A 48,932-nucleotide genomic window follows, 5' to 3' on the forward strand; every position below is an offset into this window, starting at 1 on the left:
GATTGATTTGGTTTAATCAAGGTCGCACCTTTGTAGCGGCTAAAATCCTGCCCTTTTGGATCTATCAAAACCGGCACACCGGCTTCACGAGCGGCTTCAATCATAGTCTCAATATATTGCAATGAACCTTTCGCGTAATCGGACAACACCAGCGCGTCAAATTGCGCGACCTTTTGAACTACCAAGTCAGCTAATGCCTTGGCTGAGACGGCCGCAATCGGCTGTTCAAAATCCATCCGAATCAATTGTTGATGATGACTTAATACTCGCAATTTGCAAATCGTACCGCTTTCGCAATAAACCCAGTCGCACTTAACTTGCGCTTTCTGCAAAACTTCATCTAATTGTTTACCAGAAACATCCTGACCAATAATGCCCATTAAATGCACTTGCGCACCTAAGGCTGATACATTTAAAGCCACGTTTGCCGCGCCACCTGCGCGCATTTCATTGCCTGATACTTTTACCACCGGAACCGGTGCTTCGGGTGAGATGCGGCCAGCTTTGCCGGTCCAATATTGGTCAAGCATTACATCCCCGACCACTAATAGTTTTGCATTTGAAAAATCTTGAATCATAGCGTTTGGATAACCTTTAACGAGTCACGTCATTAAGACGCCCGGAATTAAGCCTAAAGTTTATCAGGATTTTTGCGAATGAACAGACGATCCTAGCCTTATTCAGGCGTTTTACACACACAAACGAGTTACGCATCAACAAGGGCGGTAAAAATCCCATTAAAACCAATTTTATTTATATAATGGTGAGCCTTATATAAATGGCGACCCGCAAGCCGTCAAAATTTGAACTCTATAATTTAAAGATGACCATCAAAATCATGAAAAAAAACCTGTCCGCCTTTGTTTTTCCAATTCTATTTAGCTTAATTTTAATGCCGACTAAAGCCATGTCGACTGATATTGGTGGCGTATTATGGCGCGGGGCGACCTGGGCAACGCTAGGTGCAATTGGCTATACGAATCCATTTGGTGCTGACTCATTTCGCATGACTTTTGGTGGGTACCCAGACCATGACGCGCTGCAGCTTGAAGCTAACTTGCGTTATAACTTGGGCGAGACCATGCCGTTTATCTCTTCATCCAGCATTCGTCCATTTTTAGATGTCAGTTATTCTTCGTGGCAGTTTTTAAAAGACGATGGTCTATCTATGACGAACAAAGGCAATGCATTTGGTATTGCGCCGGGTGCGCGTTTTGAATGGCCCACTTTTGCTTATATTACTAATTTCATAGATGTAAGGGCTGGTGTGAGCATTCTTGCACCTGATAAATTAGAGAATAAAGACGGTTCGGTACGCAACTTTGGTGGCAATTTCACCTTCTCTGAACAGTTTGCGATCGGTGGCTTTTTTTCGACTAAAAAACGTTGGGAATGGCAGCTCGGTGTTCAACACCATTCCAACCACAATATTTACGAACAAAATAATGGTATCGAGTTTTATAACCTAACCTTTGGTTACAATTATTAAACCATTTACCCCACCAATTAGGAGCGAACGGCATGAGTCATAAAAACCATCTTGAAGTGGCTAAACAAGTTTTTGAAATTGAAGCCCAAGCCATCGAAAATTTATCGCTGTTATTGGATGAGCAATTCGAGCTGAGTGTTGACGCCATTTTAAAATCTAATGGCCGTGTTGTGGTGTGCGGCATGGGTAAGTCGGGTTTAATTGGTACCAAAATTGTCGCCACCTTGGCGAGCACTGGTACGCCTTGTTTCTTTATGCACCCAGGTGAAGCGTTTCACGGGGACTTGGGTATGGTTTCGCCTGAGGATGTATTTGTGGCCTTATCGAACTCAGGCGAAACCGAAGAAGTCATTCGTTTATTGCCGTTTTTAAAAGACAACAAAAACGTGATCATTTCAATGACTGGCCGCCCTGACTCAACCCTAGCAAAAAACTCGGATCATCATTTAAATATTGCGGTTCCCAAAGAAGCTTGCCCACTGCAACTTGCGCCGACTTCCTCGACAACCGCCACGCTCGTTATGGGTGATGCGTTGGCGATTGCTTTAATGCAAGCGCGGGATTTTAAACCGCATGATTTTGCACGTTTTCATCCAGGTGGCAGCTTAGGTCGTAAATTATTGACCAAGGTGAAACATGAAATGCGTACCCAACCTTTGCCAACCGTGGCAGCCGATGCATCGATGAAAGAGGTCATCCACACCATGAGTGAAGGTCGTTTGGGTTTATGTATTGTAGGTGAAGCCGAAGGCATTATTACCGATGGTGATTTACGTCGTCACCTCGATATTAACCCGATGGACCTAATGAATTTAAGTGCGCGTGACATTATGACCGCCAATCCTAAAACCATTCAGGCTGAGGCCAAATTGTCAGAAGCTGAAGAGTTAATGAATAAACTTAAAATAACGTCATTAGTAGTGAAGGATCAGGACAAACTGGTCGGTGTAATTCAAATTTACGATTTAAATAAATAACCAGGCCTGGTAATGACCCTTTGGCTTTATCGAACCCTACTTTGGCTTGCGTTTCCATTTATTGTTTACTCTGGCTGGAAACGCTGCCATAAATCGTCCGATCCTGATACGCCGATTTACGACTGCTTTCGCGCACGTTTTGGTTTAAAACGCGCCGAATATCAAACTGGCGGCATCTGGATTCATGCGGTTTCGGTGGGTGAAACTCGCTCAATTTTCCCCCTACTCAAGCAGCTGCATCAAACCTACCCAAACATGCCGTTGACCGTCACTAACGGCTCTACCCAAGGTGCATTGCAAGCCTTAAAGTTTTCGCCTGTGCCGATTCAACACCAAATGATTCCCTATGACTATGCGTTTGCGGTTCAACGTTTTCTGAATCAAATTCAACCCAAACTGGTGATTATGATCGAAACCGAAATTTGGCCCAACTTATACCAGGCCTGCTATCAACGCGGTATTCCGCTGATCTTAGCCAATGCTCGTTTAAAACAGGGTTCGTTTGAGTCTTACCAAAAGTGGGGTGGTCAGCTAGTTAAAAATGCCTTGAACCAAACCCATTTGATTGCTAGTCAATTTGATATTGACCGCCAGCATTTTATCCAACTTGGCGCCGAACCCTCTAAGGTCAAAACGCTTGGCAACTTAAAATTTGATATTGAAATACCACCAGGCCTGCTGGTTGATGCTCAACACTGGCGTGATCAACATCAATTAAACGAACGTTTTGTGTGGGTCGCGGCCAGTACGCACGCGGGGGAAGAAGCTCTAATGCTGCAAGCGCATGCTGAACTGCTTAAAACCAGGCCTGGTGCTTTATTAATTTTAGTACCACGCCATGCCGATCGTTTTGAGCAAGTGGCGCAAGAACTCGCACAAACCTCAGTCATGTTTACACGCCGTAGCCAAAATCAATCAATTCAAGCCGATACCACGGTCTATTTGGCGGATACAATTGGCGAGTTAATGCTGTGGTTTGCTGTTAGCGATGTGGCGTTTATTGGGGGTAGCTTGGTGCCATTTGGCGGCCACAATATTTTAGAGCCAGCGGCATTAGGCAAACCGGTTATCTCCGGGCAATATCACCAAAACTTACAGGCTTTATACGATTCTTTTAAGCAGGCGAATGGCTTACTGATTGCGCAAGATGTAGATCAACTCAGTCAACAACTGATTGAACTCAGTGAATCTATAGAACAACGCCAACAAGCGGGTCAGCGCGCAAAGCATTGCTTCTCTCAACAAACCGGGGCATTAGAACGTTTAATTGAACAATTGCCAATTTAGCTAAAATCACTTAATTTATAGCTACTTACGAATATTCGGCTTTTCTCAACATTTTAAATTAAACGCCATAAGGATGATCATGCCCCGTTTTCCGGCTCAAAATCAGCAAGGCTATGCCTTGCTTCTACTGGTGTTAATGCTATTTATGGCAGGTTCAGGCATGCTCTACACTATGATGGGACCGCAAGCTAATAAACTAAAACACCAAGCCAGCCAGAAACAAATGGATTTGTTAGAGCAAGCCAAATCGAACCTATTATTGCATGCGATGTCCACGCCTGAAATTTATGCCACCGACAGCAATGGCAATTTTTACGCCGGTGATCGCATCCCATCTCCTGGCTATCTACCCTGCCCGGACACCAACAATAACGGCAGCTCTAATACGCCTTGCGGCCAAGGTGAAGACATAGTTATTGGTCGACTGCCGGTAAGTTTGGCGACGCGCCATTTTCGTTTTATTGATAACCGCTCATCACCGACCTTTATTTGGTATGCGGTTGACAGTCGTTATGTGATTCAAAACTCGGACTATAATAATCCGCCCATCCAACGTTATGCACCGCTTAACAGCAACCTGCCCGGCGAAGGTCGAATCCAGTTAGACAATCAAACCGACCTAGTCGCCCTGCTTTTTATCTCAGATCAAGTGGCATCGGGTAGCGATTTAACGTCCATCACTCTGGACAATTTCATCAACCCAGCCCTAAATCAGTTCACCCGCCAAAATACGCGTGCGGTGACAATTAGTCATCAAGAGTGGCAATCTCAAGTACAAACACGCGTGCAAAACCAACGTAGCGCACTTTGCTTGTTAGACCCTCAAATCCCACACTGGTTTAATGAATGCAATAATCAAGAAGCCAACACAACCCAATGCCCCGCCATTAATGATGGTCGCCTCAGCAATCCGGTTGGCTCAAACTGGCGAGCCCTGTTATGTTCTTAGCAAAACCTCAGCAAAAAGGCTTTAGTTTGCTCGAAATGGCGCTTGCGCTTTTATTGGTGGGCATTCTGATTCAGGCATCCATCTCGATGCTCAGTCAAAACCAGCAACGTCAAACCTACAAAGCCACCGAGCAAACCTTGCAAGACATAAAACAAATATTACTCAGCTATATCCAAATAAACCAATATTTGCCCTGCCCCGATACGGACGGTGATGGGCTCGAAAACCGAGAAAGTGCCGGCGATTGCTCCGCTCACCAAGGCGCTTTTCCTTATTTAGAGTTTGGTGGTGTTGGTCAGCAAGACGAATTTGGCAATCCATTTTTTTACGCCACCAACACAAATAGCACCAGTACCACCTCTGCTAATAACTTACGTCTTGCTTGTCGTTCAGCCAGTGTGTTTGCGAATGCTGGCGCCATCACCAACGAGTTTTATCAATGCCCCGATGATTTAACCATGCACTGCCTCTCTAGCCAGTGCAATAGTCATTGTGCTACTGGGTGCAACTTGGTTGAGCGTTCACGCGCCACAACGCCTTACTTCAACCAAATCACCAACCCCTTAGGCACGAGTAGCTCATTTTTAGGTTCGCTACGCGTATGCTACGATCAAACGTCTGAGTGCGATGGAGACACTGGCTTTAGTTTACTCGCAGCGAACTTAATTCCACTGACGGTGATCAGCTTTGGACAAAACGGCGCCCAAACTTGGCAAAACTGCAGTCAAGCTTCAAACCGAGAGCAAGAAAACTGCGATGGTGACCGCTATTTTCAGCAACAACCGATTAGCCAAGACTTTGACGATCAGCTCACTTGGATAAGCATGTATGAAATCAAAGCCCTACTCAGCCAACATATAAATTGGCATAATGAATAATTATGCTCACGAATCAAACACTCCGCCAAACAAGGTAACAAAACATGACTCGCAAACACCAGACCGGATTTACGCTTGTTGAAATGGCGATCGTGCTCGCCATTCTGGGGATTGTATTAAGCGGATTGTTTGCCGGCACCAGCGCCTTAAGAGAAACCAGCAAATTCAAAGAAGACCAACAAAAACTCCAAGACATAAAAGCCGCACTTTTAAGTTATGTCGCCGTCAACCACTATTTGCCTTGCCCAACCAACCCAATAGGCGGTAACACTGGCTTACAATCTCCGCCTGAAAATCGTGCCGCAACAGATGGCAGTTGTGACCTTAGCTATGGCTACTTGCCTTATGCTGACCTTGGCACTCACGCGGTTAACGCTTATGGTATTCCTTTTCACTATGTAATTAATCAGCAGGCCAACCTAGCGGCGAATACCAGTAATGAAGCACATAGTGCTAGCTATTTTGGTGCAGCAGATTGCGCTATCAATTCAGGCAACCCGCCATGTTTTAATCAAACAACGCCCCCCATACCAGCGGACACAGGTACCGGCAACTTTCAAATCAGCGATGGTGGCAGTCAAATACTGGCCGAAAATATACCATTATTGGTCATATCTCACGGTCAAAACAACTGCAACAATGTAACTGGCTTTGAACAACAAAATTGTTCAGACAGCGCCACAACCTATTTTCAAGCACCACAAAATCGTGAAGGCAGCAACGCATTTGATGATGTGCTAATTTGGCTATCATCGCTCGAAATCAAGCGCACGCATTTAAATAGTTTCACACTTGATACAACGACCCCGCCTACAACGCCACCACCGCTACCACCAGGCCTGGAACCTGCTCCAGACTATGAAAGCATCGACTTTAATACCGACCAAACCCTAGAGGGCGACTATGATGGTACAAACTTGGATATCATCACTAACAACAGCGATAACGACAAGGTTTTAATTAAAGGGGATGTTAACGCCGCTCTTAACTTAGGTAACGGAACAGACACGCTATATCTTGTAAAGGATGACGCTGGAAATGGCGGCGATTTAAATGCGCCTTTAACAGGTTCTCAACAATACAAAACCATCTATATTGAAGGCGATGTAAACGCGGATATTATTTTAGATGGCAACCAAGGCAACATTGTCGAAGTGGGAGGCAATGTAAACGCCACCATACAACTTAATGGCAATGGCGCAAATCGTTTAATCGTTCACGGCAGTATCAATGGGGCTGGCAACATAGATATGCAAGCCAACAATGACAACACCAGCTATATTGGCACCAACATACTCGGGCCAGTAACCGTAGATGAAACCGTGTTTTTAGGTAAAACATCAAACCAGCTCTCAATCGATGAATACAACCGAATTGATGCAAACTCAATTAACTGCCGAGACCCAAATGACGACTCAAGCTTTATTGCTTGCTAAAAGCCGTCAAAAACTCACTCACTTGACTCTTTTCAATCCTGGGGTATAATTCACGGTTTTTTCAAATCTGAGAGGGCAAAACCATGCCAGCATCAAACCAACCGTTAGTGGGTGTTATTATGGGGTCAAAAACCGATTGGCCAACAATGCAACACGCCGTCGATATGCTGACATTGTTTAATGTTCCACACGAAGTCAAAGTTGTGTCGGCGCACCGCACGCCAGATTTGATGTTTGAATACGCGTCCCAAGCCGAATCCCGAGGCCTAGAGGTCATTATTGCGGGCGCGGGTGGCGCAGCGCATTTACCAGGCATGGTGGCGGCCAAAACACTCATCCCCGTTCTAGGTGTCCCCATTAAGTCTCGAGCTTTAAATGGTCAAGATTCATTATTATCCATCGTACAAATGCCGGGTGGCATCCCGGTCGGTACACTGGCAATTGGTGAAGCTGGCGCCAAAAATGCAGGCATTCTGGCCGCGCAAATGGTTGGCACACAACGTCCTGATATTCGCAACGCGGTACGAGCTTGGCGTCAAGCCCAAACCGACGATGTACTCGCCAACTCCGATCCGCGTCTCGCGGAATAAGCCTATACAAAACATGGCGTGATAATTCAGGTTAAAATACCTGTATTAAACTATTTCTGGGGATTCGATATATGACACCGTTTAGCCGTCGAGTGGGAATTTTAGGCGCTGGCCAGTTGGGTCGCATGTTGGCCATGGCGGGTTATCCACTCGGCCATAAATTTGGCTTTTACGGCTTAAACCATGACGAACCCGCCGCCATGTTAGGTCATATGCACCTTCAATCCGACGAAGCGCATAGCTTAAGTCAATTGGTAGATTTTTCCGAAGTAATCACTTACGAAAGCGAAAACACCTCCATCGAACTGCTCGAAAAAATTAGTCAAACTACACCGGTTTATCCCAGCGTTACTTCGCTTTACTATTCGCAACACCGAGCGCGTGAAAAAGCTTTATTCCGCGAACTTGATATCCCTTGTGCCCCCTACAGCTTGGTGAGCAACTTAGCCGAACTACATCAAGCCGTTGACATGATCGGTCTGCCCGCTATCCTTAAAACCAGTACAGAAGGCTATGATGGCAAAGGCCAGTTTGTGATTAAACAGACCGACCAGATCGAGCAGGCCTGGTCTTCGATTGGTGAACGCGAAGCGGTTTTAGAAGGTTTTGTCGAGTTTAAACGTGAATTATCCATTATTGCAGTACGCAATACTGACAATCAACAAGTGTATTATCCACTGGTTGAAAACCAACATCACGAAGGCATTTTGCGCCTAACTATTGCGCCTGCCCAACAAATTAGCTCCACGATTCAACAGCAAGCAGAAAGTTATATGCAAGCCTTGCTCAATAAAATGGATCATATTGGTGTTTTGACACTTGAACTATTTGAAACCGAAGCAGGCCTGGTGGCAAATGAAATGGCACCACGCGTCCATAATTCCGGCCACTGGACCATGGAAGGTGCGCAAACCTCACAATTTGAAAACCATATTCGCGCCATTAGCGGCTTACCGCTTGGTGCCACTGCACCACGCCAAGCCTTGGCCGCGATGGTGAATATTATTGGTCAGCATGGCGACATTAAAACCGTTTTGCAAATGCCAAACGCATTTTTACACCTCTACGACAAAACCGAACGTACTGGCCGTAAGCTCGGCCACATTAATGTGGTCGCGCACAGCGAAGCAGAGTTACAAACGAGTTTAAAGCAACTTAAAACCTGGATGCCTTAGTACTCAAATTAGGCACAAAAGTACAAATTTTTACTCTGTATCTGTGCCATGAATGCCAGCTAAACCTTCCACTTAATTGAACAACCCATAGAAGGGATTTGCTCAAGCGGTCCTTGACCCGTTTGTGCCACTTGCTTCATGGCCTCAAACAAATCACGCCGCACATTCTCGGCCGCCGCTTCTTTACGCGAGGCATCCAAACGACCCCGATATTGCAGTTTCAATTGCGTGTTATAACCAAAGAAATCTGGCGTGCATACCGCGCCATAAGCTTTCGCCACCTGTTGAGTTTCATCCAGCACATAGGGAAAAGGAAACGCCCATTTTTCGGCCACCGCCTTCATATTCTCAAACGAGTCTTCTACATATTCATTTGGATCGTTCGACATAATCGCAATACTGTTCACACCCAGAGTTTTTAATTCCTCGCAATCTCGAACCAAACGCGCCTGAATCGCTTTAACATAAGGGCAATGATTGCATATGAACATAATCAACAGCCCATTCGGACCTTTTGCTTTATCTAAGGTCCAAAGCTGACCATCTACACCGGGTAATTCAAAATCCACGGCTTCTTGACCAAAATCACAAACAGGGGTTGTTAAACTGACCATTTTTTCTCTACTTTATTAAAGGTTTATTAACTTGTCTTAGCTTTTTCTTTGGTCAATTCTAAAGGTTTAGCACCGAGCGTTTGATTTTTTTGCGTGTTAAAAAACTGCATATCTTTTTCTAAATTTTCTGCCTGAACACTCATACTATCAGCAGCCGAAGCGGTCTGCTCTACCAAAGCGGCGTTTTGTTGGGTGACCTCATCAATTTGCCCGATGGCTTTGTTCACCTGCTGGATACCTTCCATCTGCTCACTTGATGCTTGAGCAATTTGGCTAATTTTATCCACCACTTCATTAATAGATTGATTAATACCGGATAACACATCACCCGATTCCGATGCAAGCTTGGTACCCTGGTCAATACGCGCCACACTTTCTGAGATTAACAGTGTAATATCTTTTGCGGCCTCGGCTGATTTTTGCGCCAACGAACGAACCTCTCCCGCTACAACAGCAAATCCACGACCATGATCTCCTGCTCGCGCGGCCTCTACCGCTGCGTTAAGAGCCAATAGATTGGTTTGGAAAGCAATGCCATCAATTAAGGTCACAATCTCAGAAATCTTATGGCTCGACTCCTGAATTGCATTCATGGCTTCAATCGTTTGCTTCATCACCAAAGAACCATTATTCGACTGGCCCTGCACGGTATGAGCCATATCCGACGCATCTTGTGCAAGGTGTGCATTGTTTTTGATGGTGGAGCTCATCTCCTCCATGGTAGCGGATGTTTCTTCAACAGCGGCGGCTTGTTGTTGAACACGCTGACTCAAGTCCATCGCGCCTTGAGCGACTTCCCTTGAGCCTTGTGACACAATTTGTGCTGTTTGGCTTGCTTGATTTATAGTGTCTGAGAGTTTTTGAACCGTATTATTAACTGACTGCTTAAACTCATTTAAGCGACCTTGATATTGCCCCATCACAGTTTTCGTTAAATCACCTTGTTCGACCTGCTTCATGACTTCAATGGTTTCATTCACCGGTAAAACAATGCCATCTAACAACTTATTAATACCTTCGATCATCTGACGCCAGTCGCCTTTAAATTCTTCAATATCCGCACGCTGGTCAAGCTTTCCTTGAGACACGCTGTCAATCAAGCTCGAAGTTGCCAAACTAATAGCTTTCAGATTCTCACGAACAGAATCAATCGTTTCGTTGATAAAGACTTTTTTACCCGGTAGTTTTTCAATGTCCGCGTCAAACTCACCTTCGCCAAAAGCCTTCACAACCGCAAAGGCTTCCTGGGTCATCTGAGTTTGGCCACTGACCATTAGATTAATCCCTTTCGCAACCTTACGAAAATCGCCCTGAAACTCGTTTTCGTCCAGCATGACGTCGATATCGCCGGCATCATGCTGTTTATACATCTTATTTAAGTCCCGCAAGAGTAACTGAATCGTTTCTTGCAAACGCTTTACCGAACCTAACAATTGACCGGTTTCATCCGTTGTTTCAACCGTGATTTTTGTCGATAAATTACCAGATGCAATATCATTCGCCGCATGCATGGCTTTGTTTAACTGAACCGAGATATTTTTTGGAATGACATACGCAATCCACAAGGCCGCCAACAAAATCAAACCCAAAATAATGAGGGTCATTTTCACAAACTGCTCCAGCTGACGTGCCAAGTCTTGGCGCATTTCAACAGACTTAGATAAGGCCGCTTCCCCTGCTTTATCAAGACTATCGCGCAACACAGAAAAACTTTGTTCTTCTTGGGCTCGCAAAGCGGTTATAGTTTCTTGATTTGCGCTACCAATCGCCCCAACCAATTGATCAGAATCAGCTTTCCATGCATCAAAATCGGCCTGAAAATTTGCTGACTGAGCCAGCACATCTGGGTAGTCATGCATAATCTGCTGATATTGCTTATACCGATCCGCTACCTGTTCGGCATTTTCTAGTCGGTCACTGTTTTGTTTATCAAACGCGCCATATTGGGCCATCATATTTAACTCAGCGACCTTAGCTTGATATAAATCCCGATCTGCATTCAGTGTGAGTGAAATCGATTTAACAAACTTCTCGGCTTGGAGCTCAATCGAATCTTCTTGCATTTTTAGCATCCAGGACGACGTACCGAGTAAAACAATAATCGAGAGTGCCAAGATCATAATCGGAATCGAACTCTTAACTCGAATACGATTAAATGCTTTTAATTTATTACTCAACATAAACGGCCCCTTTTTACTAAAAAACACCCATACGAAACACATTAAAAACATAATTTTAAATATTTTTCAACTTAAAAATAAAAATCTGAACCATCTGACCTAATCGCAGACGACTCAAGCGCCTCTTGGTTTGACTCTATTGAAATTTATGCCATAATATTCACTTGCGCCGATTTGATTATCAGCTTGCGGGCGCGTTAAATAAGTACGGCTAAAGCGAGGAGTGTTCCCGCCTCTTTCCGTACCTCTCTTTTGTTTTTTTGAATGCGAGGTTGCACACATGACTACCACTGTTTTTACTTCTGAATCAGTTTCCGAAGGTCATCCAGATAAAATTGCCGACCAAATTTCTGATGCGATGTTGGATGCGATTTTGCAACAAGATCCGCGCGCACGTGTGGCTTGCGAAACCTTTGTTAAAACTGGCATGGTGTTAATTGGCGGCGAAATCACCACCAGTGCCTGGGTTGACCAGGAAGAATTGGTGCGTAAAGTCGTCAAGGATATTGGTTATGACAGCGCCGATCTAGGCTTTGATGGCGACACCTGTGCGGTATTAACCGCCATTGGCAAACAATCCGCCGAAATCGCGATGGGTGTAGATGAGTTTGACGACCATGAACAAGGCGCGGGTGATCAAGGTTTAATGTTTGGCTACGCGTCGAATGAAACCGATGTTCTTATGCCGGCCCCTATTTACTATGCACACCGCTTAATGGAGCGCCAAGCGCAAGTTCGTAAAAGTGGTGAACTACCTTGGCTAAGACCTGATGCTAAAAGCCAGGTAACCCTGCGTTATGAAAATGGCCAACCTGTCGCGATTGACGCGGTGGTTTTGTCTACCCAACACTCCCCGGATATTGAAAATGCGGCACTACGCGAAGCGGTAATGGACTGCATTATCAAGCCGACCTTACCAACTGAATGGTTACATAAAGACACCCAATTTCATATCAACCCAACCGGGCGTTTTGTGATCGGTGGGCCTGTGGGCGATGCGGGATTAACTGGACGTAAAATTATTGTCGATACCTATGGCGGTATGGCACGTCATGGCGGCGGCGCTTTCTCAGGAAAAGACCCATCGAAAGTGGATCGCTCAGCCGCTTATGCTGGGCGTTATGTCGCTAAAAACATTGTCGCCGCCGGTTTAGCCGACAAGTGTGAAATCCAAGTTTCTTACGCGATCGGTGTGGCCCAACCCACCTCAATCAGTATTGATACCTTTGGCACTGAAAAGGTCAGCGTTGAGCGCATTGAACAATTAGTACGTGAGCATTTTGATTTACGTCCGAAAGGCTTAATTGCGATGTTAGATTTATACCGCCCAATTTACCAAAAAACCGCTTCTTACGGCCATTTTGGACGTGAGTTGCCTGAGTTTACTTGGGAAAAAACCGATAAAGCGGCGGCACTAAGAGCAGACGCAGGACTATAAAATAGTCCGCGTTGCCTCGCAACCAAAAAGGATTTTTAGAATGAAATCACAGCAGAAATATCCACAGGGTTTGAGCTTAGAGTGTTTCCCTCCTCGCACGCCGGAAGGTTCATTAAAACTAAACCAAGTGATTGATGAATTAGCACCAATCAACCCAGAATATATCTCGGTCACCTATGGCGCTGGCGGTACCACGCAAGAAAAAACCTTAGAAACTGTCAAACACATTCAGACCAATACGGCCTTTGATGCGGTTCCGCACTTAACCTGCATTGGTGCAAGCCAAGACAGTATTCGTGCATTACTCAAAACCTATCAAGACCTAGGCATCAAACGCATTGTCGCTTTGCGTGGCGATATGCCATCCGGCATGATGGACCCGGGTGAGTTTAAATACGCGGCCGATTTAATTGCGTTTATTCGCCAAGAAACGGGGGATCAGTTTAAGCTTGAGGTGGCCGCTTATCCAGAAACACACCCGCAAGCTCGTAACTGCGATCAAGGCATTAAACATTTTAAACACAAAGTCGATCAAGGTGCCGATGCGGCGATTACACAATATTTTTTTAACGCCGACAGCTACTTCTACTTTATCGACAGCTGCGAAAAAGCCGGGATTGATTTGCCCATCGTTCCGGGCATTATGCCCATCACTAACTACGAACAATTGATTCGCTTTTCGGCCATGTGCGGTGCCGAGGTGCCACGCTGGTTGAAGTGCCGTTTGGAAAGCTTTGAAGACGATACTGAAAGTTTACGCGCATTCGGTCAAGAATATGTAACCCGCATGTGCCAGCGCTTGCTCGATCAAGGCGCACCAGGCCTGCATTTTTATAGCATGAACCGGACTCAACCAACGCTCGATATTGTGCGCGATTTAAACTGGCGCCAAGATCATCTGCAACTCTAAGCGCGATTAATATGCGTATTCCTAGGCTTTATTTACCGGGTGATTATCAATCTGGTCAAGTATTAAACTTGACTAAAGAACAAACACATTACGCCTTAACCGTATTAAGGCTGAAAGCCGATCACCCGCTTGAAGTGTTTGATGGTAAAGGACACCAAGCGCAAGCTCAGCTTCAAATTATCAACAAACGTGAAGCCCAAGTCACGCTTGGCGAAATTCAACGCCCTAATACGGAATCGCCCCTCCAGACGTTACTGGTGCAAGGAATTTCGCGCGGCGAACGTATGGACTACAGTCTACAAAAGTCGGTTGAACTCGGCGTCAGCGCCATTCAACCTGTTTTTAGTGAACGCTGTGAGGTTCGACTCGACCCACAAAAAGCCGAAAAACGTCGTCAACAATGGCAAGCCTTGGTAATTAGTGCCTGTGAACAATCCGGGCGCTGTGTGGTGCCGATTGTGCATCGACTTATCACTTTAAACCAATGGTTTGCTGACCACCCACAACAACCAGGCCTGGTGCTTGATCCTTATGCACAACACAGCCTAAAGACCTACCAGCCAACCCACCCTAAAACTGCCGAACTGGCTCTGTTAATTGGTCCTGAGGGCGGTCTGAGCGATACGGAAGTGGAGCAGGCCAAGAAACATGGTTTAACAGCCGTATGTTTGGGTCCACGTATCTTACGTACCGAAACCGCCGCTCCTGTGATATTGAGTCTGCTTCAAGCCCAATTGGGCGACTTATAAAACCGACATGTTTAGTCGGATATTTATTATCAGGCGAACGCTTTGCTATAATGAGATTTCTTAACAACGCAATTGAAACCGAGTTCTAGACTATGCCGCATTCTTATAAAGTTCCAAATTTAAAAACCGCATTAAAAGGGCCCTTGCTTGAACTCGAGGCTCACTTTCTTGACCGCAGTGCGGCCATCGAAAGTTGGTTTCGCCAACAATTCCGCGAAACACCTGCTCCTTTTTATGCGTCAGTTGATCTACGAAACGCAGGCTATAAACTGGCGCCGGTCGATACCAATTTGTTCCCAGCAGGATTTAATAACCTGCACCCAGATTTGCGTCCTTTAGCTGTGCAAGCCACTCAAAATGCCATCACCCAGGCTTGCCCGATTACGGATGGCGTATTGATTATTCCAGAAAACCATACTCGCAATATGTTCTATTTGGAAAACGTTTGCACCCTCAAAGAAATCATTGAAAGCGCCGGATATGAAGTGCATATTGGTTCACTTAATCCGGATGTAACCGACACCACACCTATTGAATTACCGTCCGGCAAAACGTTGGTACTCAAGCCGCTGATTCGTCAAGGCGAACGCGTGGGGGTTGAATCGTTTTTTCCTTGCGCCGTGTTGCTCAACAACGACCTGTCTTCTGGGCGTCCAGCGATCTTAGAGAATATTGAACAGACTCTGCTGCCACCATTAGACTTAGGCTGGGCAACGCGTTACAAAACACAGCACTTTAATCATTATGCCGATGTTGCCAAAAGTTTTGCCGAGCTGGTGGATATTGACCCTTGGTTAATTACACCCGAATCCATCCAATGCGGCCCAATCAACTTTAAAGATGGGACTGGGCTCGAAAAAATGGCCCAAACCGTTAACAAGGTATTAGAAAATACCGCCAACTATTACCACGAGCACGATATTGATTGTAAACCCTTTGTCATCATAAAATCCGACAGCGGTACTTACGGCATGGCGATTATGTCAGTCAAAAATGCAGAAGATGTCTTAAACTTAAACCGCAAACAACGCAACAAAATGACCTCGGCCAAAGAAGGTTTAGCGGTAGATAAAATGTTGGTGCAAGAAGGGGTATACACGTTTGAGAAACTGGAAGAAGCGGTAGCCGAGCCAGTAGTTTACATGATTCATAATCATGTTATTGGCGGTTTCTATCGCATACACACAGGTAAAACAGCCACCGACAACCTCAACTCCCCTGGCATGCATTTTGAACCTATGGCCTTCCAACAGTCTGGGGTTTTGCCGGATCAAAACCAAACCCCCGATGCCGAGCCAAATCGTTTCTATGCCTATGGCGTGGTCGCTCGTTTAGCCTTATTAGCGGCGGCGCGCGAAATTCAATCAACCCGAAGCGCGAAGGCATAACCTCAACAAGGTGAGCGCGTTCGCTCACCTTATCTCAGCTTGTAGCGGTTTTAAGCTTATGCCACTCGGCTAAAATCGCCGCATTCCAAATTACAATAAACCAAACTAAATAAAGCCACAATAGAAACAAAGGCACCGCTGCCATCGCACCATAAACCAAATCATAGGTTGGAAACACGCTCACATACCAGCTAAACCCCAGCTTTAATAACTCCATTTGCACGGCGGCCATCAAGCCCACCCACCAGGCCTGTTTTAAACCTACTTTAGCAATCGGAACAAACCGATATAACATCATAAATCCCAGCGCACTAAACAATAAAGGCAATAGGTTTAAAAGCGGACTCAAGCCCAATCCATCGAGAGAAAAGTAACCTAAAAACGGGCTAGCCAATAAATAAGCACTGATTAACAAACTCAAACCCAGCAACAACGGGCCAATCAGACTAATACCTAAATAGTGCAATAAACTGACCCACCAGCGTCGTTGGTATCGATTACTCCACATAGTGTTTATCTTTTGATCAATCGTCCAAAGCAACATCAACGCGGTCACAAACATCACCACCAGGCCTGGTATCGTCAATTGCGAAGCTTGTTCAGCAAAACGAAATAAATATTGTTGAATGGCTGGCTGAGAATCTGGCATTAAATAAGTTACAACCTGCTGCATCACCAGTTGTTGAAAAGGCTCAAACCAGCTTGATGTCGAAAACAAACTTAACATAACCGCCAGCATCGGCACCAGGCCGATTAAGCTGGTATACGCCAAGATGGCTACGGCTTCGGTTCCTTGCTTACGCCAAAATCGTGCAACCACATTTTGCCAAAATTGGATTGATAACCCCTGCATCCTGCCAGCCCCCTTATTTCTAGCCCTATCACTAATATTTATTTGTGAGTCATCTTAAAAGACACCATAATAAGCGCTAGCTTAATACTGCTATTAATTAACTGGATCATTGTGAATAAACCCACTAAAAACACTACTTTTTACGTCGCGCTTGGCTATATCTTAATTTGTAGCCTCGCCTTTGCTACCAGTTTACTCGCCTTCAGTTTTGAAAACCGGATTCAAGAGTCGATTGAAAAACTCGATCAACAGTTTCAACAAAAAGAACTGGTGGAAAAACTTTATCAAAACGCGCGTGATCGCAGTATTTTACTCCTCCAAATGGTCACCGCTAAAGATCCGTTTGAACTGGATTATTATCAAATGCAACTTTACGATCGTGCGGGCAAAATCATGGTTGCATTACGTAAATACCAAACCATGGAAACCAATGAAGAGGAAAAACAGCTTCTCTCGCAACTTTTGGATGAAACCACACTCAATCGTGACTTACAAAACCGTGTCATGACATTAATTCTAAACCAGCAACCCGATGCCGCACTCGATTTATTGGTACTAGAGACCTTACCCATTCAAGAAAAAGCCATCCAACTTTTTCAAACTTTATACGGCATCAAAGACACACAACTTAAAGAGTCGCGCCAAAAAGTAGATCACGATGTAACCGCAATTAAAAATCTCTGGATCTTTACACTGGTCAGTTTTTTTATCTTGATTACCCTCATCAGTATTTATACTTTAAAAAAGCTCCGACAAGCTCAACGTATCCAGCATGATTTTCAAACCGAGTTGGAACAAAAAGTAACCGAACGCACCAAAGAAATTGTGCTCGACAGCGCTATTTTACAAAACATTCATGAATCGATTGCGATCACCACCGAACAAGGCAAATTGGTCAAAACCAATATTAAATACAATTCGTTAGTTAAGCCGTTTCAATTGGATCGTCAACTCGATATTTGGACACTTTTGCCACAACTTTTTGTCGATATTGATATTGAACGTTTGTTTACAGATGTGATTCAGGAAGGCTACGCACGTCAGGAAGGTTGTTTAAACTCCGACCTAAATCGACACTATTTAATTGATGTCCACCAAATTCAAGATGTTCGGCTCGATAACACTTATCTATCGTTTTTGCTAACCGATGTAACGCATCTCAAACAAACACAGAAAGAGCTCGAAAGCTTAGCTAACTACGACCTAGTCACTCAATTACCAAATCGTAACCTATTCCAAAAAACCGTTACCAACTGGATAAATCAGGACAACAATCAAGCCTTTGCTTTATTCTTTCTAGACCTCGATAATTTTAAATGGGTCAATGACACCCAAGGCCATGAAGCCGGTGATCAAGTCCTCAAACAGGTCGCTCAAATTATCCAATCTCACCTGCCGGACGACAAAAATCATTTGGTCGCTCGACTTGGTGGGGATGAGTTTGCCATTGTTTGCCGAAGCTGTGACGAGCTCATGCTGGCTAAACTGGCCAATCAACTAATCGATTCGATCAAACAGCTTTACCAAAACAATCATCAATCACAGACTCTGGGCTGTAGCATTGGGATTGCGACCTTCCCCAAAGATGGCAATAGCTTAGAAGATCTAATGCGCCATGCCGATTTTTCGATGTACAAAGCCAAAGAACAGGGCAAAAACGGTTATTGTCTATTTTCCGACAAGATGAACGAGCATATTCACTACCTCTACCAAACTGAAATTAATCTACACCAAGCCCTAGTTAAACGTGAGTTTTTCGTCGTCTACCAGCCCCAGTACCAATTAAATAGCTTAGAGGTGACGGGAGCCGAAGCACTAATACGCTGGAAAAAAGAGGATCAACTCATCCCGCCAGCCGAGTTTATTCCGCTGGCCGAAAAGTTTGGTTTAATTAATGCGATTGGCGGATTTGTGCTTGAAACCGCGCTCACTCAACTCAAGCTATGGCAGCAAACTAACAACCCACTCAAACGCGTTGCGATCAATGTTTCTAGCGCTCAATTAAACGAAACCGGCTTTACCCAACAAGTCAAACAGCAACTTGATCTTAACGACCTAGCACCTCACCAACTTGATTTAGAAATTACCGAGAGTTTGCTGCTTGATCATTTAAGTGAAGACAATCAAGCCTTAAGTATTTTGCAAAAGAAAGGCTTAGAAATCTCGATTGATGATTTTGGTACGGGTTATAGCTCGCTGGCTTATATTAAACATCTGAATGTAAATCGAATTAAAATCGATCAAAGCTTTGTGCGTGATTTAACCCATAACGCTGAATCCTACTCTATTGTTAATGCGATTATTACCATGGGACACAGCTTAGGATTAAAAGTGCTAGCCGAAGGTATTGAAACCACGCAACAACTGGCATTATTGCGTGAACTTGGTTGCGATGAGGGGCAAGGTTATTTATTAGCTCGTCCACAACCAGCTGATCAAGTCAGCTTTGAACCACTTAAGTTAGATAATTTTGAGTCATAATATGGCGAAATTAGAGTCGGACACTCAAAAAGAAATTAAACACTTACTTGAACGTATTGCACAAGCTGAAAACAAACGTAATTTGAACTTGCCCAGTGTTAGTCCTGAAGCCGCTAAGTTACTTGCCGACCAAATTAAAGCTATGCTGCGTAAAACACTACACTAAAGAATAAAGAGCGAAAAGGATTGTAAAGAAAGTTAACGCGCTAAGCTGGCTTCGACCTTGGTTCGGATCTCTGTACCTTTTAAGCGTTCAATCAAATGCAAAGCAAAATCCATTACGGTACCGGGCCCTCGAGAGGTGACAATCGAGCCCGAATCCACCACCGCTTGATTCACATACACCATACCATTAGCCGGATTTTTATCCAAAACACCTGGAAAACTAGTGGCGTGCAATCCATCTAGTAACCCAGCCGCCTTTAACACTTTCGGTGCCGCGCAGATCGCTGCACTAATACCACCGACCGCGACCGTTCGCTGCAACAATTCAAGCAAACCTTGATCCGCCGCTAAATGATCTGATCCCGGTTGTCCTCCAGGCAAAACCACCATATCGAAAGACTGGTTTAAAACCTCTGATAAACTCATTTGGGCCTGTAAGACAACGCCTCGTGAGCATTGAATCAGATGCTGATCGTCTAAACTGGCCGTCACAACCTCTATACCAGCACGCACTAACAGATCGATTATGGTGACAGCTTCTAACTCTTCACACCCCTGTGCTAACGGCACCAATACTTTATGCATTATTTACTCGTTGTCTTGCTGATAAACATCATGCCCTTCAACAAGTTCAACGCCTCATGTAATTCATAATCATCCGACAATAAACTGACACTTTCGTCTTCTTCTAAAACTTCTTCTCCCACCACTTTACTACCGTTACTCAAGTGCCCTTCTAAACTGGCTTCGTTTACACGTCCGATCTTACTGGCTTCAATTCGTTCGACTTTGACCATATCAATTTCAATATCTGGTTTGATACCATCGGCTTGGATTGAGCGGCCAGACGGGGTGTAATACAAAGCCGTAGTTAACTTAATCGCGGCACCATTGTTAAGAGGTAACAGAGTTTGCACGGAACCTTTACCAAAGGTTTTGCGACCAACAATTAAAGCGCGCCCATGATCTTGCATCGCACCAGCCACAATTTCTGATGCCGATGCCGAGCCTTCGTTAACTAAGATAACAATCGGCATACCACGCAGTAGATCACCCTTTTTGGCTTCAAAACGCATTTTAGAATTCTGGATTCGACCTTCTGTATAAACAATCAAACCTTCATCTAAAAATACATCTGACACATCCACCGATGCGTTTAAAACACCACCTGGATTGTTACGCAAATCAAGCACCAAACCGGCTAAATTAGCTTCATTTTCCTTTTCCAGCTCTTGAATAGCAGCCGCAAGATCTCGACCTGTTCTTACTTGGAATTGGCTAATGCGAACATAGCCAATGTCTTTTGCCAATAAACGTTGGCGTACGCTTTTAACTTTAACCACCGCACGCGTAAGCTCTTTCTCAAATGGTTCACGCTCGCCTTCACGCATAATGGTCAACACTATTTTACTGCCCGGCTCACCACGCATTAACTCAACAGCATCCGTTAAGCTCATGCCTTTAACGGGTTTATCGTCCAATTTAATAATCAAATCACCAGCTTTGATACCGGCACGTTGCGCAGGCGTATCATCAATCGGCGCAATCACTTTTACGAAGCCATCTTCTAACCCCACTTCCATGCCCAAACCACCAAATTCACCACGGGTTTGTTCTTCTACTTTTTCAAAATGCTCAGCTGGTAGATAAGCAGAATGAGGATCTAATTCCGATAACATGCCACTAATGGCATTTTCGAGTAATTTTTCGTCTTCAATCTCTTCAACATAACTGGAGGAAATACGATCAAACACCTCAACAAATGCGCGCAACTCCTCAATGGGCAGAGAAACCACCTGTGATTCGGCTTGTTTTTCAGCCATGACGTTACTACCGAATACCAGCATTGCGCCAAGTAGGGTACCGGTTAACACCCAAAGGGTTTTCTTCATATAGGTTATTTTATTCACCAAACACTCCAGATTCTCTGTGGCTTTATATAAATGACTAATCGCAATTTTATTACATTATAAGTTAAGTTTAGATGACATGAGACCTCGTTTTCAATTAGAATTTAATTAACAACTTAATCCAACTAATAAGGCCTATTGCACAATGAGCGATCTCAACCTCTTTGAAATGAAAGAAGACAATATCTTGAAAGCATCAAAAGCTCTAAAAGCCATGGGGCATCCATTGCGTTTAAAAATACTCTGCGTGATTGGGGATGGTGAGATGCCAGTTATGGATATTGTGGCAAAAGTAGGCACAACTCAAAGTAACGTTTCGCAACATATTGATATCTTGCGAGAGAAAGGCATTGTAAGTTCTCGCCGTGAAGGCAGTAAGATTTTGTGTAAGGTGGCTGACAAAGAAATCATTAATTTGTTAGGTGCAATGCAAGATACGTTTTGTCCCGCGCTTTAAGAGGCCATACTTAAACTGTCACTCTTTCAATCGGTAAACTATAAAACTTGGTATTAGGCACTCTGTGCTAACCAGTCTACCGGTTGAACCTGTACACGCATTCTGATTTCAAATTCATTTCGATCTGGGTTCAAATTGCTTGACTCAGCTTGACGAATATTACCTGTTTCGTCTGAATTAGGTGTTTGTCGGCTCTGTATATTAGTCGGTGTTGCTGAATTGTTATTGGGCGAGGTGCTGGAGTCACTTTCGCTGCCGACCTCATCCGTCTCCGATTGCATACTTTCAGCTTGTTTTAATTGTATCTCAGCTTGCGCTTGCATCATCATTTGTGATGCTTGAGCCGCCACTTTCATGTCCTGACCCGATGGCTCGGCAGGCGCCAAAGCCGCACGCTGCACAACCCGTGCTTTCTGTAGTGTGGCTTCTGGATCACCGGCTACTGGCGAAGTATCGATACCAACCGAACCACCTACCGCATAACGCTGACCATCCGGCCCAGTTTGATAACTGTATTTAATCCCACCAGTAGCATATTGACCTGCTGCCGATAAGTGTGCTTGTTCGTGGGTACGAACTTCTTGATCACGAGCGCGTAATTGAGATAAAACTTGCTGTACGGCTTGCTCTTGTTGGCGCTGCTCTAATGAGTCATCTGTGGGCTGGGTTTGTTGGGCAGCTTGGCTGGTTTGAGCCGTCTCTTGTACACGAGGATTACTAAATTCAGAACCACCAGGCCTGGTGGTTTGTGTTGTTTTATTAGATGGACTGGCTTCGCTAGCCGCTTGAGTTGGAATAACGATAGGTTTGGAAGGCTGAGACGGCAAAACACCTTGGGAAGCTCCCATCCAACCTGGACTTGAATATAATGATTGTCCGACGCTATTCATACTTAAAACCCACCAATGAAAACGTTACTTGAATACAAGTTTAGCACAAGCGAAATTATTGAGAAAGAACTAAGCAGTTTGTAAACGTTCAAACTTATGGCAGATTTGATTGCGCCCATGACCTTTCGCTTCATAAAGTTTTTGGTCGGCTTGAGCAATCAACTGATCAAAACTGGGGGCATTAAAAGCAACACCAATACTGCAACTAAAACCCACCCCAACATGTCTGGAAGACTCTAATTCTATGGCTTTTCTAAAGTTTTCAGCCCTCATCAACACATCATAACTATTATCTACCGCGCCCAATACAATAAACTCTTCACCTCCAAAACGCGCGACTACGTTATCAGAGAAGTGTTGTTTAAGTAGGTTCGCAACAAATACAATTGCTTCATCGCCTTTCGGGTGACCATAACGATCATTGATGCGTTTGAAAAAATCAATATCCACCAACAAAGCAAATACATTGCTCGCCGATGCACGCCACTTTGGGTAGAGGTTTTCGCCAACATCTAGACAATAACGACGATTATATAAACCGCTTAAAGCATCCGTTTGTGAGATACGTTTGATATCTTGATAGGCTTGTTGTTGCTCAATATTCTGACTGATACGTGTGTAAAATTCTTCAATACTGAAAGGCTCAACTATATAATCGGTCGCGCCATACTTCATATACTTGAGTGCGATATTTATGTCTGAATTGTTTTCAATACAGGCGAGAATCGGCAGTTCGTAGAAGGCAAACCTTGCCCGGGTTTCAGATAAAGCCTGCAATCCAATATTTTGTTGATTGCTCTGCCCCATAACTAATAAGTTAGGTCGGGTTATGCTTAACTCAGTCTTCAAGGCTTTATACTGATCAAAAACTCGAACTTTGAATCGTTGAATGGCTAGTAAGCCACTGAGTTTTCGCGTCATTTTGTCCGAAAGGTTGACCAACCAGATTTCACGTTGATCATTCGTCAAAAGCAAATTGAGTATACGTAATACATACTCAATCGCGCCAGCGCCTTCCTTGAGTACATAGTCCGCTACACGCTCTTGAAAAATGCGTTTGCGAAGCGCTTCATCATAGCTCGCCGTTAATACGACGGTTGTGACGCCCTGCTGTTTGAGTAAGCCAACCGATTCACCATTCGGTGCATCTGGTAAATTTAAATCCGTCAATGCAACGCTTATTTGATCCTTTAAGTCGTTTAAAATCTGTTGGGTTTGCGCTAAATTATGAGCCACTAAAACATCCACCGAAAACTGTGCTTCAATCCGTGATTTAAGCAACATTGCCATGGCTTTCTGATCTTCAATGACTAAAACTTTTTTACGCACAATCCCTACTTTAAAGATTAAAGGATGATTCGGTTATTAAATTTTAAATTGATGAACCAACTTCTCTAGTCGATCCGCCAAAGCTTGCATTTGATGGCCAGCTTTTTCGGTGTTTAAGGCTTCACGCGCAGTGGACTCGCTGACTTCATGAATTTGACTGATGTGTTGATTTACTTCATGTGCCAAACTCGACTGAGATTCGGCGGCATTAAACATCTGCTCACTCATTTTACTGATATCGTCCATTAAAACCACCACGGGCGCTAACTCTTGCTGGGCACGCTGAATGGCTTCACAACTGGTTTGAGAACTTTCCTCTCCAGCCGATACAACTTTCACGGTTTGTTTAGTGGCACCACGAATTTTTTCAATAATGCGTTCAATCTCCAAAGTCGACTCTTGAGTACGTTGCGCTAAACCGCGCACCTCATCCGCCACAACCGCAAATCCGCGCCCATGTTCGCCAGCTCGCGCCGCCTCTATAGCTGCATTTAAGGCTAATAAGTTAGTCTGTTCGGCAATATCTCGAATGACACTCACTACCTGACCAATTGACTTGGAATCTTGGTTAAGCTGATTAACCGCCGTGGTCATTTCTTGCATGCCATCCGATAAGGATTGGATGGCTTGGTTAGCGCCAGAAACCACTTGACTGCCTTGCTTAACCCGCGATGCCGCCTGCTCAGTCGCTCGAGAAGCGTTACGCGAATGATCTTCAACTGTTTTTGCTTTTGTTGTCATTTCGCTAACCGAAGCCGTCAATTCGGCCGTCGCTTTTAACTGTTGATCCGATCCTTTTTTGGTAGATTGGGTAACACCAAGTAATTCACTGGATGAACGCTCAAGCTCTTCAACCGTAAAGGTGAGCTCTTGTAACATTTGCTGGATACGTTCAACGAAGATATTGAAATAACTCGATAACTGAGCCAACTCATCTCGACCACGCACTGGCAAGCGGCGAGTTAAGTCGCCTTCACCTTGAGCCATGTCTTTCATAGCTAAGGTCGCATTATTAACTGGACTCACAACCGAATGCGTAACACGCTTAGAAATGATCATCCCCATTAGCTGACCAAAAATAGAGAGTGCAAGCAATAACAAAATATTGTTTAAGCTGCTGCTGACAACCTGATCACTCATATCGACCATTTCATTGACGGCCGAATCCGAGACTTGTGCTAAGTCATGCTCCAAGGATTCAAATAAGGGTTTAATTTCATTGTCCATCATCCAAGTATCCATGCGCCATTTTTCGCCTTCGTGAATGGTTTTCAATGTCATATAATTTTGACGATAGGTGGCAAATGCGTCCATGATGGTGGGCAAGGCATCCTCTTCCTCAATAGTTAATTCAATCGCCGTTTGTTGCCCGATTCGTTCAATCAACTGCTCAGATACATTCAAATACATTTCGGTATTATCCGCCATATCAGATGAACGAAACGCGACATAACCTCTCACACTACTTAATACATTTAACCAGTTGTTCTGCAGGGCCAACAAATCTTCTAATAAAACGCGGCGTTCTGCAGCTAACTCATTGAGCTCTGACGCCACCATGGTCGAAATCGAAAACTGGATCGTATTAGCCAAACCGGCCAAGTTATCACTCACATATTTAAAGGCTGGATACTGTTCGTTGCGGTTTTGCTGTAGATGTTTGATTGCTTCGATATAGGCGGGTAATTTCGCCATATTTAAACGTACTTGCTTTAGATGTTCACGACTAACTTGATAACCTTCTCCAGCTAAGCGCTCTTCTAGTTGTGCCAAAATATCTGCCGATTCGGCATAGCTTTGTTGGTAACCATTCAGCGTTCCTTCATCACCGGTAAGCATATAAACGCTCAAGGCATTCATGCTCTTTTCGAGATTAATGATCAACTGGTTTGAGGCTAAGGCCACTGGCTGTTTATTTTCGACTACGTCTTTAACATTAATACGCACCACCGAAAGGTTAAAAGCGGCCTGAATCGTAATAATCGCTAAAACTAACCAAATCACGCCGAAACCAAAGCGCATTTTTTGTTTTATTGTCAGCTTCTGTAAAAACTTGCCCATGATCGGTATCCCAAAAATTTGAATAAGTATGTATTGTTTCTAAAGCAAAAATAGTACCAAACTCAATCTCACAAGCAGGATGGATTTTGGCATAAACTTGAAAACCTGCTAAAATGCGGCCTCGCACACCGCTTATAGTTTAACAGGATAAAACGGCTGCCTCCTAAGCGGCAACTCCAGGTTCGAGTCCTGGTGAGCGGACCAATTCTTATCTATCTAAACTTGTTTATGCAAAGCCAACACTCGCTCAACCAGCGCACTGGCTGAGCCAAGATTGGCATGCTCGTGCAATCTTTTAGACGCCTGAACAGCCAGCTCTGATTGCAACCAATGCTGAATCTTTTCGGCTAAATAAGCCGGGGTTAAGTTAGCTTGCTGAATCACACAACCCGCTTCCAGCGCTTGAATCACCTGAGCGTTCGCCGTTTGATGATCGTCCACCGCATAAGGAAAAGGTACCAAGATCGCGGGACGCGCACTCGCCATTAACTCGGCAACGGTTAATGCACCCGAACGAGCCACCACCAAACTAGCTTGTTGATAAGCTAAAGCCATATCTTCAATAAATGCTTCAACCTGGGCACGGACTCCAGCTTGCTCATAAGCTTGACGCGTTGAATCGACACTGTTTTTGCCCGTTTGATGAAGCACCAATGGTCGTTGAGATTCAGGCATCAAAGCTAAGGCCGCAGGTAAAGCTTGATTTAATGCTTGTGCACCACGGCTACCACCAATCACTAGTATTTTAGCGGGCTGACTTGATTCAAGTGGTGCCACAGCTTCAATACTTGCTCTCACCGGGTTACCAATCACCTCTAATTTGTTTGAGGACAAGTTTTGCGGTTCAAACCCACAAAACATGCGTTTGGCAAACGGTAACAGTAACTTATTGGTTAAGCCGGCTATGGCATTTTGCTCATGCAGATACAAATCAATACCTAATGAACGCGCCGCTAACCCACCAGGACCGCAGACGAAACCGCCCATACCAATCACCAGGCCTGGTGCTTGCTTTTTTAATATTCTGCGTGCTTGAATAAACGCTCGCCAAATATTAATAGGAGCCATTAACCAACCTTTTAAGCCATTGCCTCGCAGTCCTTTAATGCTAATCGCCGAAAAAGGTAACCCAGCTTGTTCAACCCAGTGAGCTTCTAATCCACCTTGTGTACCTAACCAGTGAGTACTGATGCCCTTTTGAGCAAAGGCTTCGGCTAAAGCAATACCCGGAAACACATGACCACCCGTGCCTCCCGCCATAATCACAATGCGTGTTAATTCATGATTCTTGCGCATGTGTGGCTCCTAGTTTTCCTGATCTTCTTTGTTCGTAATCGACTCTAAATACCAAGGCCATAGCAATGCACAACATCATCATGCTACTGCCGCCATAACTCATAAACGGCAAAGTTAACCCCTTGGTTGGTAACAAGCCCAAATTCACACCTAAATTAATCATCACCTGCAAAGCAACCCAAGTGGCGATACCATAAACCAGCAAGGCCGAAAACTGTTGCTCAGGCTTCCAAGCACGGCGCGCGACACAAAACATACGATAAATAAAGAAACCATACAAAACCAACAAACCTAGCACGCCGATAAAGCCGAATTCCTCAGCAAATATGGAGAATAAAAAGTCAGTATGCGCATCGGGTAAATACAAAAGTTTTTGCACACTGGCGCCCAACCCGGAACCAAACCAGCCCCCCGATCCAGAGGCAATCAAAGCTTGGGTTAATTGATAACCCGCACCATAAGGATCTTGCCAAGGATCCAAAAAACTCACCACCCTTGCCATTCGATAAGGTGAATACACGACCAATAAGCTTAGCAACACCACAACTGGCATAATGGTTAACACGAAATAACGCCAAGGCGCGCCAGAAATTAATAACATCGCTGTCACCACCGCAGCAATCAATAAGGTGGAACCATAATCTGGCTGAAACAGTAATAAAAGAGCCATTAATCCAAATGGTAAGGACAAACGCATGATGACGTTAAAATCCTCTTTTACGGCATTTAAATGGCGTTGTAGATAACCCGCCACAAACACAATCGCAGCCAACTTAACAAACTCAGCTGGCTGAAAATTCATCACCAGCAAAGGCAACCAGCGTTTAGAACCACTGATTTCTCGACCAAAAATCAGCACCGAAACCAGCAGCAGCAAACCAAACAAAAACAATTTTCCGCGGTGGGTTTGCCAAAACCGGATGGGAATTTTGAACACCAATAACGCGCCGACCAAACCAATTCCGAGTGCAATAAATTGGCGAATAAAATAATGCGTGGATTGATCAAAACGCTGTTCACTGATGGCTAAGGAGCTGGATAAGACCATCGTTAACCCCAAAAAGATTAACCAGATTAGTGAGCCTAATAACCAATAATCCAGTGTCCACTGATCTTGTTTGAGAGAGGCAAACCAAGCCTTCATAAACCCAAGGCCTTTTTAACCTCTACAGCGAATTGCTCGCCGCGATCTTGATAGTTTTTGAATTGATCAAAGCTCGCACAAGCCGGAGACAATAAAACGATATCGCCCGGCTTCGCTAGCTTTTTAGCTTGATGAACGGCTTGCTCTAGATTTTCAACCAGATAGCAATCCGTACTGTTGGCAAGCGTCTGATGCATAATATTTGCATCGCGCCCAAACAATACTAAAGCGCGAGCATAAGTCTGCAAGGCCGGTTTTAAGTCTGAAAAGTCTGCGCCTTTACCTACCCCACCCGCTAAAAGAATGATGCGTCCATCAGGTAAAACCTGCTGTCCTAAACTCTGTAATGCGCTCAAGCTCGCGCCGACGTTGGTGCCTTTAGAATCATCAATCCATTGAACCCCGTCATGTTCCAGCACCAATTGTGTCCGATGTGCCAACCCCTTGAAATTTGCCAGCACCTGTTTAAACACCTGCACAGAAACATCAAAAGGTTCACACAAGGCCATGGCGGCCAAAGCATTCAACTGATGATGCGGCGCCTTTAATGCTATTTCATTTACATTTAACCAGGCCTGGTCACCACGGCCCAACCAGGCCTGGTTATGGTCTGCTAATACACCATATTCGTTATCCGCTTGGGGTAGTTCTAACCCAAAATAGATTTTTTTTAACTGTTTTGTTAGCCACAAACTGGACTCGTAACCTTTCGGCACGACTGCCAATTCGGTATCCGAGTAGACATTTGTTTTAGCTTGAATATAGTCATCCAAACCAGCATAACGATCCATATGATCTTCGCTAATATTTAAGACGGTAGAGGCAGCACTATGAAGAGAATAGGTGGTTTCAAGTTGAAAACTCGACAACTCCAACACATAAACATCACACTCACAATCGTCGAGCAGTACGTCTAATGCTGGGCGACCAATATTGCCGCCTACGCCGACTCTATAGCCAGCGGCACTTAAAAACTCCCCCACCAGCGTTGTGACTGTGCTTTTTCCGTTCGAACCCGTAATTGCCACCACGGGTTGACTAACCGCGCGCGCAAATAATTCAATATCGCCTACGACCTCAACCCCACGTTCTTGCAAAGCCAGCACCCAGGCTTCACGTCGACATATTCCAGGGCTTAAAACCACTCGTGTAATCCACTTATGCCAAGCTTTAGGAAGTTCACCCGTAGCAAACAATACCTTAGGATAGGTTGTTTGCAGTTGACTAATATCAAAATCAGACCGCGTATCAAATGCCAGCATCGACTCACCCGATGCCTGCAAATAACGCATCACAGATTGTCCTGTTTGCCCCAATCCAGCTACTAAATTCACGTTAACTACCTAAGTTTTAAACTGGCTAAACCAATCAAGACGAGCACGATGGTTATAATCCAAAAACGCACAATAATTTGCGATTCCGGCCAGTTTTTTTGTTCAAAATGGTGATGTAATGGCGCCATTAAAAACACGCGTTTGCCGCGCATTTTATACGAACCAACCTGCAGAATAACGGACAGGGTTTCAATAACGAAAATGCCACCCATAATAAATAAAACAATTTCTTGTCGCACCGCAACCGCGGTGGCACCCAATGCTGCGCCAATGGCTAACGAACCCACATCCCCCATAAATACTTGAGCCGGATGCGCATTGAACCATAAAAAGCCTAACCCCGCGCCAACTAAAGCAGCCATTAAAATCGTCAGTTCACCCACCCCTGGAATGTAAGGGATATCTAGATAACTTGCAAACACCACATGGCCCGACATATAAGCAAACACGGCCAATGCCGCGGCCACCATAACCGTCGGCATAATCGCCAAACCGTCTAAACCATCGGTTAAATTCACCGCGTTCGAGCTACCCACAATAACGAGATAACTCAACACCACTACCCAAGCACCTAAATAAATATAAGTGTCTTTCATATAGGGAATTAATAGCTGGGTTTCAGCCGGTACCGTGCCCATCGCGTAAAAACTGTAGGCCGCGCCCAAACCAATAATGGTTTGCCATAAAAACTTAGTTCGAGAACGCATACCATTTGGATCACGATAAACGACTTTTTTATAATCATCTATAAAACCGATTACGCCGAAACCAAGCATGGTTAAGGTCACGATTAATAGGTACTGATTAGTTAAGTCGCCCCATAATATAATTGCCAAACTCACCGAAAACAAAATCAGGGTGCCCCCCATAGTTGGCGTACCTGCTTTAATTAAATGCGTTTGAGGGCCGTCTTGGCGAATACTTTGGCCGACTTTTAAGCGTGTTAACCAACGTATCATCGCCGGTCCAATCAGAAATGAAATAACCAATGCGGTGAGGACACTCATTATGGCTCGAACCGTAATGTAGTTAAACACGGTTAAGCCGGTAAAATACTGGCTCAAATATTGACTAAGATAAACGAGCATATTGATTCCTCTCTAAAATACTTTGCACCACACGCTCCATTTGCGCGCTCCGCGACCCTTTCACTAAAATATCAATCGGCTGCTGGCTATCAATCAGCAACTGAATTTGATCACTGATCTCAGCGTGCGTCATAGGTTGAAGCTGATCCGCATTAAACGCCGCTAAGGTGGCTCGGGTATCTTTGCCATAAGCAAATACATAATCCACCCCTTTCTGGCGCGCATAAATCCCAATTTGAGCATGTGCAAATTTGGTTTCCTCGCCGAGCTCGGCCATGGCCCCCAAACACAACACGGTTTTACCAGGCCTCGCCGCCAAAGTGTCTATCGCCGCCTTAACCGAGCTCGGGTTGGCGTTATAACTGTCATCAATTAATAAGCCTTGTGGCGATTGATACGTCTGTAGACGCCCGGCGACGCCTTGAAAACTTTCCAAACCAGGCTGTATTTGTTGCCAACTTAAACCAATCGCTAAACAAGCGGCACAGGCCGCAGCCGCATTCATGGCATTATGCAACCCCATAATCGACATGGAAACACGGTGTAATTCATTATTCACGACCAACTCAAAGGTGATGCCTTTTTGAGTTGTTTGCCCACCCACCACGCGAATATCCGCCTGTTCGGAACGTCCGAATGTTAGGACTTTTTTAGTTGCTAACTTTTCACGCCATTGCTCAAAACCGGGTGAGTCGGTATTAATAATGCCAACACCTTGATCGCTTAAACCGTTAAAAATTTCACCCTTGGTATCTATCACACCTTGCAAACTACCAAAGCCTTCCAAATGCGCTTCGGCTGCCAAAGTAATCAGCGCAACATCTGGTTGCGCTAAACGGGTTAAATAATCAATTTCGCCAACATGATTCGCGCCCATTTCTATCACCGCATAACGATGCTCTGCGCCAATTTGCAACAGGGTTCTAGGCACACCAAAATCGTTATTTAAATTACCTGGTGTCGCCCAGGTCGGGGCTTGCATTTGCAGTATATGCGCCAGTAAAGTTTTAACTGTAGTTTTGCCATTACTACCGGTTACCGCAATCAAACTTGCTAAGTTTTGTGCTTGACGATGACCTCGCGCCATTCGCCCTAAGGCAAGCCGTGTATCCTCAACCACAAGGCTCGGAACAGGATAATCGCTGGCTTCACTAACCAATAAAGCAACCGCGCCCTGCTCAATCGCTTGCGCAATAAAAGCATGACCATCGAAACGTTCACCTTTAATCGCTACATAACAATCACCAGGCCTGGTGCTTCTTGAATCCGTCGAAATTCCTTGGCAAACACATTGATTGGCCTTGCCTGCGACATCGATTAAACGAGCTTGAGTCCATTCGGCCAAGGTAGCTAAAGACCAGGCCTGGTGGTTTGGGTGTTCGGTGATTATGGACGCCACTGTTGAATTACCTTTTGATCACTAAAAGGGTATTTAACCCCGTTGATTTCTTGCGTTTGTTCATGGCCTTTACCGGCAACTAAAATCAAATCGCCTGCCTTAGCCTGGTTGAGCACCCATTCGATGGCAGCTTGTCTGGATTCGATTTGCTTCACCGGCTGATTCAGACCCCGCTGGATATCGGCCAGAATGGCCTGCGGGTCCTCACTGCGTGGGTTATCACTTGTCAAAACAACTTGATCTGCAAGACGTTCAGCGATTTCTCCCATCAGCGGACGTTTGCCCTTATCCCGATTGCCGCCACAGCCAAAAACCAGCCATAACTGACCCGCTTTAAGATGCGCCCGAACCCCCAGTAAAACTTGTTCTAAGGCATCCGGTGTATGCGCATAATCAACCAACGCCGTAATGGATTTTTGTTGCACAGGGATGGGTTGCATTCTACCCGTAACTGGTTTCAAGTTGGGCAAATCCATAACAATATTTTTTAATTCAAAACCCAGTGCCACTAAGCAACCAACTGCACACATTAGGTTTTCAGCATTAAACGCGCCCATCAAACTGGTCTTGCACGGAAGGGTTTGATTTTGGTAAATCAAACCACCTTGCAGACCCTGCGGCGTCAACTCGAGTGATTCACAGGCAAGATCAGCATTGGCACTTTTCAGGCTATAAGACAAACTATTGGGCTCCGCCAGTAAACTGCGTCCTATTTCATCATCCAGATTCAAAACCCGCTTTTGTGTAACATATTCACGGAACAAACGTTTTTTGGTGTTTTGATAGTCGGCGACATCTAAATGAAAATCTAAATGGTCTCTTGTCACTTGGGTGAGCGCGACACAGGCGAACGCGACACCTGTTATGCGGCCTAAGGCCAAACCATGTGACGACACTTCCATCACGGCATAATCAAGCCCATCTTTGACAAACCTGGCTAACCAGCCCTGCACAACTAAGATATCTGGCGTGGTATTAGCCGTTTCGCTTAAATGACCAAACTCGCCATTCCCTAATGTGCCAATTAAGCCGACACGCTTTGACTGACTCACTAATAACTGCGCCAAGTAGTGCGTAGTCGAGGTTTTGCCATTCGTACCGGTTACCCCGATTACCTGAATATGATGACTCGGATAGTCATAAAACCAATTCGCCAATTCTGCTAGTCGACTGGACAAGTTAGGAACCACTAAAACAGGCAGTTCAGAGTGGGTGATTGCTCGATCACTTAACACACAGGTGGCACCCTGTTCTTTAGCCTGATACCAATAGTCGCCGCCATGTTTTTGGCTGCCACTTAAAGCCACGAATCCCCATTGTTTTTGAAGCAAATGCGTGTGATTCGATAAACCGAGTAAAAGAAAGTCAGCCACCAGGCCTGGTGGCAATTCAATATCAAAAAATTGAGCAATCTGAGCTAGGCTTTTCATCTACAAAGCGCCATCTGGATCAACATTTCGCAAGCGCAACGCATGGCGCATCACTTCTTGAAATATAGGTGCCGCCACACTCCCCCCTCCATATACACCGCGACTGGGTTTATCCACCATAACCGCCACTACCATATCTGGCCTGGAAGCTGGCACCAACCCCACAAACATGGCTGAATATTCGTTTTGCTGATATTGCCCCGCTTTGGTTTTATGTACCGTGCCGGTTTTACCGGCCACACGATAACCTTCGATACGGGCCTCTGTGCCGGTACCACCTTTGTGTGTCACCGTTTCTAACATGGCTAAAACCTGTTTCGCTGCTTGCGCTCCGACCACCTGTTTGGAATCAGGCACCTGATCCAACTTTAATAACGACAAGGGTAATAACCGCCCCTCGTTAGCAAATACCGTATAAGCATGAGCCAACTGCATTAGATTAATATTAAAGCCATAACCAAACGAACTCGATACCTGATCAACCTGCATCCACTCTGTATGGTGACGCAAATACCCCATCGACTCACCCGGCAAAAACAAACCTAAATCCTGAGCAAAACCCAATTGTCTAAACAACGCCCACTGTTGTTCAGGCTCTAAGCGACGCGCAATATTGGCAATACCCACATTGCTTGATTTCTGAAGGATTTGACCCGTGGTTAAACGGCCATAGTTAACCGCATCACTAATCATATGACCCTGCACATTCATGTAGCCTGGCGAAGTATTAATAACTTCATCCTGTTTAACCAAGCCAAGCTCTAATGCCTTAGCCAACACCAAAGGTTTAATGGTTGATCCAGGCTCAATCAAACTGGCAATCGCACGATTACGTATTGCCTCACCTTTAATTTGCGCCCGATTATTTGGGTTAAAACCGGGTTCGTTTACCAACGCCAGTACTTCACCGGTTTTTGCATCCAAAACCACCATAGAGGCCGCTTCCGCCTGATGCTTGACTCGCGCTTCTTTTAAGGCGCGCTGCGCAAAGTACTGAATATCTTTATCAATACTCAGCGTCAAATCCTTACCCGGCTCGGCGACTTCAATATTTTTTACAAACTCAACTACACGCCCTTCTAAATCTTTAATGATCTGCTGACGTCCAGGTTTACCCGTTAACCAACCATCGTAGATATATTCAATGCCATCCTGCCCCTTATCGTCAATATCGGTATAACCGACTAAGTGAGCCGTGGTATCTGCACTGGGGTAATAACGTTTATATTCAGCCTTCGCATATACGCCAGGCAACCCCAAGCTTTCAATTTGATTGGCTGTTTCAGGCAGAATAGAACGTTTAATAAATAAAAAACGACGGCTGGCATTTGAGCTGATACGTTGCTGTAAATCCATTTCAGATAAGCCCAATTCACGAGCCAACTTACTGATCGCTTCCGGGTATTGATTAAAGACTTTGGGGTCAACCCAAATTGAGGCTAAAGGGGTACTGAGTGCTAACACGGCACCATGCCGATCTAAAATATGTCCACGTGGCGCAGGCACATCTAAAGTACGCACTTGGCGTTTATTACCTTCGGTTTCTAAAAAATCCGACCAGATCACCTGAACATAAAAGGCGCGCCCGGCCAAAATCAAAAAACCTAAAACCAATAAACCGAATACAATCTGGTGTCGTTGAAAATGCCAAGGCCACATTTATTTGGGCTCCGAAGACGGCAAAACAATGACTTGCTCAGGTTGAGCTAACGTCATGCCTAACACTTCTCTGGCATTGCGTTCAACCCGTGACGATGAACCCAAATGGTATTTTTCTAATGTCAAACGCCCCCATTCCTCATCCAAAGCAGCCTTGAGTTGCATCTGTTCATAATAGCGGGTTTCCATGTGACGAACTTGATGCTGAACCAGCACAATCAACACCAAACTAATCGCCAACAAACTCGACAATACAAACGCAAAAAGCCCAACCAAATTGGATTTAACAATTTGGACGGGCTTAAAGGAACGAGGCATACTTAGCCTAACCATAGGTTAAACACCTGTTTTAGTCTGCTTGACGACGTAAAAAGGCCGGAATATCTAAATAATTGCTATTCGACTCAACATGCTGCACACCTGCATTCACCACCATTTTCGGACGAACAACCTCAGTCTCTGGAGCTGGCTGCATTGCGGCCGGTTTTTCAACTGCTTGCTCTGTCACTTCTTCGCGTTCGGCTTCTTGACGTGTGGCTTGCACCGCTTGCAAGTTTGGTTTTACCATTTCAGGTTTTTTCGCCAAGTGGCTACCGACCAAACCCGTCGCCACCACCGTTACACGAATTTCGTCTTCTAGCGATTCATCAATTGAAGTACCCACGATGACACGTGCATCTTTATCAGCAAAGCCGTTCACTACTTCACCAATAACGTTGTATTCGCCAATACTGAAGTCCATGCCGCCAGTAATGTTGACCAAAATACCACGCGCACCTGATACCGCGATATCGTCCAACAATGGATTGGCAATCGCTTTTTCGGTTGCTTTGCGGGCACGGTCTTCACCACTCGCTGAACCAACGCCCATCATACCAAGGCCTCGCTCGGACATAACGGTACGTAAATCCTCGAAGTCGACGTTAATCAGGCCTGGTCGTGTCACCATTTCTGAAATACCTTGCACCGCGCCATATAAAATTTCGTTGGCATGATCAAACGCTTGGCTAAACTTAAAATCCTTGCCTAATACTTCCACCAATTTATCATTTGGCACGGTAATCAATGAATCAACGTGATTTGATAATTCTTCGATACCGGCTTCAGCCGCTGCAGTACGGCGTTCAAAACTGAATGGCTTGCTGACCACACCGACTGTAAGAATGCCCATTTCACGTGCAACTTTTGCCACAACTGGCGCCGCACCGGTACCTGTACCACCACCCATGCCAGCAGTAATAAACAACATATCCGCATCGCGAATATGATCTTTGATTTCCTCAATGTCTTCTTCTGCTGCTTCGCGTCCACGATCTGGGTTAGCCCCTGCGCCTAATCCGTTACGACCAATTTGGATTCTGACCGGCACGTTCGAATGCGCTAAGGCTTGTGCATCGGTATTCGCACAAATAAAATCTACGCCCTCAACCTTCGAGCGCACCATAAAATCGACGGCATTACTGCCGCCGCCCCCCAAACCAATGACCTTGATCACTGGCATTCCAGGTTGGCGAGATACTTTCGCTTCTTTAAGATCAAATTTCATGGTACTCATGGCTCGTTCCTCTAGTCAGCAAGACAAAAAATATTAAGTTATTAGTTTAAGTTTTTTAATTTATAAATGTTCTGCAACACGGAGCACCGCACTGCGTGATCGTGGGTTTTCTGCACATTCCCGATCACTCGGAAAGACAGGTTTGGCCACTACCTTTAAAACGGGTTCGCTCCCGGCCACCAACACTGGCAAGCCTGGAAACAGATCTTTTACGCGCGACTGATCGCGCATAAAGTGTTTCACTATTCGATCTTCCAATGAGTGGAAACTAATCACACTCAAACGACCTTGTGGTGCTAACACTATCAAACTGGCTTCCAGCACCGTCTTTAAAACTTCCAGCTCTCGGTTAATATGAATCCGAATAGCCTGAAAACTTCGGGTCGCTGGATGTTTATGTTTTTCTTTATTCGGCGCGACTCGTCCAATCATTTCAGCCAAATCTCGCGTGGTATTAATTAAACCTTGGCGAGCATCGTGACTTAAAGCGCGTGCAATCTTAAAAGCAAAGCGTTCTTCACCGTAATTTTTTAACACGGCGGCCAATTCAGCAGGTTCGACTTCTTGCAACCACTCTTTGGCACTTTGACCTTGTTCTGGATTCATTCGCATATCCAATGGCCCTTCACGCATAAAACTAAACCCGCGCTCGGCTTCGTCCAATTGAGGAGATGACACGCCTAAATCTAACAACAGACCATCTATCTTTCCGGTCAAGCCACGCGCTTCACAAATCTGTTCTAAATTGGCAAAACTCGCATGTACAATCTCAAAACGCTCGTCTTTAATAGCTTGCTTTGCAAAGCTAACCGCATCTGGGTCTTGGTCGATCGCAATCAAACGACCTTTTTCACCCAACTGCTTTAAAATTTCTCGGCTATGTCCACCGCGTCCAAACGTGCCATCTATATAAGTGCCATTTGGCTGAATATTTAAACCGGCGATCGACTCTGCTAATAAAACCGAGTAATGTGCGGATACTTGGTTTTCCATCATCATAAACTTAAGGTCGATAATGAGCCGGTAACATCCAAGGTTTGAACCTGTTCCAGCATCTCCGGACGATCTGCGTCCCAAGCTTCCTGACCCCAAAGTTCGAACTTATTACCCTGCCCCAATAAAATCGCTTGTTTTTGCAGCCCGGCGTGATCACGTAGCAAACCCGGCAGTAAAATTCGGCCTTGCGAATCCATTTCCACTTCAGTGGCATGACCTAGCAACAAACGCTGCACTAAACGAGCCTGCGGATCAACGTTAGGCATCGCCATTAATTTACGTTCAATCACTTCCCATTCATCTTGGGTATAAATCAACAAACAAGGGCTGTGTAAATCAATGGTGGCAATTAAGTGATTATCGCTGGCATCAGAAATAGACTCACGGTAACGCTTAGGAATCGAGAAGCGCCCCTTGTCGTCTAAATTTACTGCGTTAATGCCGCGAAAAAATAACACCGTTGATCTCCACTTAATTCCACCATTCCCCACATGTCACCACTATATTGCTGTTACAAACCACTGTCAAGCAGTTTGCCACCACAAAATTAGAAAAATATCATTGCAGGACAATAACTTAGGCGAGACACCTCATATCAAGCCGCAGCCCAATACAAAATAGAATTTTGATTATTTTCAAAAAGATAGAAAGGAATGTTAAGTATAAATATTAACAATGGATAGTAACGTATTAATATAAATTGAGATTGTTTTGACCTATCACTGCAATTTTCACTCCACCACATATAGTGAAAGTAAAAAAAAAACCACAACATGATGTGGTTTTATAGAAATTAAACTAAGTGGGTCTGTAAGCCGGGTTCTGTTTCTACTACGCATAACGTAGAAGCTAGCAATCATTCATCTGGGAGATACATCACTGTATTCCTCAAGCAACCTACCCGAAAACAAGTGCGAGCCACACTCTGCCCGAAAGCGTGTTTTCCTATTTGGTCTTGCACCGGATGGGGTTTACCTAGCCACAAACTGTTACCAGTTGCGCGGTGAGCTCTTACCTCGCCGTTTCAGCCTTACCTGTGCGCCGAAGCGCCATCGGCGGTCTATTCTCTGTTGCACTTTCCGTCGGCTCACACCGCCCAGCCGTTAACTGGCATCCTGCTCTATGGTGCCCGGACTTTCCTCCGAATGCCGAAACATTCCGCGATTGCCCAACCCACTCGGGCGCAAACAATATAGTAATTGCCCTCTCTTGTCTAGCGATTAATCGAGCTTGCCGCCAGCTATAATAGACTTTGAATAACTTAAAGGTTCGCCTCCTTCATGGCTTGCACCCTAGGATAAACGGCATTTTTTTTGACCTGATAATACTCCGCGACAATCTCAGCTATTTGCTTAACCGGCAAAGACTGCGCCAGTAAAATGCCAATCAAACCATCCCATTCACTCGCTTCAGCGGCTTGCTGCTCCGGCGCACCGGAAACCACTAGAACAAACTCTCCACGAACTTTATCGGGATGATGACAGAAATAGTCCAATACCTCTGAAATACGACCAGATACAAACTCCTCAAACTGTTTGGTCATTTCGCGCCCGGCCATCATCGCTCGATCCGAACCCAAGACCTCAGCCAAGGCGGCTAAACTTTCAAGTATGCGATGCGGGGACTCATAGAACACCATCGTGCGGGTTTCCAGTGCCAAAGCCTGCAATTGGTTTAAACGTTTTTGTGATTTAGCTGGCAAAAAACCTTCAAAACTAAAGCGATCTGTCGGCAAGCCCGCCACACTTAATGCACTAATCATGGCAGAGGCTCCAGGTATCGGACGCACCATTAAGTCATGCTCACGCAATAGTTTTACCAAGTGATACCCCGGATCGCTAATTAAAGGCGTACCCGCATCAGAAATTAATGCGCCGGATTCACCCGCTTGTAAGCGCAGTAATAAATCCTCTGAGCGCATTTTTTCATTATGATCATGCAAACTAATCAACTTGGTCTGCACACCCAAATGCTGTAACAGCTTTTGGGAATGACGTGTATCTTCGGCTGCCACCCAATCAACCTGACCCAAAACGTCAATCGCACGTTGCGAAATATCGCTCAAATTTCCAATTGGAGTGGCGACGATGTAAAGCGTCCCTTTTTCAATAGTTTGCATATATAATTAACTCACTTTCATTCTCATTTTTGTGCAGCGCTGGCTATTGTAACCAGATTGACGTTGCTGACGAAATTAAACAAAGATAAGCGCCCGCCATGTTAATAAACAATCTGTTAAAAAACATTCTGCTCATCAGTCTAGTCTTAGGTCTCATCAGTTGCAGCACCCCACAAAAACCCATACCTGATCGAGGTGTCGTGCCATTTGAGGCGCCCACTTTAAAACTTGATTCTCGCCTTGAACGACTGCAACAAGCTCGGTTAGAAACGGCAAGCAAAGCAGAATGGGTTAGCTATATTCAATACACAGAAGCTCTGTGGGAGCAGAGCTCTGACGAACAGCGGGCTCTCATTGAGCAGGACGCCTGGATTACCTTACAAGCGGTTGATCTTGAAACCCAGCAACTCTTGATCGAAAACGGCGCACCGGCCGTGAGCGCTTGGGGCTGGCTGCTTAGCAGCCGTCAACAACAAGGCTTAAACTTCAAACGTTCAATGGAAGACTTACAAAAAGTCATGCCTGAAATATCCTTTAGTCAACACTTAATCCCTGAGTTATTAACCCACTTTGAAGAACTTAGAAATACGCCGCGCACTATTGGCGTCATGCTTCCTTTTAACGAACGTCTAAGCGCCGTGAGTGAACAAATTCGAGCTGGGATATTAAAGGCGTATTGGCAGTCGGACCAAACCGATAAGCTGATATTTTTTAATACCAAAGATCCAGCCGACATTGTCAAACAATACACCAGCGCGAAACAAGCGGGAGCCGATATTATTATTGGCCCCCTCACACCCGAGGCCATTCAGACTTTAGCTGACAATGACGCCACCGATTTGATTGCTTTAAACGACATAGATCAAACCGCGCCTTTTGTGCAATTCAGTTATCGTAACCAATATGAAACTCAGCAGCTCATTTACCACCTTGAACTGGAGCGTTATCGCCACATTGCGTTACTTACGAGCGATAACGATACCGACACAAAAATGAGCCACCAATTGCAATCGAGCTGGTCGGCAAGCCATGAATTTCCACTCACGGTGCAGAGTTACCCACAGCAAAACCCAAACCTACGAGCCGAGATGAGCAAGGTTTTAAATTCCGATGCCAGCCAATCGCGCGCCGGTCATTTAAGCCGCACCATCAACCAACCCATTGAGTTTTTCCCTCGTACACGCAAAGACTTGGAAGCCATGATTTTGATGGGAGATGAAAAACAAATCGCCATATTACGCCCACAACTCGATTATTACCTACTCGACCTTCCGATTTATGGCACGTCAATGCTCACACCTGACCAGCTGAGTCATGCCAAACCTAATCGGGATTTAAAGAACATTCGTTTCCCTAGTTTTCCGGCCGCTCTAGACCCCTCACCCCTTGAAAATGGATTGGAAGCTTTTGGCTGGGATAGCTTTTTAGTTGCGACACATAAAGACTTGCTTGCACCCGGTTTAATGGTTCACGGCGCCATGGGGCAACACAGCATCACCGCCACCAACAAAGTTTTTACCAAGCTGACCTGGAGTCGTTTTTTAAACAATGGACAACTGGTGCCACTTTATCCCGAAAAATTTACTCCACCTTATTTTGGTCAACTTGAAAGCGACTACGAAAACAACTTAAGTCCAGATGAAATGGATAAAATTCGCCAGGACCTTCTAAACGAAATAACCCAACCGCGTTTTGACGAACTGCCTGAACGTCCAAGCTTTACTTTTTAAATATGAGTAAGCAACTCGGACAAGAATATGAACAACGCGCCGAGACGTTTTTACAAAAACAAGGAATCAAAATCATCGCGCGTAACTTTTATTGCAAAGGTGGCGAGCTCGACTTGGTTGGTTTGGATCAGGCATGTTTAGTCTTTATTGAAGTCAAATACCGCCAGAACCCAAGATTTGGCCATCCAACTGAATTTGTCAGTGCGCAAAAACAGCAGAGACTCTATCACTGCGCACAAAACTTTCTACTCAAACATCCCAAGTTTCAATCCTTAACTATGCGATTTGATGTACTCAGCTTTCTTAGTAGCCAACCCCAGCCTGACTGGACAAAAAATGCTTTCGGCGGCTGGTAGTTCAGCCTAAATCTCGATTTAATCCCATAGTTAAAAGCAAACACCTTGTTTAAAATTTTTAAATAAAACCTATTAAATTCTATGCTATTGTTTAATAGAAATTTAGCCAAGGTACCACTTCCACTAAGGAAGTTAACCTATTTTAAAAACCAAGGAGAAACAGCATGGATATTAATATTGGTATTAACGAACCAAATCGTAAAGCAATTGCAGAAGGGCTTTCACGTTTATTGGCTGACTCTTACCTATTGTTTTTGAAAACCCATAATTACCATTGGAACGTAACCGGCCCGATGTTCCAAGCGTTACATACCATGTTCGAAGAGCAGTACACTGAGTTATTTACTGCGGTGGATGAAATCGCCGAACGTATTCGTTCATTAGGTGAGTTTGCGCCAGGTTCATTTCAAGATTTTCAAAAAATCAGTCAAATTAAAGAAGAAACCAGTCACCCTAATGCTGAGGAAATGATTAAAAACCTTGTGCTAGGCCAAGAAGCCGTGACTAAAACCGCAAGAGAAATTATTAAAATTGCCGATGATGCAAACGATGAACCAACCGTGGATCTATTAACTCAACGTATGCAGATTCATGAAAAGAATGCTTGGATGCTACGTAGCTTAATTGCGAAATAAGCCGTCCATTTTGACTTAACCAGGCCTGGTGCTTTCCATAACCACCAGGCCTGGTGGTCTATTTCTGTTTTCAACCTTGTCTGTTTACTCTTAAAGCGCGCCCATCATCCAGGGCAAAATTAAAGCCGCGATAAAAGCCGACAGCGCCATCGCCAAACCCGAAAAAGCCCCCATCTGATCACTCAACTGAAAGGCCTTAGCCGTGCCCAATCCATGAGCACTCACGCCGATTGCGATACCTTTAACTCGATCATCCTTAAGACGCATCAAATTAAACACCCAGTTTGCCATCATAGCTCCGAGAATGCCGGTAATCACGACAAAGGCTGCCGTCAAAGTTGCCACTCCACCATTTTTCTCCGCAATTCCCATCGCCACAGGTGCCGTGACCGATTTCGGTACCAACGACAACATGGTTTCAATACTGGCGCCCAAACTCTGTGCAATCCAAAAGGCCGTTAACCCAGCGGCCACTAAGCCAAATGATACCGCCATCACAATCGGCAGCCACAAGTTTTTAAGCGTTTGGCGATACTGATATAGCGGAATCGCCAGCGCCACTGTCGCCGGGCCTAAGAGGAAGTGAATAAACTGCGCACCCTCAAAATAGGTTTCGTAATTTATATCAAATAACGCCAACACACCTATAATGCCGAGCACACTTAAGGCAACCGGGTTTAATAATGGATGATGATTAAATCGGCGGTAAATCGCCTGTGCAATTTGAAAAAACACCAAAGTTAGCACCAAACCGAATAATGGGCTGGCCGCCAAATACACCCAAATATCTTCAACCTTAGTCATGCTTCTTCACCCCGCCGATGCGTGTATTCAAACGCATAATCAACAACATTACACCGGCCGTCACAACCAAGCTCACAATCGTGCTCACCACTAAAGCCAGCGCAATCGCCAACCACTGTTCACCAACCCGACTTAAGTGCAACATCACCCCTACCCCGGCGGGCACAAAAAACAGCGATAAATAACGCAGAAAGTGTTGTGACGGCTCAATCCAACGCTTAGCCCAGCCCGAGTGAAACAACAAACTGATAAACAACAAAAACATACCAATTACCGGCCCAGGAATCGGCAAATTAAAAGCTCGCACAATAATCTCACCAATGAGCTGATAAGCCAAAAGTAACGTTATTAAACCTAAGAAACTAAAGCCGGCTAAGCGGCTAGCATTTTGTTCTGACATGATTATTTGACTATCTATATTAACTGGAAAAAGACATCATAGTGCCAAGCTGTCCGGTCGCTAGCGAGTAATTTCGCTACCGAGCCTTAGATACAATTTGGTCCATAGCTTTAAATAATGTGGCTCGCAACAATTCAATGTCCAGCACTTCTTCACCCAAACTGGCAACCAAACGTGCAAACACGACATTGTCTTCTTCACCATCTATCACCTTTAAATAACCACCATCCGCTGACTGATAGCCACGTTCTTGGCGATAATGGTTTAATAAGTTTTTAGTCATGTAGGCTTGGTGAACCGCGGTTAAGTCCATATCTAATCGAGCAAACAAACCAAACAAGGCCTGCAAAGCTTTGATCACTTTATTTTCAAGCGTATAAAGCGCCACTTGTTTAAGCCAATCTACATAAGACAAAGAATTCGGCCCCTTATGCTCAACCAGTTCTAACATGGTTTTCACCACAAAATCGGTATCTCGATATTGCTTTAAAGCTTTAGAGATCAAAAAATGTAACAAGTCTACCGCTTCTACCCTTAAATTGGCCATATCCGTTTCGCCGTGTTTCCACCACTTCCAATCCGTGGAATCTATCGCTTCGGCGGTTTCCACCAAAATCGCACTGTCCCAATCTAAATCGTGCGCCATCCAATTAGGAACCGTACGTTCATTCAGCAAAATTTGCATAGCGACGATTTGCTCTAGCTTTGATTTTGCATGCATCATAACTTCCCTCTAGTTCTGTTTCTGCTGTCGAGTCAAGCACCAGGCCTGGTAGGCCAAACTCAACCAAACAATCAGCCAAATAACCCCACCAATCGGGGTCAAAAATACCAACCACGACCACCCCATTAGCACCCAAATATACAAACTACCTGAAAACAAAATCAGGCCCAGCAATAAGCCGGTTTTAATCCCACGAAACGCAAAAGCCGGTTTAGCCAAAACGACTAGACTCAAACCCAACAATGCCAAACCATGCACCAAATGATAAAGCACGGCCGTCTGCCAGGTTTGCATTTGTTTATCACTCACAAATGACTCCAAGCCATGTGCGCCCAGCGCTCCCAAAGCGACCGACAACATCATAATTAATGCAGATAAAGCTAACCAATTATTTGAGCGCACAAACACAACTCCATATTTAAATAGCTTTATTCTACATCTAGATCAATGGAGTATTCGAACAAAATGGTGGGCCCCCCCGGACTTGAACCGGGGACCTAACGATTATGAGTAGGTTTTTGGCCAAAACCACCATAAACAACGAAAAACAAATATAAACAAATAAACCTTTATTTTCATACAGTTAAACTCAATTTAAAATTCATCATTGTTCACTCAAATTCCCTAAAGTATAATGATTCTGCTACATATGTGCTACATATACACAATGAATTGGATCTTGCCATGGCCATCAAGCAGAAAATCACCATCTCCTCTATCAAAGCCCTATCACCGGGTCTTGAGCGAATCAATGACACCGAAATCCCCGGCTTTCATGCGCGTATCTCTAAGACAGGTCGAATCACCTATTACCTGTATTACCGATTGCACGGACAGCAGGCCAATTACAAACTCGGTAGTGCAGGCGAACTTACCCCCATCCAAGCCAGAGATCTTGCCAAGCTCAAGGCGGCCGATGTGGCAAAAGGTGTTGACGTACAAAACGAAAAGAAAGGCGCTAAAGCTGAAACCAAGCGCCGTTACCATTTAAGAATGGATCGCTACCTATCTGAAAACTACCTGCCCTTTCTTGAAGCCCGAAACCCGAAGACTGCCAAAAAGATTCACCGTGAACTGATCTCCTATTTTCGAGAGTTTTTAGATCAAGATATTGATAAGCTCACCCCTTTTCAAATCGAAAAATGGCGCAATCGTAAAGCCAAAGATGGTTTAGCCCCGGCTACCATTAATTATTACGTCAACACCTTGAAAGGTGCTTTGTCCCGCGCAGTCGATTGGGGTGTGATTGAGAAGCACGAACTCAATAAAGTTAAACCTATTAAGAAAGACAATTCGGTTGTACGTTACCTCTCCACTCAAGAAGAAGGCCGTTTAAGAAAAACTCTGAGGGACCGAGATCAAGAAATAAAACTTGGACGTGAAAGTGCCAATGAGTTCAGAAAAGCAAGAAGCTATGAATTGATGCCAAGCCTCACAAAGCTGACCTTTGCGGATCATCTTGAGCCGATGGTACTATTGGCCATGAATACAGGGATGCGCCGAGGTGAAATTTTATCAATCCAATGGCAACAAGTAGATCTCATTAATAAAGTCATCACGATTACCAGTGAAAATAGTAAATCAAAAAGCCTTAGACATATTCCGCTTAACAAAGAAGCCTTATCAACCCTCCAAAATTGGAAAGAACAATCAAACTCTACAAAATACGTTTTTGAGTCAAAACCCGGAATACCGTTTACCGATATTAAAAAAGGGTTCGGGGCCGTGCTCAAAGATGCCGAAATCGAAGCGTTTCGATTTCATGATCTACGACATCATTTTGCGAGTAAGTTAGTGATGGCTGGAGTTGATCTCAATACAGTACGCGAACTACTTGGGCATTCGGATCTAAAAATGACCTTACGCTATGCTCATTTAGCACCAGAACATAAAGCCGCCGCCGTAAACTTAATTGGATAGACAGATGAATCGAAAATTTTATAGACTCAACGAAGCCCCAAACGTATCGGCTTTTTCTGAATATGACATTATCCACTTGATAGATACTGGCGCAATCTCAGCTTATGCAAAACTAGAGGTGAAATCCGCAGTCCTTTATTGTGAAAAAAGGACGATTGGCACCTTTAATTACAACGGCGTTGTCAAAATCTCAAAAGAAGATGCCGTAAAAGTATTTGAAAATGAAAAAGCATGGATCACCCATTTTAAACCTGTGAACTTAAAAGCCATGACCTCTTTTCGATTTGGCCCTATTGCAGGCTTGCCCTATCCCAACGATTTTTTTGAAGGGTATTACGACAGAACGGATACATGCAATCGAGCTGATATTAAAGCAGTGGGGAACGTTTTCAACAACCAGAAGAGCCTCATGGTCGATAAGATGAACGACATTCCTGAACTAAAGGCTTTTAAAAGCTTAGTATCTAGAATGAACGATGTAACAATTACGCCCTTAAAACTTTTAGGCTCATCTCTTAGGTTCGATATTGATGACGTTGAAAAACTAATTCCTCAAATCCAATTTACCGATCAGAATAAACTCCGCGAACTCGTTAAAAAAGTCCTTCAGAAAAAACCTAAAGCCACAATCAAAGAGGTTTGGCATATTTTTAGGTTAGACGCTAATGCAGATGATCAAGACGCTACCTTTGACAAAGAAGGCGTTATCATCGAAGTTATTGGAAATGATCATCTTTTATATACTAACGAACCAAGCAACCTTAATGCTCCAACACAACAAGCAAGTAGAAAAAGGGTTGGAAACCTGATTTCTGAGATCAGAAAAACAACTAATCATTAACAGCAACCTGAACTTTTTAAAATCATTGAAAACTAATCTCCCGGATTTTCTCACGTGATATAACGTGAGGCTAACTTTACTCCTGCCAAATCACTAAACAGGAGTAAACAACAATGCTAAATGAAAACAAATCTCGCGCTTTAACGGAAGTCGAAGCATCTCAATATATCGGCATGAGCCGTTCCTTTTTACGTCAATCACGAATGGAGGGTAACCGAGTTGGCCGCACTCCGGCTCCGCCTTTTATAAAGATAGGTCGCTCAATTCGCTATTTAAAAGATGATCTCGATATGTGGCTTGAGAGCTTTCGTAAGATGTCATCTTCTCAAATTGAAGGGGGTCAAAATGTCATCCTTTAAAGAGAGAAAGCAGCAAATGATCCACTGGTTGCGACAAGGAAATGCAATTGACCAATGTTCACAACCCGGCCCAGCTTTTGGTAAGTTTAATGGCATTAGCAATTGCCCTGTAATTGGTATTAAACCCATAGTTAATCGACTACTAAGCCAAGGTTCACTCAAGTTTCATACATTTTACGTTTATGGCGTTAGATGGGAGCGTTACACCCTAAATGACACCCTCATAAACACGGAGGATAATTGAAATGTCCTTTCAACTAAACCTCAATGACGTTTTTTTTGATGATCGCGATTTTGTACAAAAGAAAATTTCTCACTTTCCTGTCGAGATCCAAAAAGAGCTACTTAAAAAGTATCTGCAAAAGCCATCCCGTGGAGACGCAAACTTATTCCTAAGATGCTTTGTTGATGATGTCAGTCAAAAAATTAATATTAAGCCATCATTATTAAAGCTGAATCATGATGAGGACTCTTTAAGAATATATGCAAACGACCGATCAGATGTTTGCAGTCGTTATGTACATGCTAACAACAACATTAACGTTAACGAAAAAATAGCCTACCTGAGCCACTATGCTAAAAGTTACGGAATATCCGTTAACGTTAACAAGGCATCACGCGGTCTTGTAAAACGTTTTTGTGATCCAATTTGGTGGCTGAGAAAGCTAAGAAAATCATTAACGCGCAATATTGAAACCATTTATCACCAACTGAACAAGGTAAACCGTTTTAAAGGAATTTATGCAAGCAACTGGTTAACAGGACAAAGAAGAAACCAGCTTTTTAGGCATGAACAATCTGTCCACTTCCCCTAAAATGAGACAACGATAAATAGAGTTTTCTGCGATCATTAACGCAGGAGACCGATATGAAGAAATCACGATTTACCGAAACCCAAATCATCGCCATTCTTAAAGAATCGGATGCGGGACTAAAA

Annotated in this window: 47 protein-coding genes, 1 tRNA gene and 1 other RNA gene; 23 read left to right on the forward strand and 26 right to left on the reverse strand. The window is 44.5% G+C overall.

Features of this window, described 5'->3' with window-relative positions; all coding sequences use genetic code 11:
* On the reverse strand, positions 1-578 hold a 578-nt coding region (locus VIM91_RS03505), incomplete at its 3' end, for a PfkB family carbohydrate kinase (protein WP_331863438.1).
* A gap of 200 nt (positions 579-778) precedes the next feature.
* Here VIM91_RS03505 and VIM91_RS03510 point away from each other — a divergent pair.
* The 8 genes from VIM91_RS03510 (at position 779) to VIM91_RS03545 (ending at position 8,781) form a co-directional block, all read left to right on the forward strand.
* Positions 779-1,489 (forward strand): acyloxyacyl hydrolase, encoded by a 711-nt coding sequence (locus VIM91_RS03510; protein WP_331863439.1) that lies wholly within the window; start codon positions 779-781, stop codon positions 1,487-1,489.
* A 32-nt stretch (positions 1,490-1,521) separates the two neighbouring features.
* Positions 1,522-2,466, forward strand: a complete 945-nt coding sequence (locus VIM91_RS03515) for a KpsF/GutQ family sugar-phosphate isomerase (RefSeq protein WP_331863440.1) — start codon at positions 1,522-1,524, stop codon at positions 2,464-2,466.
* Positions 2,467-2,478: 12 nt separating this feature from the next.
* Positions 2,479-3,753, forward strand: a complete 1,275-nt coding sequence (waaA, locus tag VIM91_RS03520) for a lipid IV(A) 3-deoxy-D-manno-octulosonic acid transferase (protein WP_331863441.1) — start codon at positions 2,479-2,481, stop codon at positions 3,751-3,753.
* A gap of 79 nt (positions 3,754-3,832) precedes the next feature.
* A complete protein-coding gene (locus VIM91_RS03525; protein WP_331863442.1) occupies positions 3,833-4,702 on the forward strand; it encodes a hypothetical protein in 870 nt (289 codons plus the stop codon).
* A complete protein-coding gene (locus VIM91_RS03530; RefSeq protein WP_331863443.1) occupies positions 4,693-5,580 on the forward strand; it encodes a prepilin-type N-terminal cleavage/methylation domain-containing protein in 888 nt (295 codons plus the stop codon). The genes VIM91_RS03525 and VIM91_RS03530 overlap by 10 nt, the downstream gene beginning before the upstream one ends.
* 44 nt (positions 5,581-5,624) lie before the next feature.
* Positions 5,625-7,016: a type II secretion system protein gene (locus VIM91_RS03535; protein ID WP_331863444.1), complete on the forward strand. Its 1,392-nt coding sequence runs from the start codon at positions 5,625-5,627 to the stop codon at positions 7,014-7,016.
* A gap of 83 nt (positions 7,017-7,099) precedes the next feature.
* Complete coding sequence (gene purE / locus VIM91_RS03540; RefSeq protein ID WP_331863445.1) at positions 7,100-7,606, forward strand: 5-(carboxyamino)imidazole ribonucleotide mutase; 507 nt, start codon at positions 7,100-7,102, stop codon at positions 7,604-7,606.
* Positions 7,607-7,677: 71 nt separating this feature from the next.
* The gene (locus VIM91_RS03545) at positions 7,678-8,781 is read left to right on the forward strand and encodes a 5-(carboxyamino)imidazole ribonucleotide synthase (RefSeq protein ID WP_331863446.1); all 1,104 of its coding nucleotides are present in this window, start codon (positions 7,678-7,680) and stop codon (positions 8,779-8,781) included.
* Between the two features lie 59 nt (positions 8,782-8,840).
* On the opposite strand, the gene VIM91_RS03550 is transcribed toward VIM91_RS03545, so the two are convergent.
* Together VIM91_RS03550 and VIM91_RS03555 are read right to left on the reverse strand one after the other, a co-directional pair.
* Positions 8,841-9,395 carry a thioredoxin family protein gene (locus VIM91_RS03550; protein WP_331863447.1) on the reverse strand — a complete coding sequence of 185 codons (555 nt, stop codon included), beginning with the start codon at positions 9,393-9,395 and terminating at the stop codon, positions 8,841-8,843.
* Positions 9,396-9,421: 26 nt separating this feature from the next.
* Positions 9,422-11,575 (reverse strand): methyl-accepting chemotaxis protein, encoded by a 2,154-nt coding sequence (locus VIM91_RS03555; protein WP_331863448.1) that lies wholly within the window; start codon positions 11,573-11,575, stop codon positions 9,422-9,424.
* 280 nt (positions 11,576-11,855) lie between these two features.
* On the opposite strand from VIM91_RS03555, the gene metK reads away from it, so the two are divergent.
* The 4 genes from metK (at position 11,856) to gshA (ending at position 16,060) form a co-directional block, all read left to right on the forward strand.
* Positions 11,856-13,013, forward strand: coding sequence for a methionine adenosyltransferase (metK, locus tag VIM91_RS03560; RefSeq protein ID WP_331863449.1), 1,158 nt, complete (start codon positions 11,856-11,858; stop codon positions 13,011-13,013).
* 40 nt (positions 13,014-13,053) lie between these two features.
* Positions 13,054-13,923, forward strand: coding sequence for a methylenetetrahydrofolate reductase [NAD(P)H] (gene metF, locus VIM91_RS03565; RefSeq protein ID WP_331863450.1), 870 nt, complete (start codon positions 13,054-13,056; stop codon positions 13,921-13,923).
* 11 nt (positions 13,924-13,934) lie between these two features.
* Complete coding sequence (locus VIM91_RS03570; RefSeq protein WP_331863451.1) at positions 13,935-14,672, forward strand: 16S rRNA (uracil(1498)-N(3))-methyltransferase; 738 nt, start codon at positions 13,935-13,937, stop codon at positions 14,670-14,672.
* A 92-nt stretch (positions 14,673-14,764) separates the two neighbouring features.
* A complete protein-coding gene (gene gshA, locus VIM91_RS03575) occupies positions 14,765-16,060 on the forward strand; it encodes a glutamate--cysteine ligase (protein ID WP_331863452.1) in 1,296 nt (431 codons plus the stop codon).
* A gap of 34 nt (positions 16,061-16,094) precedes the next feature.
* On the opposite strand, the gene VIM91_RS03580 is transcribed toward gshA, so the two are convergent.
* Complete coding sequence (locus VIM91_RS03580; RefSeq protein ID WP_331863453.1) at positions 16,095-16,913, reverse strand: YihY family inner membrane protein; 819 nt, start codon at positions 16,911-16,913, stop codon at positions 16,095-16,097.
* Between the two features lie 111 nt (positions 16,914-17,024).
* Here VIM91_RS03580 and VIM91_RS03585 point away from each other — a divergent pair, with 111 nt between their 5' ends.
* Positions 17,025-19,394 carry an EAL domain-containing protein gene (locus VIM91_RS03585; RefSeq protein ID WP_331863454.1) on the forward strand — a complete coding sequence of 790 codons (2,370 nt, stop codon included), beginning with the start codon at positions 17,025-17,027 and terminating at the stop codon, positions 19,392-19,394.
* Position 19,395: 1 nt separating this feature from the next.
* Positions 19,396-19,560 carry a hypothetical protein gene (locus tag VIM91_RS03590; RefSeq protein ID WP_331863455.1) on the forward strand — a complete coding sequence of 55 codons (165 nt, stop codon included), beginning with the start codon at positions 19,396-19,398 and terminating at the stop codon, positions 19,558-19,560.
* A gap of 32 nt (positions 19,561-19,592) precedes the next feature.
* Here VIM91_RS03590 and VIM91_RS03595 read toward each other — a convergent pair whose 3' ends face one another.
* Positions 19,593-20,144, reverse strand: coding sequence for a DJ-1 family glyoxalase III (locus VIM91_RS03595; RefSeq protein ID WP_331863456.1), 552 nt, complete (start codon positions 20,142-20,144; stop codon positions 19,593-19,595).
* Positions 20,144-21,460, reverse strand: a complete 1,317-nt coding sequence (locus VIM91_RS03600; RefSeq protein WP_331863482.1) for a S41 family peptidase — start codon at positions 21,458-21,460, stop codon at positions 20,144-20,146. Before VIM91_RS03600 ends, VIM91_RS03595 begins: the two co-directional genes overlap by 1 nt.
* Before the next feature lie 154 nt (positions 21,461-21,614).
* Here VIM91_RS03600 and VIM91_RS03605 point away from each other — a divergent pair, with 154 nt between their 5' ends.
* On the forward strand, positions 21,615-21,926 hold the full coding sequence (locus tag VIM91_RS03605; protein WP_029933812.1) for an ArsR/SmtB family transcription factor: 312 nt from the start codon (positions 21,615-21,617) through the stop codon (positions 21,924-21,926).
* Positions 21,927-21,979: 53 nt separating this feature from the next.
* On the opposite strand, the gene VIM91_RS03610 is transcribed toward VIM91_RS03605, so the two are convergent.
* From VIM91_RS03610 to VIM91_RS03620, 3 genes are all read right to left on the reverse strand, one after another.
* Positions 21,980-22,816, reverse strand: coding sequence for a putative metalloprotease CJM1_0395 family protein (locus VIM91_RS03610; protein ID WP_331863457.1), 837 nt, complete (start codon positions 22,814-22,816; stop codon positions 21,980-21,982).
* A gap of 69 nt (positions 22,817-22,885) precedes the next feature.
* Positions 22,886-24,145 (reverse strand): diguanylate cyclase, encoded by a 1,260-nt coding sequence (locus VIM91_RS03615; protein WP_331863458.1) that lies wholly within the window; start codon positions 24,143-24,145, stop codon positions 22,886-22,888.
* 36 nt (positions 24,146-24,181) lie between these two features.
* Positions 24,182-26,206 (reverse strand): methyl-accepting chemotaxis protein, encoded by a 2,025-nt coding sequence (locus VIM91_RS03620; protein ID WP_331863459.1) that lies wholly within the window; start codon positions 26,204-26,206, stop codon positions 24,182-24,184.
* 128 nt (positions 26,207-26,334) lie between these two features.
* Between VIM91_RS03620 and VIM91_RS03625 the strand changes: the two genes are divergently transcribed.
* A tRNA-Arg gene (locus VIM91_RS03625) sits at positions 26,335-26,410 on the forward strand.
* Between the two features lie 12 nt (positions 26,411-26,422).
* On the opposite strand, the gene murG is transcribed toward VIM91_RS03625, so the two are convergent.
* The 13 genes from murG to rsmI all read right to left on the reverse strand — a co-directional run bounded on the left by murG (position 26,423) and on the right by rsmI (position 40,226).
* Positions 26,423-27,502 (reverse strand): undecaprenyldiphospho-muramoylpentapeptide beta-N-acetylglucosaminyltransferase, encoded by a 1,080-nt coding sequence (murG, locus tag VIM91_RS03630; protein ID WP_331863460.1) that lies wholly within the window; start codon positions 27,500-27,502, stop codon positions 26,423-26,425.
* Positions 27,486-28,646, reverse strand: coding sequence for a putative lipid II flippase FtsW (gene ftsW, locus VIM91_RS03635; RefSeq protein WP_331863461.1), 1,161 nt, complete (start codon positions 28,644-28,646; stop codon positions 27,486-27,488). Before ftsW ends, murG begins: the two co-directional genes overlap by 17 nt.
* The gene (murD, locus tag VIM91_RS03640; protein WP_331863462.1) at positions 28,643-29,980 is read right to left on the reverse strand and encodes a UDP-N-acetylmuramoyl-L-alanine--D-glutamate ligase; all 1,338 of its coding nucleotides are present in this window, start codon (positions 29,978-29,980) and stop codon (positions 28,643-28,645) included. The genes ftsW and murD overlap by 4 nt, the downstream gene beginning before the upstream one ends.
* 5 nt (positions 29,981-29,985) lie before the next feature.
* Positions 29,986-31,068 (reverse strand): phospho-N-acetylmuramoyl-pentapeptide-transferase, encoded by a 1,083-nt coding sequence (mraY, locus tag VIM91_RS03645; RefSeq protein ID WP_331863463.1) that lies wholly within the window; start codon positions 31,066-31,068, stop codon positions 29,986-29,988.
* Positions 31,052-32,467 carry a UDP-N-acetylmuramoyl-tripeptide--D-alanyl-D-alanine ligase gene (locus VIM91_RS03650; RefSeq protein ID WP_331863464.1) on the reverse strand — a complete coding sequence of 472 codons (1,416 nt, stop codon included), beginning with the start codon at positions 32,465-32,467 and terminating at the stop codon, positions 31,052-31,054. Before VIM91_RS03650 ends, mraY begins: the two co-directional genes overlap by 17 nt.
* Positions 32,455-33,897, reverse strand: coding sequence for a UDP-N-acetylmuramoyl-L-alanyl-D-glutamate--2,6-diaminopimelate ligase (locus tag VIM91_RS03655; protein WP_331863465.1), 1,443 nt, complete (start codon positions 33,895-33,897; stop codon positions 32,455-32,457). Before VIM91_RS03655 ends, VIM91_RS03650 begins: the two co-directional genes overlap by 13 nt.
* Positions 33,898-35,556: a penicillin-binding protein 2 gene (locus VIM91_RS03660; protein WP_331863466.1), complete on the reverse strand. Its 1,659-nt coding sequence runs from the start codon at positions 35,554-35,556 to the stop codon at positions 33,898-33,900.
* Positions 35,557-35,874, reverse strand: a complete 318-nt coding sequence (gene ftsL / locus VIM91_RS03665) for a cell division protein FtsL (RefSeq protein ID WP_331863467.1) — start codon at positions 35,872-35,874, stop codon at positions 35,557-35,559.
* 31 nt (positions 35,875-35,905) lie between these two features.
* Complete coding sequence (gene ftsZ, locus VIM91_RS03670) at positions 35,906-37,111, reverse strand: cell division protein FtsZ (RefSeq protein WP_331863468.1); 1,206 nt, start codon at positions 37,109-37,111, stop codon at positions 35,906-35,908.
* A gap of 60 nt (positions 37,112-37,171) precedes the next feature.
* Positions 37,172-38,104, reverse strand: coding sequence for a 16S rRNA (cytosine(1402)-N(4))-methyltransferase RsmH (rsmH, locus tag VIM91_RS03675; protein ID WP_331863483.1), 933 nt, complete (start codon positions 38,102-38,104; stop codon positions 37,172-37,174).
* Between the two features lie 2 nt (positions 38,105-38,106).
* Positions 38,107-38,565 carry a division/cell wall cluster transcriptional repressor MraZ gene (gene mraZ / locus VIM91_RS03680; RefSeq protein WP_331863469.1) on the reverse strand — a complete coding sequence of 153 codons (459 nt, stop codon included), beginning with the start codon at positions 38,563-38,565 and terminating at the stop codon, positions 38,107-38,109.
* Between the two features lie 337 nt (positions 38,566-38,902).
* Positions 38,903-39,287, reverse strand: an RNA gene (gene rnpB / locus VIM91_RS03685) — RNase P RNA component class A.
* Positions 39,288-39,368: 81 nt separating this feature from the next.
* Positions 39,369-40,226, reverse strand: coding sequence for a 16S rRNA (cytidine(1402)-2'-O)-methyltransferase (gene rsmI / locus VIM91_RS03690; protein WP_331863470.1), 858 nt, complete (start codon positions 40,224-40,226; stop codon positions 39,369-39,371).
* 98 nt (positions 40,227-40,324) lie between these two features.
* Here rsmI and VIM91_RS03695 point away from each other — a divergent pair, with 98 nt between their 5' ends.
* The 3 genes from VIM91_RS03695 to VIM91_RS03705 all read left to right on the forward strand — a co-directional run bounded on the left by VIM91_RS03695 (position 40,325) and on the right by VIM91_RS03705 (position 42,947).
* Positions 40,325-41,956, forward strand: coding sequence for a penicillin-binding protein activator (locus VIM91_RS03695; protein ID WP_331863471.1), 1,632 nt, complete (start codon positions 40,325-40,327; stop codon positions 41,954-41,956).
* A 2-nt stretch (positions 41,957-41,958) separates the two neighbouring features.
* Entirely contained in the window at positions 41,959-42,312 is a 354-nt protein-coding gene (locus VIM91_RS03700; RefSeq protein WP_331863472.1) for a YraN family protein, read from the forward strand.
* Between the two features lie 164 nt (positions 42,313-42,476).
* The gene (locus VIM91_RS03705; RefSeq protein WP_331863473.1) at positions 42,477-42,947 is read left to right on the forward strand and encodes a Dps family protein; all 471 of its coding nucleotides are present in this window, start codon (positions 42,477-42,479) and stop codon (positions 42,945-42,947) included.
* 90 nt (positions 42,948-43,037) lie between these two features.
* Here the strand turns inward: VIM91_RS03705 and VIM91_RS03710 are convergent, their stop codons facing one another.
* From VIM91_RS03710 to VIM91_RS03725, 4 genes are all read right to left on the reverse strand, one after another.
* Entirely contained in the window at positions 43,038-43,751 is a 714-nt protein-coding gene (locus tag VIM91_RS03710; protein WP_331863474.1) for an LrgB family protein, read from the reverse strand.
* Entirely contained in the window at positions 43,744-44,151 is a 408-nt protein-coding gene (locus VIM91_RS03715; protein ID WP_331863475.1) for a CidA/LrgA family protein, read from the reverse strand. The genes VIM91_RS03710 and VIM91_RS03715 overlap by 8 nt, the downstream gene beginning before the upstream one ends.
* 76 nt (positions 44,152-44,227) lie before the next feature.
* Positions 44,228-44,875 (reverse strand): dUTP diphosphatase, encoded by a 648-nt coding sequence (locus VIM91_RS03720; protein ID WP_331863476.1) that lies wholly within the window; start codon positions 44,873-44,875, stop codon positions 44,228-44,230.
* 9 nt (positions 44,876-44,884) lie between these two features.
* Positions 44,885-45,277: a DUF423 domain-containing protein gene (locus VIM91_RS03725; protein ID WP_331863477.1), complete on the reverse strand. Its 393-nt coding sequence runs from the start codon at positions 45,275-45,277 to the stop codon at positions 44,885-44,887.
* Between the two features lie 282 nt (positions 45,278-45,559).
* Between VIM91_RS03725 and VIM91_RS03730 the strand changes: the two genes are divergently transcribed.
* The 4 genes from VIM91_RS03730 to VIM91_RS03745 all read left to right on the forward strand — a co-directional run bounded on the left by VIM91_RS03730 (position 45,560) and on the right by VIM91_RS03745 (position 48,810).
* Complete coding sequence (locus VIM91_RS03730; protein ID WP_331863478.1) at positions 45,560-46,795, forward strand: tyrosine-type recombinase/integrase; 1,236 nt, start codon at positions 45,560-45,562, stop codon at positions 46,793-46,795.
* A gap of 4 nt (positions 46,796-46,799) precedes the next feature.
* The gene (locus VIM91_RS03735) at positions 46,800-47,636 is read left to right on the forward strand and encodes a hypothetical protein (RefSeq protein WP_331863479.1); all 837 of its coding nucleotides are present in this window, start codon (positions 46,800-46,802) and stop codon (positions 47,634-47,636) included.
* A gap of 113 nt (positions 47,637-47,749) precedes the next feature.
* A complete protein-coding gene (locus VIM91_RS03740) occupies positions 47,750-47,995 on the forward strand; it encodes a helix-turn-helix domain-containing protein (RefSeq protein WP_331863480.1) in 246 nt (81 codons plus the stop codon).
* A 245-nt stretch (positions 47,996-48,240) separates the two neighbouring features.
* Positions 48,241-48,810, forward strand: a complete 570-nt coding sequence (locus VIM91_RS03745; RefSeq protein ID WP_331863481.1) for a hypothetical protein — start codon at positions 48,241-48,243, stop codon at positions 48,808-48,810.
* Positions 48,811-48,932: the final 122 nt, after the last annotated feature.

The sequence above is a fragment of the Thiomicrospira sp. genome, assembly GCF_036568485.1.
Lineage (GTDB): Bacteria > Pseudomonadota > Gammaproteobacteria > Thiomicrospirales > Thiomicrospiraceae > Thiomicrospira.

Excerpts from the sequence above, each read along its gene's own strand:
- VIM91_RS03510 (WP_331863439.1), top strand. The coding sequence starts at position 779 with ATGGCGACCCGCAAGCCGTCAAAATTTGAACTCTATAATTTAAAGATG.
- VIM91_RS03535 (WP_331863444.1), top strand. The coding sequence starts at position 5,625 with ATGACTCGCAAACACCAGACCGGATTTACGCTTGTTGAAATGGCGATC.
- purE (WP_331863445.1), top strand. The coding sequence starts at position 7,100 with ATGCCAGCATCAAACCAACCGTTAGTGGGTGTTATTATGGGGTCAAAA.
- VIM91_RS03740 (WP_331863480.1), top strand. The coding sequence starts at position 47,750 with ATGCTAAATGAAAACAAATCTCGCGCTTTAACGGAAGTCGAAGCATCT.
- VIM91_RS03515 (WP_331863440.1), top strand. The coding sequence starts at position 1,522 with ATGAGTCATAAAAACCATCTTGAAGTGGCTAAACAAGTTTTTGAAATT.
- VIM91_RS03715 (WP_331863475.1), bottom strand. The coding sequence starts at position 44,151 with ATGTCAGAACAAAATGCTAGCCGCTTAGCCGGCTTTAGTTTCTTAGGT.
- VIM91_RS03705 (WP_331863473.1), top strand. The coding sequence starts at position 42,477 with ATGGATATTAATATTGGTATTAACGAACCAAATCGTAAAGCAATTGCA.
- VIM91_RS03660 (WP_331863466.1), bottom strand. The coding sequence starts at position 35,556 with ATGTGGCCTTGGCATTTTCAACGACACCAGATTGTATTCGGTTTATTG.
- ftsW (WP_331863461.1), bottom strand. The coding sequence starts at position 28,646 with ATGAAGGCTTGGTTTGCCTCTCTCAAACAAGATCAGTGGACACTGGAT.
- rsmH (WP_331863483.1), bottom strand. The coding sequence starts at position 38,104 with ATGGAAAACCAAGTATCCGCACATTACTCGGTTTTATTAGCAGAGTCG.
- VIM91_RS03695 (WP_331863471.1), top strand. The coding sequence starts at position 40,325 with ATGTTAATAAACAATCTGTTAAAAAACATTCTGCTCATCAGTCTAGTC.
- VIM91_RS03580 (WP_331863453.1), bottom strand. The coding sequence starts at position 16,913 with ATGCAGGGGTTATCAATCCAATTTTGGCAAAATGTGGTTGCACGATTT.
- ftsL (WP_331863467.1), bottom strand. The coding sequence starts at position 35,874 with ATGCCTCGTTCCTTTAAGCCCGTCCAAATTGTTAAATCCAATTTGGTT.
- VIM91_RS03610 (WP_331863457.1), bottom strand. The coding sequence starts at position 22,816 with ATGAATAGCGTCGGACAATCATTATATTCAAGTCCAGGTTGGATGGGA.
- VIM91_RS03745 (WP_331863481.1), top strand. The coding sequence starts at position 48,241 with ATGTCCTTTCAACTAAACCTCAATGACGTTTTTTTTGATGATCGCGAT.
- VIM91_RS03710 (WP_331863474.1), bottom strand. The coding sequence starts at position 43,751 with ATGACTAAGGTTGAAGATATTTGGGTGTATTTGGCGGCCAGCCCATTA.
- mraY (WP_331863463.1), bottom strand. The coding sequence starts at position 31,068 with ATGCTCGTTTATCTTAGTCAATATTTGAGCCAGTATTTTACCGGCTTA.
- ftsZ (WP_331863468.1), bottom strand. The coding sequence starts at position 37,111 with ATGAGTACCATGAAATTTGATCTTAAAGAAGCGAAAGTATCTCGCCAA.
- waaA (WP_331863441.1), top strand. The coding sequence starts at position 2,479 with ATGACCCTTTGGCTTTATCGAACCCTACTTTGGCTTGCGTTTCCATTT.
- rsmI (WP_331863470.1), bottom strand. The coding sequence starts at position 40,226 with ATGCAAACTATTGAAAAAGGGACGCTTTACATCGTCGCCACTCCAATT.
- VIM91_RS03545 (WP_331863446.1), top strand. The coding sequence starts at position 7,678 with ATGACACCGTTTAGCCGTCGAGTGGGAATTTTAGGCGCTGGCCAGTTG.
- metK (WP_331863449.1), top strand. The coding sequence starts at position 11,856 with ATGACTACCACTGTTTTTACTTCTGAATCAGTTTCCGAAGGTCATCCA.
- gshA (WP_331863452.1), top strand. The coding sequence starts at position 14,765 with ATGCCGCATTCTTATAAAGTTCCAAATTTAAAAACCGCATTAAAAGGG.
- VIM91_RS03700 (WP_331863472.1), top strand. The coding sequence starts at position 41,959 with ATGAGTAAGCAACTCGGACAAGAATATGAACAACGCGCCGAGACGTTT.
- VIM91_RS03525 (WP_331863442.1), top strand. The coding sequence starts at position 3,833 with ATGCCCCGTTTTCCGGCTCAAAATCAGCAAGGCTATGCCTTGCTTCTA.
- VIM91_RS03605 (WP_029933812.1), top strand. The coding sequence starts at position 21,615 with ATGAGCGATCTCAACCTCTTTGAAATGAAAGAAGACAATATCTTGAAA.
- murG (WP_331863460.1), bottom strand. The coding sequence starts at position 27,502 with ATGCGCAAGAATCATGAATTAACACGCATTGTGATTATGGCGGGAGGC.
- VIM91_RS03530 (WP_331863443.1), top strand. The coding sequence starts at position 4,693 with ATGTTCTTAGCAAAACCTCAGCAAAAAGGCTTTAGTTTGCTCGAAATG.
- VIM91_RS03720 (WP_331863476.1), bottom strand. The coding sequence starts at position 44,875 with ATGATGCATGCAAAATCAAAGCTAGAGCAAATCGTCGCTATGCAAATT.
- VIM91_RS03620 (WP_331863459.1), bottom strand. The coding sequence starts at position 26,206 with ATGGGCAAGTTTTTACAGAAGCTGACAATAAAACAAAAAATGCGCTTT.
- metF (WP_331863450.1), top strand. The coding sequence starts at position 13,054 with ATGAAATCACAGCAGAAATATCCACAGGGTTTGAGCTTAGAGTGTTTC.
- VIM91_RS03595 (WP_331863456.1), bottom strand. The coding sequence starts at position 20,144 with ATGCATAAAGTATTGGTGCCGTTAGCACAGGGGTGTGAAGAGTTAGAA.
- VIM91_RS03550 (WP_331863447.1), bottom strand. The coding sequence starts at position 9,395 with ATGGTCAGTTTAACAACCCCTGTTTGTGATTTTGGTCAAGAAGCCGTG.
- VIM91_RS03555 (WP_331863448.1), bottom strand. The coding sequence starts at position 11,575 with ATGTTGAGTAATAAATTAAAAGCATTTAATCGTATTCGAGTTAAGAGT.
- VIM91_RS03590 (WP_331863455.1), top strand. The coding sequence starts at position 19,396 with ATGGCGAAATTAGAGTCGGACACTCAAAAAGAAATTAAACACTTACTT.
- VIM91_RS03570 (WP_331863451.1), top strand. The coding sequence starts at position 13,935 with ATGCGTATTCCTAGGCTTTATTTACCGGGTGATTATCAATCTGGTCAA.
- VIM91_RS03730 (WP_331863478.1), top strand. The coding sequence starts at position 45,560 with ATGGCCATCAAGCAGAAAATCACCATCTCCTCTATCAAAGCCCTATCA.
- VIM91_RS03655 (WP_331863465.1), bottom strand. The coding sequence starts at position 33,897 with ATGAAAAGCCTAGCTCAGATTGCTCAATTTTTTGATATTGAATTGCCA.
- VIM91_RS03735 (WP_331863479.1), top strand. The coding sequence starts at position 46,800 with ATGAATCGAAAATTTTATAGACTCAACGAAGCCCCAAACGTATCGGCT.